We start from the raw sequence: 56385 nt of genomic DNA, 5'->3' as shown, positions 1-56385 counted from the left end.
GTGGAACCCCAACGGCGACAACAGGCCGCGCTGCCACACGTCGACGACTTCGCCGATCACCACCGCATGGGTCGCATGGTCGACGATCGACGCGGGACGCAACACGATGCTGGCGCAGGCGTCGGCCAGCCGCGGCGGCCCCTCGGCCACGATCCGCCAGTCGCCGACCGCGAAACGCTCTTCGGCGGCAACGCCGCCGCCGCAGCGCTGCGATATAGGCGCCTGGTCCGCAGCGAGCAGGTTGAGGCAAAGATCGGCCCCCGCCGCGACCGCAGCATGGGTCGCATTGGCGCGGTTGATGCAGACGAGCATCGACGGCGGGTCCATGCTGACCTCGCAAAAGGCGGTCGCCGCCATCGCGTAGCGCTGCCCCGCATGCGCGGCGGTCACCACCGCGACGGGACGCACCAGCGTGCGCAGCGCGGCGCGCAAGCCGGCGGCGGGCGAGATATCGGCCTGATCTGTCATCCCCCCGCCATGCGCGCTTGAACGATTTTAGTCAACCTAGTTGACATTATTCCCGCCTTCGCCCTATGCCGGGACAAACAGGATGGAGATGATGATGCCCGAACGCCTCGCCGACCGCCGGATTCCCGCCGGCGACGATTTCCTCTCGCGCGACGAGATCGACGCGATCACCCCCGAAGCTCTTGTCGCCCGGATGCAAGCGCTCAAGCCGCTCGTCGCCGAGCGCGCCGCAGCGGCCGAACGCGAGCGCCGCCCCGACGACGAGGTGTGGGCCGCGCTTCGCAAAAGCGGCTATTTCTACCTCTATGTGCCGCGCCGCTTCGGCGGGCTCGAATATGACCCCGACACCTATATCAGCGCGACGCTGCCGATCGCCGAAGCCTGTCCCTCGACCGGCTGGACCGCCTGCTTCGCCGCCGAACATAATTGGCTGATCGCGCAGATGCCCGAGGCGACGCAGGCCGAAGTCTGGGGCCGCACCCCCTATGTCATCGCCCCGAGCGCGGCCTCGCCGCCCGGAATCGCCACCCCCGTCGACGGCGGCTTTCGCCTGAGCGGGCGCTGGAAATGGGGCACCGTCGTGATGCACGCCGACTGGATCATGCTCAACGCGCTCGAGCCCGTCGAGGGCGGGCCGCCGGTCGTCCGCATGATGCTGCTCCGCGCCGAGGAGGTCACCGTGCTCGACACCTGGCGGATGGCGGGCATGGCGGCGACCGGCAGCAACGATATCCTCGTCGAGGACGTCTTTATTCCCGAAGCCTATCAGTTCGCGGTGCAGCCGGTGCGCTCGGGGCGCGGCAACGGCCGCGCGGTCCATGGCCCCGGCCTCTACGGATCGCCGATGCTGCCCAATCTTTGCGTTACCGCCGCCATCCCGGCCCTGGGTGCCGCGCGGCAGGCGGTGCAGCTGTGCCGCGAGCGGCTCGGGCAGCACGTCAAGCTCGGCAGTACGAGCACGAGTGTCGAAAAGCCGGCAGGACAAATGCGCCTCGCCCGCGCCGACCTGCTCGCGCGCTCGGCCGAGCGCACGATCCGCGCCGCGGCGCGCGAAAATCTGTTGCTTGGCGAAATCGACGAGCCCGAACAGACGACCGAGCGGATACGCCTGCGCGCCGAAATCGCGATCGCCGTCCAGCAATGTGTCGAGGCGGTGCGGACCTGCTGCGAAGCGGTCGGGTCGAGCGTCCACGCGCTCGACAATCCGATGCAGCGCCTGCTCCGCGACGTCCAGGTGATGCAGAGCCACATCGTCTACGACCTCGATGTCGCGACCGAACTCCATGGTCGCGCGCTGGTCGGGCTGCCGCCAAACTCGCTGCTCCTCTAAGGAGGCCCGGCGGATGGCCGCGTCGCGACGCGAGTTCTGGGGCCTCGACGACAGCATCGGCTATCTCGCCCGCATCGCGTTCCGCCGCTTTTCGATGGCGGTCGATCGGCGGATTGCCCGCCATGGCCTGGCCGCCGGCCAATTGAGCCTGCTCTGCAATCTCTCGGCCGAAAACGGCCTGGCCCAGCATGTCCTGGGCGCCCGGCTCGGAATATCCGAGGCCACCGTCACCGTCGCGGTGCGGCGACTCGAAGTGCTTGGCCTGCTCGACCGAAGGGTCAACCGCAGCAATCGCCGCGAAACGCTCGTTTTTGCGACCGAGCGCGGCTACGCGGTCGCGCTCGCGCTCGGCGACGTCGCGGGTGAGATCGACCGGGTCGCAAGCCGCGGCTTGTCTCCCTGTGAAATCCGGACGCTGGTCGAGCTGCTGGGGCGTGTGACGCAGAATCTGCACGACGAATCCCAGAGGATCTCAGGACGCACGTCGACATAGCGCTCCGCCACGTCCCCGACTTTGGCACCCGGCGCCACCCACGACTTATCCCTGCAACCCGGAAAACCGCGCCGGGAGACCTAGTCCTGCGCCCGACGCTCTTCGTTTGACACGTGACATCGATCGTTATATGATCTATCTTCGAAGACGGTAAGAGCGCCCGCAGAGGGGGCCTGCCCGGGAGAGTGACATGCAAAAATTCGACTGCGTAATTCGCAACGGCCGCATCATCGACGGCACCGGCGCTCCCGAGCGCAGCGGCGATGTCGGCATCATCGCGGGGCGCGTCGCCAAGATCGGCAACCTGTCCGCGGCCATCGCCGACGAAGTGATCGACGCCGCCGGCAAGATCGTCGCGCCGGGCCATATCACGCAGCACGCCCATTATGACGCCGCGGTCTTCTGGAGCCCGTCGTGCATGGACTCGGGCGAGCAGGGTGTGACCTCGATCCTGAACGCCAATTGCGGCTTCAGCATCGCACCGGTCCGCGCCGCCGACCGCGAGCGCACCATGTTGATGCTCTCGACGACCGAGCAGATTCCGGTCGAGCAGCAGCGGCTGGCGCTGCCCTGGAATTGGGAGAGCTTTCCCGAATTTCTCGAAACGATGCGCGCGCTGCCGAAGAGCGTGAACATCATGACCTATCTACCGCTCAACCCGCTGCTGATCTATGTCATGGGCATCGACGCCGCGAAAAGCCGGCGTCCAACGGCGGCAGAGATCGCCGAGATGCACCGCCTGATCAACGAGGCGATGGACGTCGGCGCGATCGGCATCTCGATGTCGATCATGGGCCTCGACGGCAATTCGCACCTCGACTTCGACGGCACGGCGATGCCGACCGACGCGATGCACGACGACGATGTCGTCGAAATCTGCCGCGCGCTCGCCGACCGCGGCGAAGGCATCATCCAGTTGCTCGCGCAGATCGGCGGCTTCGGCAATCCGGGGCTGACCGAAAAGGTCGCCCGCATGGCCAAGGGCAGCGGCGTAAGGATCATCCACAACATCTTCCTCGCGATCGACGGCATGCCCGAGATCATCGATGCCGACCTTGCCTGGCTCGACAAGCTGCGCGGTGAGGGGCTCGACATCTGCGGCGCGACCCTTCTCTATGCGGGTTGGGTCGAAGCGGGTATTCGCGATCTCGACACGGCGGCCGGCCAGCTATGGGGGGTTCGCCGCCTGATCGCCGCTCAGACCGACGACGACATCCGCGCGCTGCTCGCCGACGAGAATTTCGTCCGTAAGTTCGCCGAGGATTATGCGCAGAACGGCCCGTCGAATGGCGCCGGCGGCTTCGAAGGGCAGATCGTCATCGAAGTCGGCGATGCGCCCGACTTGCAGCCCTATCTGAACCGCGACCTCGCGAGCATCGCCGCAGAGCGCGGCCAATCGGTCGTCGAGACGCTGTGCGACCTCGCGCTGCGGTCGAGCCTCGAGCTCCAGATCAAGTCGCTTCCCTATTCGGCGACCGACGCCTCGCTCGGCGCCCGGCTGCTGGCGCATCCGGCGGTCGCCTGCGGCGTTTCGGACGGGGGTGCGCATACCAAGGCCTTTTCCAGCGGATGCTATGGTACCGACTTCCTGATCCGCACGGTGCGCGAACAGAAGGTGATGAGCCTCGAGGAGGCGCATTATCAGCTCAGCTTCAAGATCGCCCGGATGCTCGGGATCGAGGGGCGCGGCGCGATCCTGCCCGGCCATCATGCCGACATCATCATTTATGATCTGGACGCGCTGCACCTCGACCGCAGCCGGCACCGGATCGTCCACGACCTTCCCGGCGGCGACTGGCGCCGCCTCGTCGACGCCGGCGGATACAGCCGCGTCCTAGTGAACGGGGAAACGACCTTTATCGACGGCAAGCCAACGGGTTCGGTGCCTGGACGGCTGATCGGCGGCGAAGAGCAAGACGAATGGGCGGTCGCGGCCGAATAGCCACGCCGACCCGTCAACGACATAAAACAACTATTGGGAGGGTATCGATGAATACCAGACTGCTTCTGTGCACCGGCACCGCGATGGCGCTGGCGGGATTGGCAACGCCGGCAATGGCGCAATCGGACGCTACCGCGCCTGCGGCCAGCAGCGACGACGGTGGATCAAGCGACGGCGAAATCGTCGTTACCGCGCTGAAACGATCGCAGAATCTGCAGGACATTCCCGCCGCTATCTCGGCCGTGTCGAGCGAGCAGCTTCAGCAGCGCGGGATCGACAGTATCGAGAGCCTGACCAGCGCGGTTCCCAATCTCGATTTCGGCGAGCATGCCGGCACCACCCTGATCTCGATCCGCGGCGTCGGGTCGATCGTCGATTCGGGCGTCACCGAGCCGACCGTCGCCACCTATGTCGACGGCGTCTTCATGCCGCGCGCTACCATGGGCTATCTGCGCGCGGTCGATCTCGACCGGATCGAAGTGCTGCGCGGGCCGCAGGGCACGCTTTATGGGCGCAACGCCACGGGCGGCGCGATCAACTTCATCGCCAAGGAGCCGACGCGCGACTTCACCGCCGGCTTCAACCTGTCGACCGGTAGCTACGACGCGTTCGGCGCCAGCGCTTATGTGTCGGGCCCGCTGTCCGACACTCTCTCGATCCGGGTGAGCGGCGGCCATGAGGAAGACAAGGGTTTCGTCCGTCTGCTGCCTGGCAACGGCCATATCGGCGATCAGAACAACGAATATGTCCGGGGTGCGATCAAGTTCGAGCCGAGCAGTGACCTGACCATCGACCTGTGGGCGCGTTACGAGGAATCCAATGGCGGCGGGGCGTATCAGCAGCTGTTCACGCCGACCTTCCTCCCGACCACAGGCCAGACCACCGAGCCGAACCAGATTTACGGCGACTGGCCCTATATCCTCGACACCAAGACGTTCATCGCGTCGGGCAAAATCGACGCACAGTTGTCCGACAGCATCGCGCTGCGTTCGATCACCAGCTATGTCGACCACAAGAGCCGCGTCGATTTCGACGCCGATGCGACCGACGTGCCCTTCTTCTACGCCACCAATTTCAAGCGGCCGTCCGAATCCTTCGGCCAGGAAGTGTCGTTGATCGGTGATGGCGACAAGTTCGAATGGATCCTCGGCGCCTATTATTTCACCGAAAAGGCGGGCAATTCACTGCCGCTCGGCCTTGGCGCCGCGGCCGCGGGCGGCTTCGGCGTCCTGCCCGACACCCAGCTGACGCAGAGCGTCGACACCGATACCGATTCGATCGCGATCTTCGCCGACGGCACCTATTCGGTCACCGACGCGTTCCGCATCAACCTTGGCCTCCGGTTCAACCATGAAAAGAAGAATTTCTCGCAGGACCTGTTCCTGCGCCTGCCCGACGGGACGATCGTGCCGCTGGCGACCGACGTGCCGTCGTCGATCAAGGCCAACCGCTTCCTGCCCAAGGTCAATCTCCAATATGATTTCTCGGACGGTGTGTCGGCCTATGCGCAATATTCGCGCGGCTTCAAATCGGGCGGCGCCAACCTGCCCGGCGGCGGCGGCGAGCTTCTGGGCGCAGCGGGCATCTATGCGCCCGAAGTTCTCGACGCGTTCGAAATCGGCCTCAAGACGCAGACCGACGATCGCCGCCTGACCGCCAATTTCGCGGGCTTCTATTATGACTACAAGAATCTGCAGGTCACGATCACCCGGCCACCGGCGGTCACGCTGGTGCAGAATGCGCCGGCGACGATCTACGGCCTCGAGGGTGAGTTCAAATTCCGCGTCAACGACGCCTTCACGATCGACGCCTCGGCGAACTGGCTGCACGCCCGGTTCCGCGACTTCCTATCGATCGACGATGCGCGTCCCGCCCTCGGCCAGATCAACCTCGACGGCATGCAGCTGCCCCACGCGCCCAATTTCTCGGGATCGATCGGGGCGCAATATCGCGCCGAATTCTCGAGCGGTTTCCTGTCGTCGCTGACCTTGCGCGCCGACGCTTCCTATCGCAGCAAGACGGTGCTGCGCTATTTCGGCCAGCCGCAAGATGTCCAGAAGGGCTATGAACTCGTCGACCTGTCGGCGACGCTCGGCGCCCTCGACGACAAGGTGCGGCTGCGCGTCTTCGTCAACAATGTCACCGACCAGCTTTACCGCCAGAATGCGACCTACCTCGTCACCGGCGCCCATTATGGCAATTACGCCCGGCCGCGGACGTGGGGTACGCAGCTGTCGGTCGATTTCTGACGCGTCGGTGACCGAAGGGGAATATCGGCTCTCCCCGCCTTCCCCTTCGGAACCGGCCAACAGCCAAGGAATGAGCCATGTTTGAACTCGACGGCAAGGTCGCGCTCGTCACCGGCGCGGCCAAGGGCATCGGTGCGCATAGCGCGAAGCTGCTCGCCGCAGCCGGCGCAAAGGTGGTCGCGACCGATATCGATCCGGCCGGCACCGCACCCGACGGCGGCCGCTTCCTCGTCCAGGATGTGACCGATGCCGGGCAATGGGCGGAAGTGATCGGCTCGATCGCCGCGACCGAGGGCCGGCTCGATATCCTCGTCAACAATGCCGGGATGATCCTCAACAAGCCGGTGCTCGCAACGACGGTCGAGGAATATCGCCGCGTCCAGGCGGTCAATGTCGACAGCATCTGGTTCTCGATCCAGGCGGCCGCGCCCCTCATGGCGCAGGCGGGAGGGGCCTCGATCATCAATCTGTCGTCGATCTACGGCCAGATCGCCGGCCCGATGCAAGCGGCCTATTCGGCGAGCAAGGGCGCGGTGCGGATGCTGACCAAGGCGGTGGCGGTCGAATTCGGCCGCGCGGGGAACGGCATCCGCGTCAATTCGGTCCACCCCGGCCCGGTCGATACCGACCTCGGCCGCAGCGGACTTGCCCCCGGCATCGCTGCGGGACGGTTCCGGTCCGAAGACGAGGCCAAAGCCTATGTCGCGACGATGTTCCCGATGGGCCGCTGGGTCGAGACCGCCGATGTCGCCGGGGCGATCCTGTTCCTTGCCTCCGATGCCGCGCGCTATGTCACCGGGACCGAGCTGACGGTCGATGGGGGCTATTCGATCCTTTGACCTTTTCGATCGGGGAATGCGCCAATGCTGTCCAGCCTGACCCTGCCGCTCCGTAAGGCCGAGATTGCGCTCCGCGCGCACTATGATGCGGCCGCACGGCCGGCGGCGCGGGGCATCGACGACATCCCCTGGAGCTGGGAAGCGATCACGCCCCAATGGCTCTCGGCGACATTGTGCCGCGACGTCCCCGGCGGGGCGGTGCTGGGCGTGCGCGCCACCGAGGGGTCGGTCGGATCGTCGACGCGGCAGGGCTTCGACCTCGCCCTCAACGATGCGGCGCGCGCCGCGGGCGTGCCCGATCGCATCTTCACCAAATCGACGCCGATCCTCATGCAGCGGCTGTTGCTCGGGCTGTCGAACTGCCTGTTCGGCGAGGTCGGCTTCTATCGCGATTTCCGCCCGGAGATCGAGATGGAGGCGCCCCGCGGCTATTGGGCCTGTGTCGCGCCGCGCTCGATGCGCTCGATGATCGTGATGGAGGATGTCGTCGCGACGCGCCAGGCCGAGTTCAACATGGCCGGCGACGCGATCACGCAGGACGAAATGGCGAGCCTGCTGTCGGGCCTCGCGCGCCTCCATGCACGTTTCTGGCGCGACCGATCGCTCAAGCAGCATCGCTGGCTGCGCGACACGCCGACCTATCTGGGCGACAATCATCGCTTCCTGCGCATGGCCCATTGGGCGGGGGTCGGCATGGACGCGGCGCCCCAGTTGATTCCTGACGGCGTGCGCGGACGGATCGACGATATCTGGGCCGGGGTGGTGCGCCGCAACGCGCAGGACGCCCGCGAAGGCCATGTCACCCTGCTCCATGGCGACGCGCATATCGCGCAAACCTATCGCACCGGCGATGGCGCCATGGGCTTTTGCGACTGGCAGGTGATGCTGCGGGGCCCCTGGGCGTGGGACGTCAGCTATATTCTGTCCACCGGCCTGGAGATCGCCGACCGCCGCGATTGGGAGCGCGCGCTGCTAGCCTCCTATATCGAAGAACTCGCCGCGGCGGGCGGCCCCGCGCTCGATCCCGCCGCGGCATGGGACGCCTATCGCGCACATATCCCCTATGCCTTTCTCGCCTGGGCCTTCACCATCGGTCACAACAGCATGGGTCAGGCGGTGCAGCCCGAGCAGACGACGTGGCGGCTTGTCGAGCGGACCGCTGCGGCGATGGCCGACCTGGGGTCGATCGACCTGAACGGCGCATAGTCCGGGCTATCGGACGATCGACGGGACGAAGAAGTCGCGAAGCATTTCGATCTGCTGCGCCTCGCTATAGTCGCTTCGCATGTTGATCATCGCGTGGACGTTGCGCACCCACTGCACGATCTTGTCGTTGTCGATGCCGTCGCGAATCCGTCCTTCCGCGCGCGCACGATCCAGAACGGGACCCCAGATATCGAGCATCAGTTGCTGGATCATCGGCGAACCGCGGAACATATATTGATCGACGCCATGGTCCGCCTGCTGCTGGATTTCATAAAGAAGCTTGTCGCTTCGGCCCACAGCGAGCGATTGCAGGGTGCCGTGAACCAACGTCTCTTCGATGTCGTCATGGGTGGCAAACATCGACACGAGTTTTTTCGCCGCGGCCTGAATCCGAACCTCCGCCACGGCCTCCAGCAATATCGTGCGGGTCTCGAACAGGCGGTGAATGGTCTGCCGGGTCACGCCCAGCTTGCGCGCCACGTCGATCATCGACGTTTTCGCGACGCCGAAATGCTCGAGGCATTCGGTGGCCGCGTCGATCACCTGCTCGCGCGTCAGCGGGTTCTTATTGCTACCCAAAATTTCCCCCATGTTCCTGTGATGTGTCTTTGACAGGATTTTTCCCGGTCGCTCAACCATTCTCCTTCATTTGACATAGGACTATTAGTGTCATATGACAACATCATGGGCTTCAGACCCGTATGGGAGATTGAAATGGATATGGCGCGCGAACACCCCGCTGGTGATCTGGACGACGCCTGCAACCCGGCCTCCACGGCCCTGGAGGCAAAAGCCGTCGGCAATCTACTCGTCGATCCGCGCTTTCATTCCGACCCTGCTGCCTATCACGCATTGTTGTGCCGCTTGCGCGCCGAAGCCCCGGTCTTCTGGGTCGAGCCCGACGACTATGCACCTTTCTGGATCGTGACCAGGCACGCCGATGTGATGCAGGTGGAGCGGGCGATGGACATCTTCGTCAACGGCCCGCGCGTGATGCTGCGCAAGACCGCGGTCGACGAACAGATCCGCAAGGTGACGGGCGGGCGCCCCTTCCTGTTGAACCAGCTGCCCAACATGGACGGCGACGAGCATCGGCTGCATCGCAAGCTGACCCAGGCCTGGTTCGCCCCGGGGCGGATCAAGATACTCGACGAGGAACTGCGCGGCTATGCGCGCGACCTGTTCGACCGCACCCTCGACGGCGACGGGCGCTGCGATTTCATGCGCGCGGTCGCCAGCTGGTATCCGCTGCGCGTCATCATGCGGATCATCGGCGTCCCGGCCGAGGACGAAGCCCTTATGCTCAAGATGACGCAGCAGCTGTTCGGTCCCGACGACCCCGAAATCAAGACCGAGAAGATCGACGTCATTTCCACGGTGCAGGGGTTTTTCGATTATTTCCGCGCGCTGCTCGAATCGCGCCGCACGGCGCCCGCCGACGACCTCGCCACCCTGCTCGCGCAGGCGGAGATCGGCGAGAAGGAAGCGCTGTCCTATTTCATCCTCGCCGCGACCGCCGGTCACGATACCACCAGCGCCTCGATCGCGGGCGGCACACTCGCGCTGCTCCAGAATCCCGATCAGTTCGACCGGCTGCGCGGCGACATGTCGCTCCTGCCGTCGGCGGTCGACGAAATGATCCGCTGGGTCTCGCCGGTCACCCATTTCTTCCGCACCCCAACCGAGGATTATGAGCTGCGCGGCCAGACGATCGGCGCCGGGCAGGCGATGATGATGTGCTACCCCTCGGCCAATCGCGACGAAGAGGTATTCGACGAGCCTTACCGCTTCGACATCGGGCGACCGCCGCACCGGCATCTGGCGTTCGGCTATGGTCCGCATGTCTGCCTCGGCCAGCATCTCGCCCGGATGGAGATGCGGATATTCTTCGAGGAGCTGTTCGCGCGCATCGATCGCCTCGAACTCGACGGCGATCCGCGCTGGATCCAGACCAATTTTGTGGGTGGGCTGAAAAGCCTGCCGGTCCGCTACACATCCCGCGCCGCCGTCGCGGCCTGATCTTATCCGGTAGGAAACCCCATGACCGACATGCTCGCCCTTCTCCAGCGGCAGCGCCGCGCCCAACTGGCCGACGGTCCGCCCGATGCGGCGTTGCGGATCGACCGGATCGATCGCTGCATCGCGCTGCTCAAGGAAAATTCGTCGGCGTTCGAGCAGGCGATGAGCGACGATTTCGGCAATCGCTCGCCCTACGCCTCGGCGCTCACCGATATCATGACGCCGGTCGGTGCGCTCCAGCATGCCCGCAAGCATCTGCGAAGCTGGATGAAGCCCGAAAAGCGCCCGCTCGATCCCTGGCTGCTCGGCCTGCTCGGCGCCAAGGCGCGGATCCTGTTCCAGCCGAAAGGCATCGTCGGCGTCGTCAGTCCCTGGAATTTCCCGGTCGGTCTGGTCTTTTCGCCGCTTGCGTCGGTGTTGGCCGCCGGCAACCGGGCGATCGTCAAGCCGTCCGAATATACGCCGCGCACCGCCGACCTGATGCAGGCGCTGATCGAGCAACGCTTCGACGCGAGCGAACTCGCGGTGGTGACGGGCGGGCCCGATGTCGGGGCGTCCTTTGCCGCGCTTCCTTTCGATCATTTGATCTTTACCGGCGCAGGATCGGTCGCGGCACATGTGCTGCGCGCCGCAGCCGACAATCTGGTCCCCGTCACGCTCGAACTGGGAGGGAAAAGCCCCGTCGTCATCGGCAAGGGCGTCGACATGCCGACCGCGGCGGCGCGGATCATGGCGGGCAAGGTGCTGAACGCCGGGCAGATCTGCCTCGCGCCCGACCATGTCTATGTGCCCGAGGGCCAGCGCGACGCCTTTGTCGCGGCGGCCAGTGCCGCGACGACGCAGATGCTGCCAACGATCCGCGACAATGACGATTACACCGCAATCATCTCCGACCGGCACCTCGGCCGGCTGCAATCCTATCTCGCCGACGCCGCCGCCAAGGGGGCAAGGATCGTCGAAATCAACCCGGCAAACGAAGCGCTCGACCAGCAGGAGCACCGCAAGCTCGCACCGACGCTCATCCTCGATGCGACCCCCGACATGGCGGTGATGCAGGAGGAAATCTTCGGGCCGCTGTTGCCGGTGATGACCTATCGCGTGCTCGACGCCGTCGTCGAACGGGTGAATGGCGCCGACCGGCCGCTCGCCCTCTATTATTTCGGCACCGACACCCAAGAGCTCGACGTGCTGCAAACGCAGACCACCTCGGGCGGCATTTGCGTCAACGATGTCATTATGCACTGCGCGCAGGAGAATCTGCCGTTCGGCGGCATCGGACCGTCGGGCATGGGCGCCTATCACGGCCGCGACGGCTTCCTCGAATTCAGCCACAAGAAGGCGGTCTATCACCAGATCAAACGCGACCTCGGCCCGCTGCTCACTTTGCGGCCGCCCTATGGCGATGCCGTGCGCAAACTGATCCGCTCGACAATCGGCGCCTGAGACCCGCGCGATGCATCCTTCGATCCACGCCGCCACCCACCCCGGAAAGCCCGCCTGCATCATGGCGGAGACCGGCGAAGCGCTGACCTATGGCGAACTCGACGCGCGTTCGAACCAGCTGGCCCATTTCCTCCGCGCGCAGAACGTCATGCCTGGCGACACCATCGCGATCGTCCTCGAGAATCAGCCCTGGCTGTTCATATCGGCCTGGGCCGCCCAGCGCGCGGGCGTCTATTTCGCCTGCCTGTCCTATCGGCTGTCGGGTGACGACCTTGGCTACATATTCCGCGACAGCGGCGCGAAGCTGGTCATCGGCTCACAGGCAATGCAGGCCGTCATCGATGCCGCTGCCTTCGACGGTCCGGTGCTGTATGTCGATGCGCCGCAGGGCGAGCAGCGACCGCTCCGCGAACTGATCGACATCTATCCCGCGACGCCGGTCGCCGATGAAATGGCCGGTTCGGACATGCTCTATTCGTCGGGCACGACCGGCCGGCCCAAGGGCGTCAAACAGCCTTTCGTGCCCGATCTGCCGATCGCTCGCCCGTCGCCCCTGCTCGGTGTCGCGAAGGCCCGCTTCGGCATGGGCGCAGACAGCGTCTATCTGTCGCCGGCACCGCTCTATCATGCGGGGCCGCTGCGCTGGTCGATGCTGGTGCAACGGCTGGGCGGGACGGTCGTCGTGATGGAGAAGTTCGACGCCGAGGCCGCGCTTGCGTCGATCGAGCGACACCGCGTGACCGTCGCGCAATGGGTGCCGACCCATTTCTCACGACTGCTCCAGCTGCCCGACACGGTGCGAGCCGCCCATGATCAATCGAGCCTGACCGTCGCACTGCACGCCGCCGCCCCTTGCCCGGTGCCGGTCAAGCAGCGCATGCTCGACTGGTGGGGCCCGATCGTCCACGAATATTATGGCGGGACAGAGAATAACGGGCTGACGATGATCGGCCCCGAGGAATGGCGGCAGCGGCCCGGTTCGGTCGGCCGCGCTTTCGTCGGCGAAGTGAGAATCTGCGACGACGACGGTGCAACGCGTCCCGCAGGCGTGATCGGCGACGTCTATTTTTCTGGGGGACAGAAGTTCGAATATCACAACGACCCCGCCAAGACGCGCAGCGCCTATAACGACCAGGGCTGGTCGACGCTCGGCGACATTGGCTATCTCGACGCCGACGGCTATCTGTTCCTGACCGACCGCAAGAATTTCACGATCATTTCGGGCGGCGTGAACATCTATCCGCAGGAGATCGAGAATGCGCTCGGCGAACATCCCGCCATCGCCGATGTCGCGGTGTTCGGTGCGCCCGATCCCGACTTTGGCGAGCGCGTCGTCGCGGTTGCGGAATTGATCGCGGGCGTCATGGCCTCGGACGAACTTGCCGAGGATATCCGACGATTCGCCCGCGACCGGCTCGGCGGCCTCAAGGCGCCGAAGCAGGTCGATTTCATCGACGCATTGCCGCGCGAGCCGACGGGTAAATTGTTCAAGAAGAAGCTGGTCGAAGATTATCGGCAACGCGCCGAACACGGAAATCAAGCCGCAGGATGAGGATCGAATGAGCAACCGCGCCAACGATATCGCCCGACTGATCGCGCAAAAGGCGGCCGCAAAACCCGACTTTCCGGCGCTGACCTTCGTCCATGTCGAGCCCGATGGCAGCCTGTCCGACGAGCGGCGCAATTTCGCCGAACTGTGGGACCGCGGCGCCCGGCTGGCGCTCTGGCTTCAGCAACGGGGCGTCGACCCCGGCGACAGCGTAGTCCTGATGCTCAAGAACCGCCCGCAGTTCGTGGAAGCGATGGTGGCGGCGGCATTGACCGGTTCGATCTTCGTCCCGCTCGACACCCGGAGCATGGGCGAAAAGCTCGCTTATATGATCAACCATGTCGCGGCGACCGCGATCATCGCGGAAGCGGCCGCGCTGCCCGCACTCGACACCGTCGCGGAACAGCTTGGGTCACGCCCCCCGGTGCTGGTGGTCGACACGGCCTCAGCGCCGCGGAATTTCCCTGCGGCCGATTACGCCGCCGACCTCCCCGGCGACGCCGTTGGGCTGGTGCCCGTGATCCCTGACCCGACCTCGCCGATGTATCTGATGTTCACCTCCGGCACGACGGGCAACCCCAAGGCGGTCGTGCGGACCCACGCGCAATATATGCGCGGCATGAAGGGGCTGCGCGCGCTGGGGGTCGACGATGGCGATACGCTCTACACGGGCCTGCCGCTCTGCCACACCAATGCCCATTCGACCCTTGCAGCGGGCCTGGCGATGGAGTTGCCGGTCGTCTTCAGCCGGCAGTTCACCAAGAGCCGGCTATGGGATGTCTGCCGGGCCTATCGTTGCACGGTCTTTACCCTGCTCGGCGGAATGATCCCCGAAGTCTTCGCGGTGCCGCCCAAGAGCGACGACCGCGACAATCCCGTGCGGCTGGTGATCGCGTCGGGCATGCCCGCAAAATTGTGGGAGGCGTATGAGACGCGCTTCGGGGTCACGATCACCGAAGTCTATGGCAGCACCGAGAATGGCGGGACGCTGATCAACCGCATGGGCGATGGGCCGCGCGGTTCAATGGGCAAACCGCCGCCGACGCTGGTTGCCGCGATCCTCGACGACGACGACCAGGTCTGCGCGCCGATGGTCCCGGGGCATCTCTGCTTCCGCAAGGCCGATGGCGGGTCCGAGGCCGTGACCTATTATCGCAACGAAAAGGCGAGCGCCGAGAAGGTGACCGGGGGCTGGTTCCGCTCGGGCGACATGGCCTATGCCGACGCCGAGGGCTGGTTTTATTTCCTGCACCGCGCCGGCGGCGGCATTCGCCGCAACGGCGACTTCGTCAATGCGACGCTGGTCGAAACCGTGCTTGCGCAGCACCCGGCGGTGCGCGACGTCTATGTCTATGGCGTCGAGACTGCGGCCAATGTCGCCGGCGAGCGGACATTGGTCGCCGCTGTCGTCCTCGATACCGGCGACGCACTGGGCGGCGTCCGGCAGTGGGCGGCCGATCATTTGCAGCGCAGCGAGATCCCCGAGATATGGCAGTTCCTGCCCGCGATTCCCAAGACGGTGTCCGAAAAGCCCGTCGAGCGCGACTGTATCGCGCTGCTGCACGCCGCCGGCCTCGTCGAGCCGGCGCCAGCGGAGGTTGCGCCATGATCGAATTGTTCACCGCGCCGACGCCGAACGGCTGGAAAATCTCGGTCATGCTCGAGGAATGCGGACTTCCCTATGAGGTCCGGTGGGTCAACATCGGCAAGGGCGACCAGTTCAAACCCGAATTCCTGACGATCAGCCCGAACAACCGCATCCCGGCGATCGTCGACCATGCACCGGCGGATGGCGGTGAACCGATCTCGATTTTCGAGACGGGCGCGATCCTCGTCTATCTGGCGGAAAAGACGGGACGCTTCCTCCCGGCCGATGTGCGCGGCCGCAAGGCGGTGCTCGAATGGCTGTTCTGGCAGGTCGGCGGGCTCGGGCCGATGCTCGGCCAGCACGGCCATTTCAAGCTCTATGCTCCCGAGCGCATCGCCTATGCCACCGACCGCTACCGGAACGAGACGTTGCGCCTCTACGGCGTGCTCGACCGCCAACTGGCGCAGAGCGCCCATGTGGCGGGCGCGGATTATAGTATCGCCGACATGGCCTGCTTCCCCTGGATACAGACTTACAAGGCACAGGAGGTCGATCTCGCCGCCTTCGTACACCTGCGGCGATGGTATGATGTGGTGAAACAGCGGCCGGGACTGCGCCGCGGCATGGACGTCGGCCGCAAGCAGATAAACCGCCGCCCGCAGGACGACGCCGAAACCCGCAAGCTGCTGTTCGGCATCAAGGACGATCGGGCATGACACCGCAGGTGGAAATCTTCTTCGACCTGTCCTCGCCCTGGACGCGGATCGCGGTCCACAACTTTCGGCTATGGTCGGCCGACAAGGATGTCGATGTCGGCTGGCGCCCCTTTCTGGTCGGTGGAGTATTCAACGCGGTCAACGACAGCGTCTATGCCGGGCGACAGAGCCCGGACAATCCCAAGGTCCGCCTGACCTATGCATGGCTCAGGGAATGGGCCAAGCTCGCCGGGGTCGCGATGAATTTCCCGTCGCCGCATCACCCGGTCAAGTCGGTGCACGCGATGCGTTTCTGCTGCGCGCTCGAGGGGGATCAGGCGGCGCTGCTCCGCTTCACCGAAGCGGCGTTCGACGCCTATTTCGCCGACCAGCAGAATATCGACGATCCCGCGGTGCTGATCGCCATCGCCAAGGCCGCCGGCCTCGACGGCGAGCAGTTCGCCGAGCAGGCGCAGACCGCCGAAATCAAGGCGCGGCTGCGCGACAACACGCAGGAAGCCATCGACCGTGGGGCCTTCGGCTCGCCGACCTTTTTCGTCGAAAGGAAGTTCATGTATTTCGGGAACGACCAGATTCCGCTGGTCCAGCAACGGATCGAACAATGTCGCTAGAAGGCCGAACCGAAGCGGTCGCCGTCGATATCGCGGGCGACACCGCCGTCGTTCGCTTCATGCCGGCCGGGGACGGCACGATCTCGAACCGGGGCGCGGCGCTCCTCAGCGACGCGCTCGCGCGGCTGCTCGCCGACCGCGCGGTTCGGGCGGTCGTAATAACGGGTGCGGCCGACGGCATTTTTATCCGTCACGCCAATCTCGGCCAGATCGTCCGGGCCGCGAGGGCGCTCGAACAGGGTGCAGACCGCAACGCCTTTCTCGACTCGCCCTTCAGCCGGCTCGGCAAACTGCTCGACGCTGCGGAAAAGCCGGTGATCGCCGCGATCAACGGAACCTGCATGGGCGGCGGCCTCGAAATCGCGCTCGCCTGCACGATGCGCATAGCGCAGCGCGGCGTCACCGCGATCGGCCTTCCCGAGACGCGGCTGGGGATTCCGCCGGGTGCCGGTGGGCCGCAGCGGCTCGCGCGTCTGATCGGCGCGCACCGCGCGAGACTGTTCGTGCTCGAAGGACGCGTCATCGACGCCGACGAGGCTCTCAATCTCGGCATAGTGGATGCGCTCGCCGACGACACGGTCGCCGAAGCCCTGCGGCGCGCCGGCCCGCTCAATCGAGCGTCAGCGCCGGTCGTAGCTGAGATTATGCGCCAAACGCGGCCGGACGACAGCGACGCCCTTGAAAGCAATCTGCTCGGCTTCGCGGATTGCCTTCAGCTCGAGGGCGCTGGCGATACCATCGAACGGATAGATCAATCACGACGGGCTATCGAGTTTCTATAATCCGTCCGCGCGCAATTTCGTCGTCAGGCTGGGCAGTGGAGGCTACGGCTATCATGTTCCATCCGTGATCCAGGAACACGCCGTGACACCGAGGAAATGCGCAGAAATGCGTGGAAAATGTTGGCACATCGTGCGACACGTCAATGCCAAAAATATGCGCTAGGCCATTGAAAATATGGCGCGCCCGGCAGGAAGGCGCTAAAACTTATAAAATCACCTATTTATCATGATTTTAGAGATACGGACGCGAAGAAATTAGGACCAAATATAGGACCAAGTTTCGACCTTTCATCGGGCGTTCGATTGTCGTCCCTAGGCGACCACCGCTCCCTCCAAACGACAAGTCGCGTTCGCCGCCTGATTGTTAATCAGGCCCATATTGATGTTGCGGAATGTTCGGCTCGTCCGGGCCTCCACAATCTCATAAAGCACGCGCCTCTTTACGTCAGTCGTCGTGCCGGAGGCGCCCTTGCTCTCGCATACGATCTGAAAGTCTTTCAAATGGGAGAGACTGTCATTGCGGATTGCGGCGTCAATCACCAGCACGCTGCCAAGTCCTTCCTTGCGCGGGCGAAGCACTTCAATCGACGCTCCGTCCTCCGGGCGTTCGTAGGTGTGGCGCTGGACCTGCATCTGCGCCTTCCGCACCTCCTCCGCGTATGCCTTGTTGGCAGGGGCCAACGCGGCGATTTCCTTCCAAAAAGTGAGACGTGCTTCGTAGTCCCCTGCTCCTAGGGTCTCCATAGCGGCCTTCATATCCTTGATCTTGCTGCCGTTCCGCACTTCCAATTGACGCTGCTCGGCAACGGTCAATGACACTGCGGCGGGCGTTTCCGCATTTACCGATCCCTGCTTGCTCGCGCGCTGTTCCGGCTGGTTCGTCAGCAGGACTGTCAACCCGATCAGCACGACTGCAATTACCAAGCCCCAGCCGCAGCCCTTGGAAATCATGTCAGACGAAGTCGATGGCTGAATGATTGGGTTTGGCTTGGGATCAGAGGGAGCAGGCAATGGGGCCTCCATTTAGCGATGTTCACGATAGTGAACAAAGCTAGCTGCTCGCTCGCTCGGAGCAAATCCAAAATGTCTACTATCGGGCGTGTAAATCGCGATCATTATGTCGCCTATGATCTACGATGGATGTGCGCACCCTTTTCGGAAAGAATGTGAGGGCACTCCGTAAAGCCGCTGGCCACACCCAAGACGAGTTCGCGGATTTGGCTGGCGTCGCGAGAAGTTACATGTCGGGCATCGAGAACGGAAAGCGGGCGCCCACGATTGTCGTCGTGGCGAAAATCGCACGGGCATTGAATGTTCCCATCCCGTTGCTGTTTCAGCCTCCGGGCAAACCCGCAGCCCATTGATGTCGCGGACCATAAACCCGCCACCGCGCCGACGACCGACGCCATACCAGCTATTTATGGCAAGGCACCCGGAGTTCGCGGCCGAGATCACAGCCGCGCGGCACTTCAAAGATCGAGCCTTTAACAAGCTGGCAAACCTTTCAGCCGTTAAACAGCGTGATCGAGTGCGGATGCTTCTCCGGGATCGGCGGTTGCACCGGCTCTATGCGTTTGCCGCGATGCAGCGATCAAACGCGTTGCAAGGCGCAACGGTAGACGACGTTACAAATCTTGCCTCCCGATGGAACCCGTTTGTCCGGCACCATGAGCCGGTGCAAATATTTGGCGTTCCGGGGCACTCCGCGCCAAGACTTGTCGTCAGTTTCAGACCGCTTCGCCGAATGCACCAGCTAATGATGGCTGACATGCTAAAGACCCTACATCCTCCCGGACCAGAGCAGTTTCTGTTCAACCGGGGGATGCCGTCAGCCCTCGCGGCTGTCGAAGCGGCCATATGTCGAGATGGATTTGATTTTGTGTGCGAAGTGGACATCGTCCAGTTCTACCAAAGCATCCGCCTTGACGGACTGGCCGAACTCCTGCGGCCGGTGCCCTCGTCTATTGTGACAAACGTCATATGGGACAACGGCATTCGTCGCATGGTCGACGACGATGCGACCTCATGGTCCTATCGTAATCCTTCCCTTAGCGGTTTGGTGGGGCTTGCAGCAGGTGCCGCCACATCTCCCATCGTCGGGGAACGGGTTGTCAGGCAAATGATCGCGAATGTGCGAGACGTGCGGCTGGTAACCTACGCCGACAATATTTTCGTCCTTGGACGAAATGCGGGCGATGTCGAAGCGTGTTTAGAACACCTGTCTAGCGTAGCCGAAAGGCTCGAAACCGGACCGCTAAGGCTAAGGGTTGGTGACATTCACAGGCTTAGTGGAGCGCCCCGGTTCTTATCGTGCTCGCCCTTCACCTTCCTACACCACGACGGCTATTTGGCTCCCGATAGAGGCAGCGTTGAATGGCGGCCCGATCCACGGAAAATGGATGAGTTCCGCATCGCGCACGACGATGTGGCAATTAGCGAAGAAACGATCTCTCGAATGGAGAGCAAGGTTTCGCACTGGCGACGGGCCTATCCGGGGTGGGCCGAAGGAGATGGCTTTGCGGCCGAGCAGTTGGCCGCCTTAGCGGCCCGACGCTTCTATCAATCTGCCAGTGCACCAAATCTTACAAAGGCAGCGCACGCCCTGATGGTCGCCGCCTGCATGCGGCAAGTGATGCCTTTGGAGGAACTGGCTCCAGCCGGTCTAAATGCCAACGAAAACGAACGGCGGGATCAACTGATTGGGGAAACTCAGCGCCTTCTTGCGGGAGTTCCGCTCCGAGACCGACGAGCAACATCCATCTAGCGGCCATCGAGCCTGAGCCTCACCTCGTCAAAGATTGGCTAGCCATTACCCAACCCTTCGATGGCGGAAAACACGTCAGCACAGGCTGCGACAGCCAGTGCTTTATCGCGGGACAATTCAAAAAGCCGTAGCTGACCAACCCAGCCAGCCGCACCCGGCGCTTGCATGATCCGCGCTCGCCACTCCTCGGGCCGTTGGAACCGCCGGTGAACGTAAAAATGGCATGAGCGGCAAATGGGTCGACTGGTGAGGGGCCGGAAATAGATTTCGGTATGCCATTGAGGCGCATCAGGAACCCAGCATAGGCCGCAAGGTTGCCTGGCACCCAACAGCCCTAAGTCTTCGGCGATACGGACCTTCTGCCAACCGGTCACCCGTTCACGCCCGGTCGCGCCGTTATATAATCTGGGAATGGGCCATCCCCATCGCGGAATGCGGCATCCATTCGCGATGGCGCGATCCACCTCGCGCTCCATCAGGACGTCCTGCGGCGCCTCACTGTCAAACTGGATGGTCATGATGCACGAAGCGCAATCTTGATCTGATCGACAATCGCGCCTGCGCAATACAACCCGTTGCAAATCTGCTCGGCTATTATAAGCAGCATTTCGCTCGGCTGGTCTGCCGTCCGCCCTTCCAAGGTTATGGCGTGGAGGTCTTCAAGGCTGGAACCTAGTTTCGCAAAAAGTTCTATTGGGTCCGTCATGCCCGCTCCTCCGCCAACAGCCTGTATACTGACGCACGGGACACCCTCAGGCGATTGGCGATCTCTGGGGGAGACAGCCCCTCCTCGGCCAACTGGCGCATCTCTGGCAGCCTCCGGCGTGCGGTCGGCGCTCTCCCCTTGTAACGCCCCTCGCGCTTTGCCTTTTCTATGCCTTCGCGCTGACGAGAGAGCATGAGTTCCCGCTCGAACTGGGCTAATGCGCCAAACATCGTAAGCATCAGGCGTCCCGTGGGCGATTTTGTATCCACCGCTGCACCGCCGAAATCCAGAATACGAAGACCGACGCCCTTTGCTTCCAGCAGATCGATGATCCGCAGCAAATCCGACGTTGATCGGGCGAGCCGATCTAGCCGCGCAACAATAAGGGCATCCCCGTCTCGCACGAAATCTAGAGCAGCTTCCAACTGCGGGCGCTCAGCAACCGAGGAGGTTTGTTCGTGGAACACTTTTTCGCATTGGGCCGCCGCCAGCATCCGCAGTTGAGCCTCAAGCCCAGCGATCTGATCGGTAGTCGAAGTTCGTCCATAACCGACAAGCATATGATTTCCCTTTTCTTTCAAGGAAAACCCTACCCTCCAGCGCGGTGTGGTCGAGGATAATCGAAGCGTGCACGCGACGCCATATTTTGGCTCTGGGCTATTTTAGGACAATCTCGTCCACGAGAAAATCAGAGCATCAATCTAGGGTCTGGAGATCATTGCAACCTGTCCAACACAGTGCAAACCGACCGTTATGAGACCTGCCCGGATCAGCCTTGCCTGTCTCCCATGGGGAAGCCCCAGCGCGAAACCGACCGGTAGTGTGGTCCATCCTTTCGTGAATGTTCGCTTTTCATCCCCACCCGCTTGCCCTATCCATCCACCAGCGTCGTTGTAGCGGGGGAAGAGCGTGGTGATGTTCGATTTTCCGGACAAAAGTGATGCCCCGGCATCCCCGCACTCACAACCCCTCGGGCCAGCGTCGGATAGTCAAGGTGTGCCGGTGAACGACGGAAAGCCAAAATATTACGTAAAGCGACGCTCCACTGCGCTTGCGCAGAGCAGTTCGGTGCTGTCGGGCGATGAGGATACTGTGTTTGAGGGCAAACCCGCGAAGCGGCGGATGAGAGCGGCTCAACTATCTGAAGCAACGGCGAAGCGAGAAGGTTTCGGCGATCTCGTCGAAATCTCCAATCCCGTTCGGTCGCAAAATGACATCATCCTCAATCGCGACAGCCTGTTTACACTTTTGGGCATCGCGAACGAGTTTCGGCGTGGAGATGAAATCAGGCGGCATGGGTTGCGTGTGCGGTCAAAGATGCTGTTCTGCGGGCCGCCGGGGTGCGGAAAGACGCTTTGCGCACAGGTAGTCGCGGCGGAACTTCAGATACCCCTTGTAGTGGTTCGCCTCGACGCCGTTATTGCCTCTCATCTCGGCGAAACCGCTGGCAATTTGCGGAAGGTATTCGACGCCGCACGCACGCGCTCGATGGTCCTTTTCTTGGACGAGTTTGATGCTCTTGCTCGGGCACGAAACGATGCCAATGAGCATAACGAAATTCGCCGCGTTGTGAACAGCCTGCTTATGATGATAGACAGGTTCGATGGTAACAGCATCCTAATAGCAGCTACCAATCTCGAACATACGGTTGATCGGGCAATCTGGCGTCGATTTGACGAAGTAGTAGTTTTTGACAAGCCGACGACCGCGCAGATAAGACAGCTTTTGCGAATTAAAACGAAAAACTTTCCGGCTGATTTCGATATCACTTCCTATGCGGATCGGTTCACAGGTATGTCTTTTGCTCAAATTGAACGAACGGTGATCAGCGCAATTCGATCTTCAATTTTGCGCCACCGATCATCAATCGCAGAAGATGTATTCAAATCTGTATTGGAACATGAAGTCCGCCGCGCAAAAGTCGAGAGCGCAGTCTTGCGGTAAATATTCTAAAGGCGTCGGGGGAGGCACAATCAGAAATGGCGAAACATGCGCACTTGGCGTTCAAGCGCCTTGAGGGCGAACTTGAACGCCGGAAGCAACCCGGCTTTGGCGGCGGCCCCGCAAGAGAGCCGCAAACGCATGGGCCGAAAATATCATCGCAGGTCGAGGCTGTTCTTGAAGCGTATCAAGCGGCTCCAGCCGTCGATGGAGTGGACCCTTCGCTCATTTTGCGCATCGAAATTTCTGGGTTTGTGGACGAAAACGAATGGGCGAAGATGGGGTTGGTTATCCTGTCTGAAGACACCGACAAGACATTATTGCTGTTTGCATCTGATAAGGAGTTACAGCAATTCCGCGCAAAAATTGAAGCATACCAGGGCGAGCTACCTTTAGGCCAAAAATCGCCGAGATATGCAGGGCTTATCGAAGCGATTGAGAATGTTGGCACAGCGGGGCCAGACGATAGAATTGGAGACAGCCTTTCCTCTATAGGTATAATTAAGCCCTCGGACTTTTCCAGTGACGAAACCTATGTACTAGACGTTGAACTTTTTCACCCAGCCGACGACATGCAGGCTCAAATTTTCGTTTACCGGCTTGAGCAGGCTTTAAAGGCCGCTAATGGGACGATCTTGAACACCTATGTAGGGAAAAACCTGCTTCTTTCCCGGATCGAAGCGACTGGCGATGCCGTCAATCAAATACTGGAGCTACCCGAAGTTTCTTCTATCGAACTTCCGCCCCAGCCTGACTTACAGTTCGATGACATAGGTGAGATAACAGCCGCCGAGATTGCCAGCGGCTCAGCGCCTGATGCTCAAGCTGTGGCGATTGGCGTCATAGATAGCGGAGTGAACTTCGGGCATCCGCTATTGGCTTATGTGATGCGGGGTAGCTTGGTTGGCGAGCCGTCTTGGCCTGATGCTGATGAGGCTGGTCATGGGACATCGGTAGCCTCCATGGCTGCATATGGTGACGTCTCATCGCGAACACAGGAAGACAACTTCGACGCACCCTTCTGGATTGCAAGTGCCCGTGTCGTGGATAAGGAGGGGCGCTTTCCTAAAGCAGTGACGGTTCCAGAAATAATGGACCAAACCATCAGGTCGTTGCATAACGACCACGGGTGTCGAATATTCAATATCTCTCTCGGAGATCCCAAGCTGATCTATTCTGGCGGCCGAGCCGGAATTTGGGCGTCAACCCTTGATGACTTGTCACGCGAACTCGACGTCGTGATTGTGGTTTCCACCGGCAACCAAAGAAATCTCACCAGTCAGTTGGGGGAGGATATTCTCAAGGAATATCCAGCATATCTTTTGGGACCTGCCTCAAGGCTGCTTGATCCTGCTACAGCGGCAATAGCCCTGACGGTCGGGTCGGTAGCGCATGCGAATGGCTTAGAGAGTGAAGACGAAGAACTTGTCGGCGTGCGTCCGATTTGCGGCGCGGATCAACCTAGCCCCTTCACGCGTGCGGGTCCGGGCATCCGTGGTATGATTAAACCCGATCTAGTCGACTATGGCGGCAACGCTGTTTGGGACGGCCCGACAAAGTCGATTGTAAACGGCGGACAGAAGTCCTCGGCGGGCGTGTGGACATTTCACCATGAGCCTGTGGATCGCCTGTTCCGATCCCGCTCTGGCACGTCCTTTTCCGCACCTATTGTAGCGCATAAAGCAGCAATCATTTTGGAGCAGTATCCTGACGCACCAGCCAATATGGTGCGTTCATTGTTGGCACTGTCAGGTGAAATTACGGCACCGACAGCTAAGGCGCTTCTACCCTATGGCGCTCAAGCGCCCCTCATGCTCTGCGGAAACGGCATCGCCAACGTCGATAACGCTGTAGGGTCAGATGATAGCCGCGTGATATTTTATGCCAATGATGAAATCGAACCCGATCATTTTGCTGTCTTTGAATTGCCGGTGCCAAATGTATTCCAGACCACCAAAGGCACTCGCGAAATTAAAGTTGCGCTGGCCTTTGACCCACCTGTCCGTCGAACTAGGGCTGACTATCTAGGGCTTACAATGGGGTGGCGCCTGATCCGAGGAACGAGCCAGAAGGACGTATTCGACAAGTTCCGGAAATGGGAAAAAGCCGAAGGGGAGCCTCCAGAGTTTCCGGCGAAGTATCAGTGTACAACCGTTCCCGGCCCGCAATTGCGCGAGAAGGGGACACTTCAGTGTGCTTCGTTCACTGCGCAGAGAAACATGTCGGAGTATGGCGATACATATTACGTGGCGGTCTGGTGCCGCCGAAGATGGGCGCCCGCATCTATCAAATCTCAACGGTTTTCGATTGCTGCGCAACTTCGTCATAGCGCTGACATTCAACTCTATCAGGCTTTAACGTTGCCTATCGTCCTGAAGGCGTAGGTTCGGCTCATACACTGGCAAGCCTATCCATCACGCGCAGCCAACACGACGCCGGGATATGTTACCCCCGTAAGTGCTTCGGCTAACTTCGTGAGTGAATATTTTGTCCCATAGTTCTTCGAGACCCCTGCACTCCATCGACCAGTGATCGCGTTTCCTACCGGCGTGTCGTGTAGATCGATACGCTTAAGAGCATCCTCGAAGGAGTGGCGAAGGCTATGAAAGGACAGATTAGTTCCTACTAGTTCTAGCCTGCGGATTTCGCGGGAGAACCATTTCGACGTTCCGTCGCCCCACTTCCCAAGCTGATGACGCTTCACATCTGGAAATAGCATTGCGCGCCCCGCAGCCTTCGCAGCTTCAACAAATTTCCAGAAGCCTAGGCGGATTAGTTCTGGGTGGACCGGCACCCTCCTGCTTTTACCGTTCTTCATTGCTCGGTCGCCGGGACGATGGCGGAAATCGAAGTACGCAATGTTATCCTCGACCATCATTTCATCTACTCGCTGACCGCAGATTTCCGTCAGCCGAGCGCCGGAAAACAAGGAAATGAGAGGCGCCCAATAGCGAGACGGACGCGCGGAGATCTCATAGACCGGGTCATTCCATGGCCTTGCAGCGAACAATGTTTGTATCTGTTCAACGGTAAACGCATCACGCTTATCTTCGGGGCGGACCGGGTCAGGCACCTCAATGTCGGCCATTGGATTTCCAGAGATCCATGCTTGGTCTCGGCCGTATCGAATGATCGCGCCCAGCTTGTTTAGGTGGCTGTTCACTGTAGCAGGGCTAATCGGAGCAAGGCCCAATTCACCGGAAATGCGGATCACCTCTGCAAGCGACTTGTCCGCGAGCATGGGTATCTTACGATAGTTGGCGGGAACGAGCCTCAACTGATCCCGGACCCGAACGCAAAAATCGTGATCTATTGACGCTAACTCAGTATCGCGCCCACAAACCTCTTCGATGACGCGGAATATAATGATGTAGTTCTTCGATGTGGAAGCAGACCACCGCAGGCTCCTCGCCGCTTTGTACCGCTCCAAAAGATCGCCCAGATTGTTGGGAGCGGTCGATTTGGCGGGAGGGTCTTTGCCGTACAACGGGTCGCTGTCTGGGTCGATGGTCAAATAACCTTGGAGAGTTCGGAGTTCATTTTTATATGCTTGAAGTCGCGCGCGCAGCATGAGCCTGCAAAGTCGTTCATAGTGGGCTGACGACTTATCAATTGTCCAACCCTGACTTTCGCAAAGTCCATCGACATCCAACGACATCATCTGCCATTGGTCCGCATCATATGCGTCGGCAAAATTATCGATCATGGCTATGAAACCTTGCGCCCGTTGCTTTCTGCTAGTTGCGGCGCTCCCATCAGGTGAAACATTTTTCCCGCGCAGGTTCGACACGATGCGCTGAAAATGAACGTAGCACGCGGCCTCCATTTCCTCGTGGGAAGGGCCGATGCCCTGAATGGCAGACGATCCTGCAACCTCGGTTGGCAAGCCGCGCGCGGCGTTAATGGCGTCCTTGAACGTCGCGACCGTGCGATAATACTCCTTCTTCGCGGTTGCGTGGTCGCGCCCAAACGACTTCTTCAATTCGCCCTTGCCCAGAGCAGCGCGGAGGGCGCTTGGCACCTGCACGCGCACGACTAGGCTTCGACCGACCTCGTATAAATAGTCGTATCCCGGAACACGTTTTTTGCCGCCCAATGCGCCTCCCCTTAGGACCAACATTAGGACCAAGTGGTGCGCGAATGTCAAAGGTTTCCGAACAGACTGCGCAAAATCGCGCCTGTCTAGGAAAATGGCGCGCCCGGCAGGATTCGAACCTGCGACCACCCGCTTAGAAGGCGGGTGCTCTATCCAGCTGAGCTACGGGCGCATGCACAGAGGCTGTGGATCGCGCGAATAGCGCGGTTTGCGCGGGGCGCAAAGCAGGATAAGCAAGACGGCGATGACCGACACCGCCCAGCCCGCACACGCGCCCGCCCGCACCAATGCCGCCGCCGTGCGGCATTTCCGTTATTACGACCTAGTGATGGCCGCCTTCGTCGCGATCCTGCTGCTGTCGAACATCATCGGGGCGTCGAAACTGGCCGAGGTCGGACCGCTGACATTCGGCGCCGGCATCCTGTTCTTTCCGCTCGGTTACGTCATCGGCGACGTGCTGACCGAGGTTTATGGCTATGCCCGCGCGCGGCGGGTGATCTGGACCGGTTTTGCCGCGCTGGTGTTCATGGCGGTGATGAGTTGGGTCGTGCTCGCGATGCCGCCGGCGGCCGACTGGTGGTGCCAGGGAACCGAGACACTCGCGGTGAAGGGCGATGCCGGCGCGAGCAGCGGCGCATTGTGCCAGGCCACTTATGTCAGCACCTTCGGCAACGCCTGGCGGCTGGTCGTCGCGTCGATCGTCGCCTTCTGGGCGGGCGAATTCGTCAACAGCTTCGTCCTCGCGCGGATGAAGATCGCGACCGAGGGCAAGCATCTGTGGATGCGCACGATCGGATCGACCGTCGTCGGCCAGGGCGTCGATAGTCTGATCTTTTACCCCGTCGCCTTCCTCGGCATCTGGACCACCGAGCAGGTGGTGCTGGTGATGGTGACCAACTGGGCGATGAAGGTCGCGTGGGAAGCGGTGCTGACCCCGGTGACTTACGTGGTCGTCGGCGCGCTCAAGCGCCGCGAAGGGGTCGACATCTTCGACGAGGGCACCGATTTCAGCCCGTTCAAGGCCAAGGTCTGAGCCGATGTTCGCCGAAGCGTCCTTCCTCTACCAGCAGTTCAAACTGGTGCTGATCGACGGCAGCGGCCTGAGCAAGGACGCGCTGCACATCTATGCCGGCATGGGGGTCTATCTGATCGTCCGCGCCGGGCTGCAGCGTCCGGCCTGGATGGCTTGGGCCGCGGTGGTCGCGGTCGCGCTGGCGGGCGAATGGCTCGACGTGCAGGGCGAATATATCCGCGGGCTGCTCACCCCCGAACCCGGCCATTGGCACGATATCTGGAACACCGCCTTCTGGCCGACGGCGCTGGCGCTGATCGAACGCTGGTGGCCGCGGCGCGAAGCCGCAGCGCCCGAGGCGTCAGGCGAGAACGCCGAGCGCGGCCTCGAACAGGCGTAGCCCGTCGGTGCCGCCGTGCGCGCGGTCGATCGCGCGTTCGGGGTGCGGCATCATGCCGAGCACATTGCCCGCATCGTTGAGCACGCCCGCGATATTGCGCGCCGAGCCATTGACGCTGTCGGCATAGCGGAAGGCGACGCGGCCCTCTCCCTCGATCCGGTCGAGCGTGTCGGCGTCGGCGAAATAATTGCCGTCGTGATGCGCGACGGGGATGTCGATCGCCTCATCGGCCTTGTAGCCAGCGGTGAACAGCGACTGGCTGTTCGCGACGGTCAGCGGCACGGTGCGGCAGACGAAGTTGAGTCCGGCGTTGCGCATCAGCGCGCCGGGCAGCAACTGCGCCTCGGTCAGCACCTGGAAGCCGTTGCACACGCCGAGCACCGGCACTCCGCGCGCCGCGGCGGCGGTCACTGCGGCAAGGATCGGCGAGCGCGCCGCCATCGCACCCGAGCGCAGATAATCGCCATAGGAAAAGCCGCCGGGCAGCGCGATGAAGTCGATGCCATCGGGCAGTTCGGTGTCGCGGTGCCACACCATCGCGGGCACCTTGCCGGTGACGGTTTCGAGCGCGACCGCCATGTCGCGATCGCAGTTGGAGCCGGGAAAGACGATGACGGCGGTCTTCATGGCTCTGCTTCCCTTCAGGCGCGCTGGATGCGGTAGTTTTCGATCACGGTGTTCGCGAGCAGCTTGGCGCACATCGCGTCGAGATCGGCATCGCTGACGCTGTCGGCGACTTCGAGTTCGATGAAGCGCCCGGCGCGGACATCGTCGACCCCGGCGAAACCCAAGCCTTCGAGCGCATGGTGGATCGCCTTGCCCTGCGGATCGAGCACCCCGGGTTTCAGCGTCACATAGACCTGGACTTTCATGGGGCGGACCTTTGCTGCGGAGGGCGGGGAAGATGGGCGCGCCTATGCCCGCGAATCACTTGGCGGGCAAGGGTCGGCACCCAAGAAAATACCGCTCTTCGGAATGCGAACCACTCGCAACTTTCCTGTTGCGAGTCCGTCGCACTATCCCTATCTGAGTCTTGTTGAGAAGGATTCGCACATGGTCGTCTGTGTCTGCAACGCAATAAGGGAAAGCCAGCTGCGCGACGTCGTGCGGAATGGCGAAGTGCGGTGCGCCAAGGCCGCCTATGCGCAACTGGGTCGCAAACCCAAGTGCGGCCAATGCCTGCCTTTCGCTCGCAATATCATCAGCGACGTCGCCGCGACCGCCTGATTTTTCTAGGTTTTCTGCCATTTTTGACCTTGGCCTGATGGGGTCCGGGGGCGTATAATGCCGCCATCCCATTCCCAGGACAAAAAGACAGGACGACACATGAAGGGCGACGAAAAGGTCATCGATTTCCTCAACGAGGCGCTGAAGAACGAGCTGACCGCGATCAACCAGTACTGGCTGCACTATCGCATGCTCGACAATTGGGGCGTCGCGAAGCTCGCGCATTTCGAGCGTGAGGAATCGATCGACGAGATGAAGCACGCCGACAAGCTGGCCGATCGCGTGCTGTTCCTCGGCGGCCTGCCCAATTTCCAGATGCTCGGCCGCCTGCGCGTCGGCGAGACGGTCGAAGAGATTCTCAAGGCCGACCTCGCGCTCGAGGAGGAAGCGATCCCGCTGCTCAAGGACGCCATCGCGCATAGCGAGAGCGTGCGCGACTATGTCAGCCGCGACCTGTTCGCCGACATCCTCGAAAGCGAAGAGCATCATGTCGACGAGCTCGAAAAGCAGTTCGAGATGATCGAGCGCATGGGAATCGAAAATTACATCCAGCTGCAATCGAAGTCGGTCGGCGACGATTGATCCGAATCATCGCCCCCGCGAAGGCGGGGGCCGCGACCGGTTTACGCAGCGACGCTGGGGAAGGCCGAGAATGCCCCCCGCCTTCGCGGGAGCGACGAGATACCAAAAACCCCGGTTTTTCGAGGCGCCTGCGGGCGCCTCTTTTTTCGCTTGTACTTGCGAGTAATTCTCAATAGCAAGGTGGGGCAGTCCCCTCCTGCCGGTCGCTGCTCCTGCAGCGGCCGGCGGCTTTTTCAAGGATCCGGCCCGGGACCTGCGCCAATCGACCGGACCGATCGGGAAAGGGACGCGCCATGGAATCGAGCCTGCTGATCCGACAACTGACCGAACAGCCGCTGGTCCGTGACCTGCCGGTCGACGCCGCGCAGGCGGTGCTCGCGCTGCGATACTGCATCCTCTGCCGCCGCAGCGAGCGCGACCCGATGCCCGAGCTCGAGCGGCGCTGGGGCAATATCCTCGCGGCGCGGCGCTTTCGGCTGGTGGTCGAGGCGATCGGCCACAGCTGGCCCGACCCCTTTGCCGTCGCCCCGCCCTGCTGCCCGCGCGTCAGCTTCGACGAGAGCCTGCTCGCCGCGATGGTCGGCGCCGCGAGCCGCCGCGACCGCGCGCGGTTCGATATGCTGACCGGCGAAATGCTGGGCAGCGACGCGCGCGAGATGATTTTCGTAGCGCTGGAGAATTTCCTGCGCGCGAGGGCGCCCGGGCGGGTTTAGGTCCGCTAGCCCCTGGGGCTCAACCTGGATTTCCCTGCTCGCTGTACAGCGGCAATCCCTCATCCAGTTTCCGGAACTCCCCAATCAGGAGTATGCCCGGTACGTCGACCGCCATTCTGACGTCGGCTTCCTTCCCCATCGATTTCGGATAGGCATTGCCGTCGAAACGCATCGCCCGTTCATAGCCGGGCTGAATACCGCCGCCCTGCGTCCACGATCCAAACACCGGCCGGCCGTTGTGACGCTCGCCGAGCAGGCGGACCGGCCCCCAGCTGATGGACACATCGCCGATCTCGCGCAGCCGCCCGCCGGATGCATCCCACACCAACAGGTTGCATCCGCCCGTTCCGCAAAAATGGCGCCCGAAGAGCCATGCGACGATCATCTCGTTGCAGGGCAGCTTGACCGCCCAGAAACGAGCGGTCTGATCACGCGGCGAATTGGGCAGTGAGCGCTCTGCCATAGCGCGAAGCGCACGAGCCACCGGCTCGGCGGCGACCGCGTCGGTAATCGCCTCCGGTTTTTCCGTGGCAAGATCGCAATGGGCGTGGCGATCCACAATCTTCGGCGGCTCCAGCTTTGGTTTGCCGCACGCAGCGAGCAACGCGGTGAACGCAGCGACGAGCAGAATTGCGCCGCCGCGAATCCCTAGCTCCCAGCTCACTTCCCCGCCTTGTCGCTCACCGCCTTGATCACCAGCGCCTTGTCGTCGGTCAGGTAGCGTTTCGCCAGCGCCTGCAACTCGGCAGGCGTCGCCGCTTCCACATCGGCGATGCTCTTGCGGCTGCGGTCGAGGCGGGCTTCCTTGCTCGTTGCGGCCGCGACATACGGCAGCCAATAGCCGTTCTCGCGCCGCGCCTTGGTCATCGCCTCGAGCATCGGCTTGCGCGCGCGATCGAGCAGGTCGGCGTCGACCGGGGTGTCGCGCAATTCCTTCGCGATGGCGAAGATCGCGGCGCGGGTGGTCGCGAGGTCCTTGTAGTCGACATTGCTCGCCGCGAAGAGATGGCCATAGCCGGGGAAGTCGTCCGACAGGCTGGCGCCGGCGCCGGGGCTGTAGCTTTCGCCCAGCTTCTCGCGCAGTTCCTCGGTCAGTTTGAGCTGCATCACGCGCGACAGCAGTTGCAGCTGCATCGCCTCGGCGAGGTCGCTGTCGTCGCGCGCGGACCAATAGACGCGCAGCTCGGCCTGTTCGGCGGGGCCCTTGTGGATCAGCGTGCGTTCGCCGCGGTCCTTGGCGAACTCGCGGACGCGCGCCTCGGGCCGCGGGTCGAAGGCCGGGCGGCGTTCGGGCAGCGCGCCGAAGGTCGAGGCGATCGCGTCGATCGCCGCCGCTTCGTCGATGTCGCCGACGACGCCGATCTCTATCGCGCCATGCTCCATGCTGTCGGCGATCGCGGGCTTGAGGCTGGCCCAGTCGAGCGCCAGCATCGTGTCGAGCGGCGGGGTGACAGCACGCGGGTCGTTGTTGGCGAGGATGCCGCCGGCGTCGCGGCCGAGCACCGCGCCGGGGGTCGCGTCATTCGCGGCATATTGCTGCGGCAGGAAGCGGCGGATCAGCGCGAGGCCGTCGGGGCGATAGCCCGGGTGGGTGAGGAAGGCGGCCATCAGCTGCGCCTGCAGTTTGAAATCCTCGGGCGAGGTGCGCGCGCTGCCGCCGAAGCTGTCGGTGGCGCTGCCGACGCTCGAACTCACCGTCTTACCGGCGAGGATGGTGCTGAGTTCGTCGCGGCTGTGCGCCTCGAGCCCGCCGAGGCTGATCGACCCCGCGAGTGCGACGCGCGTCGGGTCGGCCTTTGTCGCGAGCAGGCTGCCGCCGTCGATGCGCAGCGACAGGAACACCGTGTCCTTCTGGAAATCGGTTGTCTTGATGTTGAGCATGACATTGTTGGCGAAACGGATGCGGCGGATGCCGAGGTCCTCGATCCGCTGGTCGCTGACGATCTTTCCGGGGGTGCCGAAGTCGGTGTAGGCGAAGGCGGCGCTCGTCGCGGCGGCGGGCGCGGCGACCGCCACCTGCTGCGACGACTTGAGCGCGGCGAGGATCGCATCGGTGCCGCCCTCGACCGGGGTCTTCGACGTCACGCGGACGAGCGGCGCGCCGAGGCCCGCGAGCCGTTGCTGGAAGGCGGCGCTCACCGCGGCGGCATCGAGCGACGGGGCAGCAGCGTCGAACAGCGCCTGTGAAACCTCGGGCCGCGAAACGACGAAATCGCCCTTCGCCGCCTCGACCAGCACGTCGGCGAGATTCTCGCTGCGCCGGGTGTCGACCCCGGCGACGGCATTTTTCAGCGCGGTGCGACGGTTGGCGAGCTGTTCGTCGACCTCGGCCTGGGTGAAGCCATGCTGGGCGGCGCGGCGCCATTCCTGTTCGACCAGCGCCTGCGCCTCGCGCCAGGAACCCTGTTTCGCGGTGGCGCCGATCGTGACCTGGTCGAACACGTCCCAGCCGTTCGAATCGCCGAAATAACCATTGAGGATCGGCGAATCCTCGGCGAGCGCGAGCTTCGCGAGACGGCGCGAGACGATCGCTTCGCCGATCCCCTCGGCCAGGTCTTTGGCGCGCTTGGCTTTGGTGTCGGGCAGTTTCACCCACGGCTTGAACGCGGTGATCGTCACCCCATCGGCGATCGCGGGGTCGACGAAATCGTCGGCGGCCGAGGCTCGGCTATAATCAATCGTGCCGATATCGGGATCGGCGCCAGCGGGGCCGCGGCCCTTCCAGTCGGCAAAGCGCGCCTTGATCTTCGCCTCGATCGCCGCGGGATCGAAATCGCCGACCATCACCAGCGTCGCGCGCTCGGGGCGGTAATAGCGGTCATAGAGGTCGCGGATGCGCGCGGCGGGGGCGCCCCGGATCACCTCCTCGGTACCGACCGGAATGCGGTTCGGCGCGCTCATGCCCTTCATCTGGAAATCGAGCTGGTCGATCAGGCTGCGCAGCTGATAGGTGTCGCGCGCGCGGCGTTCGGACAGGATGATGCCGCGTTCGCGGTCGACCGCCGCGGGGTCGATCTTCAATTCGCTCGCGGTCTCGCGCATCAGCATCAGCCCGGTGTCGACCAGGTCGTCGGACGCATTGGGCAGGTCGAGCTGGTACACCGTCTGGTCGAAGCCGGTCGAGGCATTGGTGTCGGCGCCGAACGCCAGCCCCTTGCGTTCGAGCAGCTTGATCATCTCGCCCTCGGGCACGTTGGTCGAGCCGTTGAACGCCATATGTTCGAGGAAATGGGCGAGGCCGCGCTGATCGTCGGCTTCGGCAAAGCTGCCGACGTCGAAGCGCAAACGCAGCGAGACGCTGTCCTTGGGCGTGCTGTTCTTCAGCAGCGCATATTTCATCCCGTTGGGCAGCACCCCGAAGACGATGTTGGGGTCGACGGGCACGTCGCTGGCCGCGAAGTTCCACGCCCGCGCGGCATCGCCCTGCGGGTTGGTGGTGGCCGCGGCGGGCGCCGGCGCGGCGACGGGTTCGCGCGCCAGCAACGACGCAGGGCCGGCGAAAGCGAGAGCGGTAGCGAGGACGATGGGCGACAGCGCGGCTGAAGCGCGCAACAGGGGTCGGAAGGTCATGCTGCCTGTCTGGGCGTGCCGCCCGGACGGGTCAAGCGCCGCCTAGCCCGCGCGCGCGACGCTTTCGACAGACGACATGACCTCGCGATCGGCGGCCTTAGCCGCATAGACCGCGCGGTCGGCGACATCGAACAGCCTTTTCGCGCTGGTGCCCTGTTCGGGCCAGGTTGCGACCCCGATGCTGGCGCCGACGCGGATCGCGGCGCCGTCGATGCGATAGGGCGCCGCCAGCGCCGACAGCATATGGCCCGACAGCGAGGTGTCGAGCAGCGGCGACCCCGCAGGTACGAGAATCGCGAATTCGTCGCCGCCCTGCCGCGCGACCATCGCATGGTCGCCGCACGCGTGACGCAGGCGCGCCGCGACTTCGCAGAGCAGCGCGTCGCCGACACCATGACCGTAGCGGTCGTTGACCGGCTTGAAACCGTCGAGGTCGAGCAAGGCGATCGCGAAACGCGTATCGGACCCCGCCGCGGCAATTTCCTGGTCGAGCCGCGCGTCGAGTTCGCGGCGGTTCCACAGGCCGGTGAGCGGATCGGTGTGTGCGAGATCGCGCATCTGTTGCTGCAGTTGCAACAGGTCGATCAGCTGGCGGTGCTGCTGAAAGATCATGCGCAGCAAAAAGGCGGTCGCGACGAACAGGCTGGTTCCCGCCGCGATTTCTGGCGGGTTGCCCGAGGTCAGCATGAGCAACATGATCGGAACGAGCCCGATGCCGAGGTTGACGATCGTCGTGAAGCGGATCGACGACAGGCAATAGGCGGTCGCGAGCGAGCCCATCGCCATGATCATCGCATAATAGCTATGCGCCTCGGGCGGCGCGGCGAACCAGTTGGTCACCGTCCAGATGCTGCACATCGCCCCCATGGTGCCCGACAGCCAGGTCGCTTCCTTGATCACCCGCCGCGCACGGCGCGGGCTCATGCGGCGGCCGCGCGCCTTGAGCAGGTATAAAAATCCCAGCAGGCATACGACCGCGAGCGTGATCGGAAACCCGAGGCGAACGATCCAATGGACGCTTTCGACCCCGGCGTAGATCGCCGTCGGCGTCGTCGCCGCGAGGGTCAGGAACAACATCGGGGTCAGGGTCTCGATACGATTGGCGCGCAGCAACGCGACATCGTCCCGGATCGATTCCGGAACCGGCGGGAAAACCCGCGCCCTCAGCCAATGATAGACCCCCGTCATGGCCATGGGGATAGAGCGCAGGAGTAAAACATCGGTTAAGGATAGAATCCCCATTTTTCATCCGGCTACGCGTCTAGCACGACGGTCGGACTTGCAAAATATTAACCATGTTTTGCGACAGCCGCTCCCATCCGAATTTCGATCCTTTGGGGGAGTCCGTCATCATGTCCTATCCTGTCGCGTCACTGACCACACCCACGCCCGCACTGGCGTCGCCGATGCCGTCCGCCGATCCGACGCTGCCACAGAACGACACCCCGGCGCAGCGCGCCGCCCGCGCGGCGCAACTGACCGCGACGCAGGCGGTCTATGTATGGACCACCGACGTTCCCACCCTGCCCGGCGTGCCGCTGGCGACCGACGTGCCCAAGAACGACGTGCCGACCATCGCCTGGTTCGGCAAGCTGATCACCATCGGCCTCGCGATCGTGCGCAACGCGCTCGCGGTGAAGCTGGGTGCGGTCGAAGCCGGCGAACTGACCGGGCCGCACCCCGACTATGCCGCCGCGCTCGCCGAATGCGACGCGATCGAGGCCTCGACGCTCAAGATCACCGCCGCGCATGGCGCGCATGAAGGCGGTAATATCTTCGAACGCATTGTCGACGATGTTGAAAGCGCGGTCGCGACGATCGAACGCGACGCGCATCTGACCCTCCTCGAAGGCTATAAGGCGCGCATCGAGGACTTGATGAAGGTCAGCGACGACGAGGTCGCGGGCATCGGCAGCCGCGCACCGCGCAGCCTCGACGCCTATCGCGCGCTGTTCCAGACGCTGCCGGTGCCGGGCATCGCCTATGATTTCCAGAACGACGCCAGCTTCGCGCGGCTGCGCGTGCAGGGGCCGAACAATATGCTGATCGCCGCCGTCGGCGATGCGCTGCCCGCGAATTTCCCGCTGACCGCCAAGCAATATGCCGCGGTGGTGAACGGCGACACGCTCGACCGCGCGCTCGCCGACGGCCGCCTGTTCCTGCTCGATTACAAGGACCTGGCGGTGCTCGATCCCGGAACTTATCGCGGCGAGGCCAAATATGCCTGGCAACCGCTCGCGCTGTTCGCGGTGCCGCCGGGCGGCGCCTCGCTGATCCCGGTCGCGATCCAGTGCGGTCAGGATCCCGCCGACTTCCCGATCTTCACCGCCTCGCCCGCGCCCGAGAAACTGTGGGGCTGGGAAATGGCGAAGCTCGTCGTGCAGGTCGCCGACGGCAATTATCACGAATTGTTCGCGCATCTGGCGCGCACGCATCTGGTGATCGAAGCCTTTGCCGTCGCGACGCACCGCCACCTCGCCGAGGTCCATCCGATCTGGGCCCTCCTCGTCCCGCATTATGAGGGGACGCTGTTCATCAACGAAGCCGCGGCGACCTCGCTGATCGCCGCGGGCGGGCCGATCGACCATATTTTCGCGGGCACGATCACCTCGAGCCAGGCGGCGGCGGTCGATGCGCGGCTCGCCTTCGACTTTTACGGCAAGATGCTGCCCGCCGACCTAGCGGCGCGCGGCGTCGGGGTGAGTTCGGCGCTCGCCGACTATCCGTACCGCGACGACGCGCTGCTGGTGTGGAATACGATCCACGAATGGGCGCGCCAATATGTCGACCTTTATTATACCAACGACGCGGCGGTGGTCGCCGACACCGAACTCACCGCCTGGGCGGCGTGCCTTGCCTCCGAAGCCAAGATCAGGGGCTTCGGCCCGGTGACGACGCGGGGGCAACTCGCGCAAATCTGCACGATGGTGATGTTCACTGCGAGCGCGCAGCATGCGGCGGTCAACTTCCCGCAAAAGGACATCATGACCTTTGCCCCCGCGATCACCGGTGCGGGCTGGGAGCCGGCGCCGACCGGCCAGCGCGGGCAGGACAAGCCCGGCTGGCTGGCGATGATGCCGCCGAAGGGGCTGGCGCTCGAGCAGTTGAACGTGCTCGAACTGCTGGGTTCGCTGCGCTATCGCCCGCTCGGCGATTATCGCAGCAACGCCTTTCCCTATCCCTTGTGGTTCCAGGATCCGCGCGTCACCGCGAAGAGCGGTCCGCTCGCCTGGTTCCAGGCGGCGCTCACCGATGTCGAAACCGAGATCGCGGCGCGCAACGCACAGCGGCTGGCGCCCTATCCCTATCTGCAGCCGAGCCTGATTCCGACGAGCATCAATATTTGAGGCGGCGACGCCAGACAAAACACACGCGTCATTGCGAGCGAAGCGAAGCAATCCAGGGGCGGCTTACGCCCACTCTGGATTGCCGCGTCGCTTCGCTCCTCGCAATGACGACGCTCAGTGATCCGGTAGCAGCGCGCCTATCGCGAGCGTTCAGCTGCCCTTTTTCTTCCGGTGGCTTTCGAGGTCGAGCACCGCATTGTCGACGCCCTCGGGCAGCAGGCCCAGCCGGCGCGCGACTTCCTGATAGGCTTCGACCTCGCCGCCGAGGTCGCGGCGGAAGCGGTCCTTGTCGAGCTTTTCGTTGGTGGTCATGTCCCACAGGCGGCAGCCGTCGGGGCTGATCTCGTCGGCGAGGATGATGCGGCTGAAATCGCCGTCATAGAGCCGCCCGAATTCGAGCTTGAAGTCGACCAGGCGGATGCCGACCGCGGCGAACATGCCCGACATGAAGTCGTTGATGCGGATCGCCATGTCCTGGATATCGTGCAATTCTTCCTGGCTGCACCAGTTGAAGCAGGCGATATGCTCCTCGGCGACCAGCGGATCGCCGAGCGCGTCGTCCTTGTAGCAATATTCGATCAGCGTGCGGGGGAGCTGCGTGCCTTCCTCGATGCCGAGCCGCTTCGACAGCGTGCCGGCGGCGACATTGCGCACGATCACCTCGATCGGGACGATCTCGACCTGGCGGATCAACTGCTCGCGCATGTTGAGGCGGCGGATGAAATGATGCGGGACGCCGATGTTGCCGAGCAGGGTGAAGACATGCTCGCTGATCCGGTTGTTGAGCACGCCCTTGCCGCTGATCGTGCCCTTTTTCTGGGCGTTGAACGCGGTCGCGTCATCCTTGAAATACTGGATCAGCGTACCCGGTTCGGGGCCCTCATAGAGGATCTTGGCTTTGCCTTCGTAGATCTGGCGGCGACGGGCCATGGGCACATGCTTTCCTTGACGTCAAAATAGCTGGCCCCGGCGAATACGACTCATGCGAGGCGCGGCGCCGGGGCGGTTCCGGCGCCTATAGCGGCAAAGGTCGGGCGCGTCATCCCCGGGCGTAAGACACCCCTTCTCCCGTCGGGAGAGGGAGGATTTACACCTTTACGCTTACGTAAACTAGAGCTTGCCTTCCTTCGCATCCCTTGCGACCATGGCCGCAACGACAAGGAGAGAGACATGAGTTTCGAAGAGATTCGCCTCGACAAGCATGAGGGCATCGCGCTGTTGACGCTGTACCGGCCCGACCGGATGAACGCCTTCACCACCCAGATGATGACCGAAATCGTCGCCGCGCTCGACGAATGCGACGCCGACGACGGGGTGCGCGCGGTGATCTTCACCGGCCATGGCGAGCGCGCCTATTGCGCAGGGGCGGACCTCGGCGCCGGCGGATCGACCTTCGATTACGACAAGCGCACCGACAAGGCGGCACTGCTGCCCGAGGGCATATCGGCAAGCCCGGTCGCCGAAGACGGCACGATCGACTGGTCGCACCCGCTGATCCGCGACGGCGGCGGGCGCGTGTCGATGCGCATCTTCGAGGCGAAGAAGCCGGTGCTCGGCGCGATCAACGGCGCCGCGGTCGGCATCGGCGCGACGATGACGCTGTCGATGGACGCGCGCCTCGCCAGCGACACCGCGCGCTATGGCTTTGTCTTCGCGCGCCGCGGCATCGTTCCCGAGGCAGCGTCGAGCTGGTTCCTGCCGCGCCTCGTCGGCATCCAGACCGCGCTCGACTGGTGCTATTCGGGGCGGCTGGTCCCCGCCGCCGAAGCGCATGAAAAGGGCCTCGTCCAGTCGGTCCATGCCCCCGGCGAACTGGTCGATGCCGCGATCGCCAAGGCGCGCGAACTGACCGGCGACAGCGCCCCGGTGTCGGTCGCGCTGACCCGCCACATGATGTGGCGCATGCTCGGCGCGCCGCACCCGATGAGCGCGCACCGCTGGGACAGCCGGGTGATCTTCGCCCGCGGGCGCAGCCCCGACGCCGCCGAGGGGGTGACGAGCTTCCTCGAAAAACGCGAACCCCATTTCACCGCGAGCGTCGCGAACGACTATCCGTCTTTCGGCGAGTTCGAGGATGCGCCGCCTTACGGCTAAGGTCCTTATAATCCTCCCTGTGGCGAAGCCATGGGGAGGTGGCAGCGCGGAGCGCTGACGGAGGGGCCATTGCGCGACGTTTCGGCCCCTCCACCATCCGCTTCGCGGACGGTCCCCCTCCCCATCGCTTCGCGACAGGGAGGATCAACTACGCGTCAAACCACGTCGTACATCCTTTTCCCGCGCCGCACCGTCATGCTGTGCGTGTCCTTCAGCGCGAGCGATTTTTCGCGGATCGTCTCGACGCTGTGCCAGTGGGCGGTGACCTTGTCGGGAGTCATCGCCACCGACACATAGCCGCGATCGCGGGTGTTCGCCCATTTGAGCTGCGGCGACGATCCGCGCAGCGCCGCGACGCGCGTCTCTTCCGAAATCCCCTGCGTGTAATTTTCGAAGCCCGGCGAGGTGACGCTGTGGCCGCCGACCTCGATACCCGCCGGCCGGCCGTCATGCGCCAGGTCGAACGCCCAGGCGTTGTGGCTGTCGCCCGCGAGCATCACCAGGTCGGCATCGACCGACTGCGCCGCGCCGAGCAGCCGGTCGCGCGCCGCGGGATAGCCGTCCCATGCATCCATGTTGAGCGGCAGCCCGGCCTTGGCGGCGAGCTGTGACGCGGCGACGCGGCGGCGCACGACCTCGGGCGGGTTGGCGCCGAACCAGTTCGCCGATTCGGGCGGGGTGAAGAGCGTCCCGGTGACAATCTGCTGCGCACAGACCTGCCAACGCGTTCCGGCTTTCTTCGACGCGGCGAGGCCACCGAACAGCCATTTTTCCTGATCGCTGCCCATCAATTGGCGCGCGGGGTCGCGATAGGCGGTCTCGGCAAAGGCCTTGAGCTTCGCGGCCGCATCGCCGCCGCCCGCGACGATCTCGTCGATCTCGAACGGCCGGTCGCGCGCGGTCACCCGCGTTTCGGGCAGGAAGATCGTCGCGAGGTCGCCGACCTGATAGTCGCGCCAGCGCGTGTCGGCGACCGGCATCCATTCGCCATGCGCGCGCTCGGCCGCTGCTACACGGTCGGTCCAGCTGCCTTCGCCGTCGTTGTGATTTTCGGCCCCGCCCTTCCAGGCGTCGTTGGCGAATTCATGATCGTCCCATTGCGCGATCATCGGGAACAGCTGGTGCAGCCGCTGCAGATCGGGGTCGGCACGATAGGCGGCGTAGCGCAGCCGATAGTCGGCGAGCGCGACGATTTCCTGCGACGGCTGGATCTCACGCCCCGGCAGCGCCTGTTTCGCCGAGGGATAGTCGCCGGCGGCATATTCATAGAGATAGTCGCCGACATGGGCGACGAGGTCGATGTCCTGGCGCGATGCGGCATGGCCATAGGCGTTGAACCAGCCGAAGGGCATGTTCGAACAGGAAAAGAGCGCGAGATTGAAGGCGGACGTCGGCCCCTGCGGCAGGGTACGGGTGCGGCCGGTGATCGATTTGGTGCCGTCGGGCGCGACGAAGCGATAGAAATACCAGCGGCCGGGTTGCAGCCCGCGAACCATCAGCTTGGCGGTGTGATCGCTGGCGCCGTCGGCATCGACGCTGCCCCCGCCAACGATGCGCGCGAAATCGGGTGTTTCGGCGACCTCGACGGTCAGCCGGGCATCGGAGGGCGCGGCATAGCGTGTCCACAGCATTACCGAATTGGGTCCCGGCTCGCCGCTCGCGACGCCATGGGTGAAACCCTGCGCCATCATCGCCCGCGCCGCGCCGGGCAGGCCCAGCGCTGCAAGTCCGGCGGTACCGAGCTTGATCAGCAGGCGGCGGTCGATCTCTCCCCAAAGCGGATGCATCGCAGTCTCCCTATTTTCCGGCGGCTTCTTGCTCCGTCTTTGTGACGATATGGCGCGCCTATCCCATCACCCCCATCGCCAGCAGCAGCAGCATGAAGGTGGTCACCGCGAACAGGCTGAAGAACAGCAGCATCGTCCCGCGCACGAGCGCCCCGAAGCGCGACGAGCGATAGGCGCCGCGCAGCTGGCGAACCATGTGGAAGGGCACATAGAAGATCGCGAGGACGGTCGCGACGTCGCCCAGCACCGTCAGGTTGAGCAGACGCACGACGACGAACAGCAGTAGCATGAACGAAATCGAATAAGTGACGAAGACGAAATGGTCGTAGGTGTGGAAGCGGCGGCTGAACGGATAGAGCAGCCACATGAAGGGCAGCGACAGCGGGATCAGCGCCCAAGCGAATTTATAGGCGTTCGCCTGCAACTTATACATGACGAGCGACGGGTTCGCGCGCGCCTTTTCGAAACCATGGTCGATGAAGGGCACCCCGGTATCGACCTTGGTCCGTGACAGGAAATCGACGCTGGTCATCATCTGCTCGCCCGGATCTTCGAGCACCGGCGGCCCCTTTGCCCGCTCCTCCGCAGTCATCGGCTTCGCGATGCCGAGATATTCGGCGCTCTTGCGCAGCGAGACGAGCTCCTGCTCGAGCTGCCGCTTTCGCTCCGGCGTCAGGCCCTTTTTTGCAAGCTCGGCATTAACCTCCGCCGTTTCCGCGAGGAAGCGCGCCTGGATCGCGCTCGCCTCGGTCTGGTTTGCCGCCGCCTTGGCCAGCCCCTCGCCGAACCCGCCGCCGCTGCCGACCATCGCGAGCACCGCATAGGTCAGGAAGACCGCGAACAGGAACAGCGCCAGCGGCGAGATGAAGCTCGCGCGCTCGCCATGGATATAGCGGCGCGTCAGGTCGCCGGGGCGCCAGGCGAGCATCGGCAGCGTGTTCCAGATCTTGCCCTCGAAATGGAAGATCGCATGGACGAGGTCGTGCCCGATCGCGCCGAAGCTGCGGTGAACGTCGGCGCGCTGGCCGCAATGATGACAATGCGAGCCGACGAGGCTGGTCCCGCAATTGAGGCAGCGCGTACCCGCATGTCCATCCGGGCCGCCGTGGCGCGGTTCGACCGCGCGTGCCGCCAGCCCGGCGGTCACCGCCGCCCCGATCCCTTCGATGTCCCCTGTCATGACGCCTAGGTAGCAGCGCGCGCGGCGCGTGCAACGGGGACTTTCACCGGCCGCGCAAAGCATGATAGGGCGCGCGCATGACCGCCAAAGCCCATACCCTGTCCCCCGTTCCCGACCCCGATGCGCTGATCGCCGACATGGGCGCGCGCGCGCGCATCGCGGCCAAGCGGCTGGCCGTGGTGCCGACCGCGGAAAAGGCCGCGGGCCTGCGGGCCGCGGCGGGCCAGCTGCGCCTGCGCGCCGACGCGATTCTCGACGCGAACCGGCGCGACATGGCGGCGGCCAAGGCGGCGGGGCTGTCGGCGGCGATGCTCGACCGGCTGCGGCTCGACGATGCCCGGCTCGGCGGTATCGCCGAGGCGGTCGAGGCGGTCGCCGCGCTCCCCGACCCCGTCGGCATGGAAATCGACCGCGCCGTCCGCCCCAATGGCATGGCGCTCAGCCGCGTGCGCGTCCCGCTCGGCGTCGTCGGCATCATCTATGAAAGCCGGCCGAACGTCACCGCCGACGCGGCGGCACTGGGGCTGATGTCGGGCAATGCCGTGATCCTGCGCGGCGGCAGCGAGGCGGTGAACAGCAATCGTGCGATCCACGCCGCGCTCGCCGCGGGGCTCGCCGAAAGCGGCCTGCCCGTCGATGCGGTGCAACTGGTACCGGTGCAGGACCGCGCCGCCGTCGGTGCGCTGCTGCGCGCGCAGGGGCTGGTCGACATCATCATCCCGCGCGGCGGCAAGAGCCTGGTCGCGCGGGTGCAGGACGAGGCACGCGTGCCGGTGCTCGCGCATCTCGACGGGATCAACCATCTTTATCTCGACGGCGCCGCCGACCTCGCCAAGGCGGTGGCGCTTGCCGTCAACGCCAAGATGCGCCGCACCGGCGTGTGCGGCGCGACCGAGACGATCCTGATCGACCGTGCCTTTCCCGAGCCGCTCGCCATCGTCGACGCGCTGGTCGTCGCAGGTTGCGAAGTGCGCGGCGACAGGGAGGTCGCGGCGCTGAGCCCGCATGTCGGACCCGCCAGCGCGAACGACTGGGACTGCGAATATCTCGACGCGATCGTCTCGATCGCGATGGTCGACGGCCTCGCCGGCGCGCTCGCGCATATCGACGCGCATTCGAGCAAGCACACCGACGCGATCGTCACCGAGGATGCGGGCGTCGCTGAACGTTTCCTGTCCGAGGTCGACAGCGCGATCGTCATGCACAACGCCTCGACGCAATTCGCCGACGGCGGCGAATTCGGGCTGGGTGCCGAGATCGGCATCGCGACGGGACGGCTGCACGCGCGCGGTCCGGTCGCGCTCGAAGGGCTGACAACGTACAAATGGCTGGTGCGCGGGACGGGTCAGGTCCGGCCCTGACACGCAAGGTCCCCACCGGCCTCCTCGGCGGCAGCTTCAACCCAGCGCACGGCGGGCATCGCGCGATCAGCCGCAATGCGATCGACGCGCTCGGGCTCGACGAACTCTGGTGGCTCGTCTCCCCCGGCAATCCGCTCAAGCCCGCGAAGGGTATGGCGCCGCTGCCGGCGCGCCTTGCCTCCGCCCGGCGCGCGGCGCGGCGGTCGCCGATTCGCGCCACCGCGATCGAGGCCGAACTCGGCACGCGCTACACCGTCGATACGCTGAAGAAACTGGTCCGCCGCTATCCCAATCGGCAGTTCATCTGGATCATGGGCGCCGACAATCTGGCTCAATTGCCCCAATGGCGCGACTGGCGGGGGATCGCGCGGCTGATGCCGATTGCGGTTATCGCGCGTCCGGGCTATAATGGCCGCACCCATGCTGCAAAGGCGATGGGTTGGCTTCGGCGCTTCGTCCGGCCCGCGGACCAGAAAAGTCACTGGACGGACTGGAGACCGCCTGCCCTCGTGTTCCTGCGATTTTCGCCCGATGTGCGATCCGCAACTGCAATACGGCAGGCCAACCCCCGCTGGTTCGAGAGCTATGCTGGCCGCGCGATGCGCGACCCGCTGACGCATTCGCGGCTGGCCACGGACGAAAAGGAATGAATAAGCTTGATAGCCGCCAGTAAGGATGCCGCGCCCGGCGCCGCACCGAATGACAGCGTGGAAGCCCTCCACGCGCTGATCCTCCACCAGCTGGACGAGGATCAGGCCCAGGAAACCATTTCCATCCCGCTTGCCGGCAAGAGCAGCATCGCCGACCATATGGTCATCGCGAGCGGCCGGTCGACGCGCCATGTTTCGGCGATCGCCGACAAGCTGGCGCAGCGGATCAAGCAGGAAGCCGGCCGCCTGGTCCGCGTCGAGGGCCTGCCCAACGCCGATTGGGTGCTGATCGATGCCGGCGACGTCATCGTCCACCTGTTCCGCCCCGAAGTGCGCAGCTTCTATAACCTCGAGCGCATGTGGTCGTTCGGCGACGCGCCGCCGGTCACCGCCGTAAATTGACGTCCCTGCCCGCCGGAGGCTAGGCGGGGCGTCATGCTGCTGCACATCATCGCACGGGGACGTATCGGGCGGTCCCCCGAGGCCGAGCTTGTCGGCCGCTATATGAAGCGCGTGACCTGGCCGCAGAAAATCACCGAATTGCCCGACACCGGCGGCAAGGTGCCGCCCGCGGCCCCGGGCAGCCGCACGATCCTGCTCGACGAGACGGGCGAGCAGATCACCTCCCTCGACCTCGCCAAACTGCTCGAACGCTGGCGCGACGACGGGGTGCGCGAGGCGCGTTTCTGCCTCGGCGCCGCCGACGGCTTCACCCCCGAAGAGCGGAAGGACGCCGACAAGGCGATTGCCTTTGGCCGCGCGACGTGGCCGCATCTGATGGCGCGCGCGATGCTCGCCGAGCAATTGTGGCGCGCGACGAGCATCATCGCCGGTCACCCCTATCACCGCGAAGGCCAGCAATGAGGCGCGCCTTCGCTTTGCCGGCAATGGCCCTCGCGCTTGCCGGCGGGGCACTGGCGCTGGCGCAGAGCGACGCCTTCGATCCCGAGGCGATCGCCGCCGGGGAACGCCGGCAATTGATCAGCGCCAAGGAACAGTCGGCGGCGGCGCTGGCGCGCAGCGCGGCGCTCGAAGTGCAGGCGGCGGCGGCGACCGACGCCGCCGACCGGCTGAAGAAACGCAGCGCCGCGCTCGCCGCGCGCATCCAGTCGGCCGAGGCCGATATCAGTGCCGGCGAGGCGCGCGTCGCGCTGGTCGGCCGGCGCCTGCTGACGCAGCAGGCGCGGCTCGCCGAGCAGCAACAACCTTTGCTCGAACTCACCGCCTCGCTCCAGCAACTGTCGCGCCAGCCGCCGGTGACCGTGCTCGCGCAGCCGGGGTCGCTGACCGACATGGTCCACGCCCGCGCGGTGCTCGACGCGGTGATGCCGGTGATCGAGCGGCGCACCGCCGGGGTCCGCCGCGAGCTTGCCCAGCTCCGCGAAACCCGCGCGCAGCAATCGGTCGCGCTCGCGGCGCTCGCTGCGAGCAAGAAGCAGCTGGCGACGCGGCGCGACGAGCTGACGCGGCTGGAGAATGAAGGCCGGCTGCGCTCGCGCGACCTGATGAGCAGCGCGCGGCTCGAAGCCGACCGCGCGCTCGGGCTCGGCGAGAAAGCGCGCGACATCGTCGAACTGATGGACACGCTCGAGGTCGACAGCGGGGTGCGCGCCGAGCTGGCGCAGCTGGCGGGTCCGGTCCAGCGCCCGAACGATCCGGCGAGCGGCAACCCCGCGACCGCCGCGCCGTCCACGCAGGAAGCCGAACTGGCGCAAGGCGCCTATCGCCTGCCCGTCGTCGGGCGGATCGTCGCGGGACTCGGCGAGGTCGACGACAGCGGGGTGCGGTCGCGCGGCATCACCATCGTCGCGCGCCCGGGCGGCCAGGTCGTCGCCCCGGCGCCGGGACGGGTCAGCTTCGCCGGCGACTATCGCGGCTATGGCAAGATCGTCATTATCGACCATGGCGGTGGCTGGACCTCGTTGCTCACCGGGATGATCGGGCTGTCGGCGAGCGTCGGCGACACCCTCGATGCCGGGGCGCCGATCGGCCGCGCCGGGGCGCACGACGCGCATATCACCGTCGAGCTGCGCCGCGCCGGGCGCCCGGTCGACATCGCCCGGATGCTCGGCTGATCGCCCCCTGTTAACCCGCCGTTCGGATGCCGGTCCATAATGGGATGCTGCGCTTGACGCCCCGTCCAATGCGTAGGAATATGGCGGGCCGGGGACTATAGGGCGGACCGTCCGCCAAGGTGAAAGACGATCATGACCGAACCGACCAAGACCATCGCCTCCCCCAAGCGCCGTTTCGCGCTGTGGCAGGGCGCCGCCGCGCTGAGTACGCTCGCGCTGGTGCCGCTGGCGACCGGGGCGATGGCGACCGTCGACACCGCGACGACCAACGAGATTTCGCGCTTCATGGACGTCTTCCTCGAAGTGCGGTCGAACTATGTCGAACCGGTCGACGATTCGAAACTGATCGAAGGCGCGATCAACGGCATGCTCGCCAGCCTCGACCCGCATTCGGGCTATCTCGACGCCCGCGGCTTTTCGAACCTGCGCACCCAGACCGACGGCGAATATGGCGGGCTGGGCCTGTCGGTGACGATGGAAGACGGCGTCGTGAAGGTGATCGCGCCGACCGCCGACACCCCGGCGGCCAAGGCCGGGATCAAGGCCGGCGACTATATCACCCATATCAACAAGGAACTGATCTTCGGGCTGACGCTCGACGAAGCGGTCGACCAGATGCGCGGCAAGCCGGGCACCAAGATCGACATCACCGTCGTGCGCGAGGGCCAGGACAAGCCGATCGAATTGTCGCTGACCCGCGAAATCATCGACCTGAAGCCGGTGAAATGGGAAGTGAAGGGCGACGTCGGCGTGCTGACCGTGAGCAGCTTCTCCGCCGACGCGACCACCGACCTCAAGGCCGCGATGATGGCGGTCGAAAAATCGCTCGGTAAAAAGCCGCGCGGCTGGGTCCTCGACCTGCGTTCGAACCCCGGCGGGCTGCTCGACGAAGCCGTCGGGATCAGCGACCTGTTCCTCGAACGCGGCGAGATCGTCTCGCAGCGCGGCCGCCGCAAGGGCGACATCGAACGCTATTTCGCCGAACCCGGTGACCTCGCGGGCGGCGCGCCGGTGATCGTGCTGATCGACGCCGGATCGGCCTCGGCCTCCGAAATCGTCGCAGGCGCGCTGCAGGACCAGCACCGCGCGGTCATCATGGGCGAGCGCAGCTTCGGCAAGGGATCGGTGCAGACGGTACTGCCGCTGACCGACACGACCGCGCTGCGCCTGACCACGGCGCGCTATTATACGCCGTCGGGCCGCAGCGTGCAGGAAGGCGGGATCGACCCCGACATCCGCGTGCCGCAGCTGTCGGACCCCGATTACAAGGACCGTCCGCGCTTCCGCGAAAGCGACCTGCGGCGTCACCTGATCAACGAGAAGAAGGTCGACAATAGCCTGCTCGAAAAGGACGAGAAGGACGATCCGCGCTTCACCGCGACCGCCGAAGAGTTGAAGGCCAAGGGCATCGAGGATTTCCAGATGAACTATGCGCTGCAGACGATCGGCCGGATCAACCCCGCGGCGCGCATGGCGCAGGGCAGCGCCCCCGCCAAGGCGCCCGCCAAGCCGGTCCGCCGCAACTAAGCCGCGTCTGAGGGGTCCGACATGCTGAACTCGCGTATCGCCGCGCCGCTGGTGGCGCTCGCCGCGCCGCTGCTCCTCTATGGCGGGGCGCTGGTGTCGCAATATGGCTTTGGCCTGCACCCGTGCGAGATGTGCTACTGGCAGCGCTGGCCGCACCAGGCGGCGATCGTGCTGGCGCTGCTCGCGCTGCTGCTGCGCAGGAACGACGGCGCGATGCGGGCGCTGACCCTGCTCGCCGCCATCGCAATCGCGATCAGCGGCGCGATCGGCATCTTCCACGCCGGGGTCGAATATGGCTGGTGGCAGGGGCTGACGACGTGCAGTTCGACCGGCAGCGGTCCGGTGACACTCGACAGCATCATGGCGGCGCCGATCGTCCGCTGCGACGTGCCGCAATGGACGCTGGGACCGATCTCGCTCGCGGGATTCAACGCCATCTTCTCACTCGCCGCCGCCGGCTTCGTCTTGACCCTGCTGCGCCGGCGGCCCACATCGGCCGCATGAGCGACACGAAAAAGGACGGCGCCAACGACGACGGGCGCAACGCGTCGATGATCCGCGTCGACCAGGCGGGCGAATATGGCGCGACGCGCATCTATGCCGGCCAGCTCGCGGTGATGGGCGACCGCCACCCGATGGCGCGCGAAATCGCGCATATGGCCGAGCAGGAAGAGCGCCACCGCAAATTCTTCGACTCCATGGTCGCGCGGCGCGGCGTCCGCCCAACCGCGCTGCAGCCGGTGTGGAAGGTCGCGGGTTTCGCGCTCGGCGCGGTGACCGCCGCGATGGGACCGCGCGCCGCGATGGCGTGCACCGCCGCGGTCGAGACCGAGATCGACCGCCATTATCGCGACCAGCTCGACGAACTCGGCGACAGCGACCCCGAACTCAGCGCCGCGGTCGCCGATTTCCGCGCCGAGGAGCTGGAGCATAAGGAAGCGGCACTCGCCGCGGGCGCCGAAAGCGCGCCCGGCTATCCGCTGCTCAGCTTCGCGATCCGCGCCGGATGCCGCGCAGCCATCGCGCTGTCGAAGCGTATCTGATACAGAAACCGCCTGCCCGTTCATGACGGATGCAGGCACGCGGTGCCATTCCGCACGAAATGACGAAGGATGATCCGATGACCCGCCTCCCCCTCGCCGCGCTGCTCCTTGCCGGCAGCCTGTTCGCGCTCCCCGCCGCCGCGCAGGATGCCGACACGTCGAGCGCCGAAAAGATCAACCAGGTCATCGTTTACGGCAACGACAAGTGCGAGCCGTCGAGCAGCGACGAGATCGTCGTGTGTAACCGCCTGCCCGAAGGCGACCGCTATCGCGTGCCGCAGCTGTTCCGCGGCGGCGACCCGCTCGATCCGCGCAACCAGGCCTGGCTCAACCGCGTGACCGCAATGGAGCGCGTCGGCCGCTTCGGCACCGACAGCTGCTCGCCGGTCGGCCTCGGCGGCTTCACCGGCTGTACCCAGGCGCTCGTCGCGGGCGCCAAGGCCGAACGGCAGGCGGCCGACAAGACCGACTGGCAGGCGATGATCGCCGACGAACGCGCCAAGCGCATCGCCGGCATCGACGCGGCATCGGACGAAGTCGAAGCCGCGGTGGTCGCCGAGGAACGCGCGATGGCCGAACGCCAGAAGGCGGCCGCCGATCTGGAAGCCCAGGCGAACGGCACCGCGCCGCAGCGCGAGCAGGCCGAGCCCGACGCGACCGAATTGCCGGTGCCGCCGCGGAACTGACCGCGACGCCCCGACTGGCTGGTTGATCGCGAGCCGACACTGGGTTAGCGATTCTCCGACAGGGGAACAGGGGCGATATATGAAGATCGGAATGATGGCGCTGCTGCCGGCCGCGATAGGCTTGGCCGCGCCGGCGATTGCCGCACAGGCGGCGGACGAAACGACGGCTTCGGCGCGGGGTGAGGCCCCGCCCGCACCACCCGTCACGCCGGCGGCGAGCGTCGCGGCCGCGAGCGAGCAGGATTTTTCGGCTTGCGACGGCTATAACGCCCCGCGCGGAAAATCGGACGGAATCGCGCGCGAGACCTTCATGTTCGGCGCGGCCTCGCGATCCGCCGACATTCGCCGCAAGGACATTTACACCTTTGGAGAGCGAGGCCTCGCCGCCTGCGAGCGCGCGCTGCACGACGCGCGCCTGATCGACGCCTTCTGGCTGCGCCGCGCCAACCTGTTGCAGGCGCAAGCGGTCCATGCCGTCTGGGCGGGCCAAGCCGAGCGCGCCATCGCGCTGACCGGCGCCAGCGATGCGCTCGGCGCCGCGCACAAGGACGGCTATTTCCTGCAGAGCATCGGTGTCGGCAACCGCGGCGTCCGGGCCTATGCGCTGATCGCGCTCGGCCGGCGCGACGAGGCACTGGCCGCCATCGCGGAGATGCGCGCGGGCCGCCCCTGGTCGCAGTCGATCCGCCAGCTCGCGACGCGGCTGCACATGCACCTCGACAAAAGTTTCGCGGCACAGGCCGCGGAGATGAAGGATGCCGTTCCGCTGTCGCCCGAAAGCGGGCGCGCGCTTTTCTGGATGCTGTTCCTCGACGGCGACCTGGAGGCGGCGCGCGCGATCGCGCCGACGATCAGTTTCGACCTGCCCAAACAGCGGGGTGGCTGGACGCTGCGGGGCGGCGAGCAGAACGAACTCGAAGAAATCGAACAGCGCGCGACGGTGCAGGGCGCGCGCGCCTATGCGGAGGCCGCCGCCGGCAATACCGCCTGGGCCAAGACTGCGCTCGCGGAGGCGAAGGCCGACCTCGACGAAGCGATGGCGCCGCCACCGCCGCGCGCCGACGGCAAGCCGCCGAAAAAGCAGGATGTCGAAGATCACGCCCGCCGGCTGCCCTATGCACGCCGGGCCAAAAGCGAAATCGGGCTCTGGGAGGCCGCGATCGACCTGCGGCCGAAGATCGCCACGCGTCCCAGCGACGAAACCCACGCCGAATTCATTGCCAAGGGGTTGGATAAACTGCCGATCGTTGCCGATATATTGGCGAATCTTCCCACCGAAAATGCGGCCGAAAAGGCCGAGCTCGACGCGGTTCGGGCAAGGCTGCGGAGCAATTTCGACGCCGAGCGCGTCAAGGCTCTCGACTTTCCGGCGGCCGAGCTGATGGCGCTGCTGCCCCGGCCCGAAACATCCAAGATCGTTCCGACGCTCAAGCCCGCCGGCGACGGCTATTTCCTCAGCGACTCGGGATTGTCGCGCAATCAGGAGGGCAAAAGCGACATCTGGACCATCCGCTATACCCACAATCTGGCGCCGATCGCCGCCGTGGAAGAACTGGCGATGCTCGGCGCGGCGCAGACCGCGCGCCGCGAGGGGTATGACAGCATGATCCTGCTCAGCCGCCTGTCGATCTCGCGCACGACCAACGTGTCGGGCATGTATGTCGGCAGCTATCAGCAGAATTCGGGCTACGAGGCCCAGATGCGGGTGCGCTTCGTCAACGCCGGCGCCCTTCCCGCGGACCTTGCCGGCATGGAATGGCGCCTGATCCCGGCCCAAAAGGCGATCGACCAATTGTCGGATCGCTACAAGACCGGCGGGCTCACCATCGCCTGGTGAGCCCGCATCGGCGTCAGTTCAGCAGATACTGTTTCCAGAAGACGAGTGACGCCCAAAAATTATAGTCGGCGTTTTCCTTCTTCGCGAAGCCATGGCCCTCGTTGGTGCCGACAAGGTGCCAAGCGGTGCCGCCATTCTTGCGCACCGCCGCGACGATCTGGTCGGCCTCCGACGCCGGCACGCGCGGGTCGTTGGCGCCGGTGACGATGAACAGCGGCTTCTTGATATCGGCGACGCGGGTGAGCGGCGAGATTTCGATCAGCTTCGCCCGCTGTTCGGGCACGCGTTCGTCACCATATTCGACGCGGCGCAGGTCGCGGCGATAATCCTGGGTGTTTTCGAGGAAGGTGACGAAGTTCGAGATCGCGACGACGCACAGGTTCGCGCGCAGCTTGTCGGCATAATGGGTCGCGGCGGCGTAGCACATATAGCCGCCATAGCTGCCCCCGGTCAGCCCGAAGCGCGACGCGTCGAGCGTCCTGTCCTTTGCCAGCGCATCGAGGAAGGCGCCCATGTCCTTGACGCTGTCCTCGCGCTTGAACGGGCCGTTGTCGAGGCTGACGAAGGTCTTGCCGTAACCGGTCGAGCCGCGGACGTTGGGATAGAAGAGCGCGATGCCCATTTCGTTGAGCAGATAGTTCGACCGTCCCATGAAGCCCGGGCGCGACTGGCCTTCGGGTCCGCCATGGACGCTCATGATCAGCGGGCGCTTGCCGGGGAATTTCGCGGGATCGGGACGATAGAGGAACCCCGACACCTCGAGCCCGTCGAAGCTCTTCACCTTGACCAGTTCGGGTTCGATATTCTTTGTGACGTCGAGGCCGCCGGTCTCGCTTTCGGTCCAGCGGGTGACCTTCAGCGTCTTTGGATCGACGCTAAACGCGTCCGCCGCGCTGCGCGCCGAGGTAAAGCTGATCCCGATCTCGCCCCACGGCGCGATCTCGACCCCGCCGATGATGCCGGCGGGCAGACTGTCGACGGTGCGCACCGCGCCGCTTTTCGGGTCGAGCAGGCGCAGTTTCGACATGCCCGCCTCGTTCACCGTATAGGCGATGAAGCTGCCGTCCTCGGCAATGTCGAAGCCGCTGACCTCCCATTTCTCCGCCGGCCCCTTCGGGGTGAACTTGCCCGTCATGGGGTCGAGCGTGCCGAGCCGTTCGAACTCGGCGCCCTCGTCGCTGGTGATCCAGATCGTGCCGTCGGGGGCAAAGGTGCCGCCATTGTGCGACACCGTCTTGCTGTGATCGCCGATCGGGGTCATCGCTCCGCTCTTGAGGTCGAGGCGGAAGAAGTCCGACTTCTGCACCGAGCTGTATTTGCCGACGAGCGCCCAGCTCTTGTCGGGCGCAAAGTCGAGCAGCGCCCAGCCGCCGCCATCGACCTGGGCGACCATGCGCGCCGATTTCGGATCGCGCGGATCCATGAGGTAGATGTCGCTGTCGCGGCCGTTGCGCAGCGTCGAGGTGTAAGCGACGAGCGTGCCGTCGTTGCTCCACGCGTTGATGCCGTTGCGGCTCTTGCCGTCGGTGAGCAATTCGAGCCGGCCGTTCTTCATCGCATAGATCTGGTAGAATTCGTTACCGCCGATATCCTTTTGCACCAGCATCAGGTCGCCGGTTTTGGGCGACCAGGCCGCATTGCCGACCGGCTCCTCCTCGAACGTCAGCTGCTTGCGGTCGCCCATCGGGGCGGCGACGCGATGGATCTGGCTGGTGTTGCCGAAACGCGTCGCGATCAGCATCGATTTGTCGACCGGATTCCAGCCGACGAAGCTGGCGCCGCGATTTTCCATATAGGGGCGCGTTGCCGACGCGAGTTCGGCGGGCACGTCGGGCATGCCATCGGCGATGAGCGCCGCGGGCTTGGGCGCGACGGGTGCAGCGGGCGTCGTCGCTTCCTGCGCGAGCGCGGGTGCGAGAGGCAAGCTGAGGGCAGCCAGGAAGGCGAGGTAACGCATCGATGAATCCCCTGTTCGTCTATGGTCCGGATGGACAGACCATGGACGCTATCAGGGGCGGCGATGGATGCAAGGCTTCGACCGACGGCGAGTCGCGCCGCGCAAGCCGCCTCCACCCCCATTTGAGCCGCTTTCGTTGCCAGATTGGCGGCGAATTCGCCGTTCGACGCAGAATCGTTCGCAAATTGGGCCGAATCGAGGATGAAATTAACGAATCGGGGCCAGACTGTCTTGACTCGGTCATTATTGGTTGAAATCGTCGGGTTTCTGGGAATCGCCGGCCTAAGGGGGCTGAAAAAAATGGCATCAACATTCGGACCGCGCCTGTGGAGGCGCTCGCCTCGTGCCGTGCCTCCGGCCCGAAGCCTGGGCCGCCGGATGACCTTTCATGCCGCCTTCGCCCTCCTCGTCTTCGCCGCGTTGCAGATCTGGCTCGTGTCGAGCGCGATCGCCGCGGGGGCCCCTTCGGGCCTGACCGTCGTCGCGCTGATCCTGCTGCTCGCGATCGCGGTGCCCGTCGCGCGCATCACCGAACGGCGCTGGTATCATCTCAGCCGCCAGGCGCTGGCGAGCTGGGGCCTGCACGCCCGCTTCCGCCGCGACCTGCTGCGCCTGTGGGTCGCCGCGCTCGCCTTGCCCTTCCTGTGGGTTAGCGGCGCGATGGCGGCGACGACCGGCCTGGCGGTCATCGGCGGCTGAGGTGGCCGTTCACCGATAAGATTTTGACGGCTTCGCGCGCGCGCCCTAAGGCGCGGCCATGCTGACCGTAGCCGAAGCCCTCGACCGCGCGCAGATGCTGTGCGACGCCGCCTCCAAGGCCGGCGCCGACGCCGCCGACGCGCTCTATTATTGCAACGCCGCGACCTCGGTCTCGATGCGCCTCGGCGCGCTCGAGGATGTCGAGCGGTCCGAAGGGCAGGACATCAGCCTGCGCGTCTTCGTCGGACAGCGCAGCGCGAGCGTGTCGACCGCCGACATGGACGCGGGCGAACTGGCGAAGCTGGTCGACCGCTGCGTCGCGATGGCGCGCGAGGCCCCCGAAGACCAATATGCCGGCCTCGCCCCCGAGGACCTGCTGTTCAAGGGCGCCATCCCCGACCTCGACCTAGACGACGCCAGCGAGGCCGACCCGCAGGCGCTGCGCGAAGCGGCGCGAAGCGTCGAGGAGGCCGCGCGCGCGGTCGCCGGCGTCACCAACAGCGAAGGCGGCAGCGCGAGCCACAGCCGCACCCGCCTCGCGCTCGCGACCAGCCACGGCTTTGCCGGCGGCTATGGCGCGAGCGGGCACAGCCTGTCGGCGAGCGTGATCGCCGGCGAAGGCGCGAGCATGCAGCGCGACTATGGCTGGCACAGCGCCCACTATCTGGCCGACCTCGAAACCAGCGACGCGATCGGCGCCCGCGCCGGCACCCGTGCGGTCGCGCGGCTGAACCCCGGCAAGGCGCCGGTCGGCAAGGTCCCGGTCCTGTTCGACCCGCGCGTCGGCAGCAGCATGGTCAGCCATCTGCTCGGCGCGATCGGCGGCCCGTCGATCGCGCGCGGCACCAGCTTCCTGCTCGGCAAGGAAGAGGCGCAATTGTTCGACAGCGCCATCGTCATTCGCGACGAGCCGCACCGGCCGCGCGGGCTGCGCAGCCGCGCCTTCGACGGCGAGGGCCTGCCGACGAGCGCGCGCGATCTGATTTCGGACGGGCGCCTGACCGGCTGGCTGCTCGACAATGCGTCGGCGAAGCAGCTCGGACTCGCCCCCACCGGCCATGCGAGCCGCGGCGGCGGCGCGTCGGGAGTCAGCGTCAGCAACGTCCATCTCGCGGCGGGCACCGTGTCGCCGGCGGCGCTGATGGCCGATGTGATCGAGGGCGTCTATGTCACCGAGCTGATCGGCCAGGGCGTCAACCCGGTCACCGGCGACTATAGCCGCGGCGCATCGGGTTTCGCGATCCGGGGTGGCCAGCTTGCCGAGCCGATCGCCGAATTCACCGTCGCGGGCAATCTGATCGCCATGTTCGCCGCGCTGATCCCCGCCGACGACCTGGAGTTCCGCCACGGCACCAATGTCCCGACGCTGCGCATCGACGGCATGACCGTCGCGTCGAGCTAGACCGCCGTGCCGCACCGCAACCTGGAAGCCGTGATCGCGGCGACCCGCGAGGTCGGCGACATGGCGATGGCGCGCTGGCGCGGCGAGGGCAAGGCCGTCGATGTCCAGTACAAGTCACCGAACAATCCGGTCAGCGACGTCGACCTCGCGGTCGACGCGCGGCTAAAGGCGGTGCTCGGCGCGATGGTGCCCGAGGCAGGCTGGCTGTCGGAGGAGACCGCCGACAACACCGACCGCCTGTCGTGCCGCGCGATGTGGTGCGTCGATCCGATCGACGGCACCCGCGACTTCATCCGCGGCCGCCCGGGCTGGGCGGTGTCGGTCGCGCTCGTCGTCGACGGCGCCCCCGAATTCGGCGTACTCTATGCTCCCGCGCTCGACGAGCTGTGGGTCGCGCAGCGCGGCCAGGGCGCGTTGCTCAACGGCGAGACCTTGCACGCGAGCCAGCGCTGCGAGTTTGCGGGATCGCGCGTCCCCGCCGACGCGCTGCCGCG

The 56385-nt window shown here is 64.6% G+C and carries 52 protein-coding genes, 1 tRNA gene and 1 pseudogene (2 of these 54 cut by a window edge); 37 read left to right on the top strand and 17 right to left on the bottom strand.

What is annotated here, in order from left to right; genetic code table 11:
• On the bottom strand, positions 1 to 468 hold the start of the coding sequence (locus tag AC07U1_RS09480) for a flavin reductase (RefSeq protein ID WP_495176701.1). It extends 528 nt beyond the left edge of the window; only the first 468 of its 996 coding nucleotides appear in the window; its start codon is at positions 466 to 468; its stop codon lies beyond the left edge, outside the window.
• Positions 469 to 550: 82 nt separating this feature from the next.
• Here AC07U1_RS09480 and AC07U1_RS09475 point away from each other — a divergent pair, with 82 nt between their 5' ends.
• The 3 genes and pseudogenes from AC07U1_RS09475 to AC07U1_RS09465 form a co-directional block, all read left to right on the top strand.
• Positions 551 to 1798: an acyl-CoA dehydrogenase family protein gene (locus tag AC07U1_RS09475; protein ID WP_495176702.1), complete on the top strand. Its 1248-nt coding sequence runs from the start codon at positions 551 to 553 to the stop codon at positions 1796 to 1798.
• Positions 1799 to 1811: 13 nt separating this feature from the next.
• Entirely contained in the window at positions 1812 to 2291 is a 480-nt protein-coding gene (locus tag AC07U1_RS09470) for a MarR family winged helix-turn-helix transcriptional regulator (RefSeq protein ID WP_495176703.1), read from the top strand.
• Between the two features lie 190 nt (positions 2292 to 2481).
• A pseudogene (locus AC07U1_RS09465) lies at positions 2482 to 4134 on the top strand (N-acyl-D-amino-acid deacylase family protein); the annotation flags it as partial.
• Here the strand turns inward: AC07U1_RS09465 and AC07U1_RS09460 are convergent.
• Positions 4126 to 4206, bottom strand: coding sequence for a hypothetical protein (locus AC07U1_RS09460; RefSeq protein ID WP_443028031.1), 81 nt, complete (start codon positions 4204 to 4206; stop codon positions 4126 to 4128). The pseudogene AC07U1_RS09465 and the gene AC07U1_RS09460 overlap by 9 nt on opposite strands.
• A 74-nt stretch (positions 4207 to 4280) precedes the next feature.
• Here AC07U1_RS09460 and AC07U1_RS09455 point away from each other — a divergent pair, with 74 nt between their 5' ends.
• The 3 genes from AC07U1_RS09455 (at position 4281) to AC07U1_RS09445 (ending at position 8527) form a co-directional block, all read left to right on the top strand.
• Positions 4281 to 6482, top strand: a complete 2202-nt coding sequence (locus AC07U1_RS09455; RefSeq protein WP_495176705.1) for a TonB-dependent receptor — start codon at positions 4281 to 4283, stop codon at positions 6480 to 6482.
• 77 nt (positions 6483 to 6559) lie between these two features.
• Positions 6560 to 7321, top strand: coding sequence for an SDR family NAD(P)-dependent oxidoreductase (locus AC07U1_RS09450; RefSeq protein ID WP_495176706.1), 762 nt, complete (start codon positions 6560 to 6562; stop codon positions 7319 to 7321).
• A 24-nt stretch (positions 7322 to 7345) separates the two neighbouring features.
• Complete coding sequence (locus tag AC07U1_RS09445; RefSeq protein ID WP_495176707.1) at positions 7346 to 8527, top strand: protein kinase family protein; 1182 nt, start codon at positions 7346 to 7348, stop codon at positions 8525 to 8527.
• A 6-nt stretch (positions 8528 to 8533) separates the two neighbouring features.
• Here the strand turns inward: AC07U1_RS09445 and AC07U1_RS09440 are convergent, their stop codons facing one another.
• Entirely contained in the window at positions 8534 to 9166 is a 633-nt protein-coding gene (locus AC07U1_RS09440) for a TetR/AcrR family transcriptional regulator (protein WP_082544920.1), read from the bottom strand.
• An 81-nt stretch (positions 9167 to 9247) separates the two neighbouring features.
• On the opposite strand from AC07U1_RS09440, the gene AC07U1_RS09435 reads away from it, so the two are divergent.
• From AC07U1_RS09435 to AC07U1_RS09405, 7 genes are read left to right on the top strand one after another with little or no spacing between them, the layout of a single operon-like run.
• Positions 9248 to 10546 (top strand): cytochrome P450, encoded by a 1299-nt coding sequence (locus AC07U1_RS09435; RefSeq protein WP_495176708.1) that lies wholly within the window; start codon positions 9248 to 9250, stop codon positions 10544 to 10546.
• Between the two features lie 21 nt (positions 10547 to 10567).
• A complete protein-coding gene (locus AC07U1_RS09430; RefSeq protein WP_495176709.1) occupies positions 10568 to 11989 on the top strand; it encodes a coniferyl aldehyde dehydrogenase in 1422 nt (473 codons plus the stop codon).
• A gap of 10 nt (positions 11990 to 11999) precedes the next feature.
• Positions 12000 to 13541, top strand: a complete 1542-nt coding sequence (locus tag AC07U1_RS09425) for an acyl-CoA synthetase (protein WP_495176710.1) — start codon at positions 12000 to 12002, stop codon at positions 13539 to 13541.
• 7 nt (positions 13542 to 13548) lie between these two features.
• Complete coding sequence (locus tag AC07U1_RS09420; RefSeq protein ID WP_495176711.1) at positions 13549 to 15147, top strand: AMP-binding protein; 1599 nt, start codon at positions 13549 to 13551, stop codon at positions 15145 to 15147.
• Positions 15144 to 15842, top strand: coding sequence for a glutathione S-transferase N-terminal domain-containing protein (locus tag AC07U1_RS09415; RefSeq protein WP_495176712.1), 699 nt, complete (start codon positions 15144 to 15146; stop codon positions 15840 to 15842). The genes AC07U1_RS09420 and AC07U1_RS09415 overlap by 4 nt, the downstream gene beginning before the upstream one ends.
• Positions 15839 to 16453 (top strand): 2-hydroxychromene-2-carboxylate isomerase, encoded by a 615-nt coding sequence (locus AC07U1_RS09410; RefSeq protein ID WP_495176713.1) that lies wholly within the window; start codon positions 15839 to 15841, stop codon positions 16451 to 16453. The genes AC07U1_RS09415 and AC07U1_RS09410 overlap by 4 nt, the downstream gene beginning before the upstream one ends.
• The gene (locus AC07U1_RS09405; RefSeq protein ID WP_495176714.1) at positions 16444 to 17235 is read left to right on the top strand and encodes an enoyl-CoA hydratase/isomerase family protein; all 792 of its coding nucleotides are present in this window, start codon (positions 16444 to 16446) and stop codon (positions 17233 to 17235) included. The genes AC07U1_RS09410 and AC07U1_RS09405 overlap by 10 nt, the downstream gene beginning before the upstream one ends.
• A 312-nt stretch (positions 17236 to 17547) precedes the next feature.
• Here the strand turns inward: AC07U1_RS09405 and AC07U1_RS09400 are convergent, their stop codons facing one another.
• Positions 17548 to 18186 (bottom strand): hypothetical protein, encoded by a 639-nt coding sequence (locus AC07U1_RS09400; protein ID WP_495176715.1) that lies wholly within the window; start codon positions 18184 to 18186, stop codon positions 17548 to 17550.
• 185 nt (positions 18187 to 18371) lie between these two features.
• Here AC07U1_RS09400 and AC07U1_RS09395 point away from each other — a divergent pair, with 185 nt between their 5' ends.
• Together AC07U1_RS09395 and AC07U1_RS09390 are read left to right on the top strand one after the other, a co-directional pair.
• Positions 18372 to 18599 (top strand): helix-turn-helix domain-containing protein, encoded by a 228-nt coding sequence (locus AC07U1_RS09395; RefSeq protein ID WP_495176716.1) that lies wholly within the window; start codon positions 18372 to 18374, stop codon positions 18597 to 18599.
• Entirely contained in the window at positions 18599 to 19999 is a 1401-nt protein-coding gene (locus tag AC07U1_RS09390) for a reverse transcriptase domain-containing protein (protein WP_495197733.1), read from the top strand. Before AC07U1_RS09395 ends, AC07U1_RS09390 begins: the two co-directional genes overlap by 1 nt.
• Before the next feature lie 38 nt (positions 20000 to 20037).
• On the opposite strand, the gene AC07U1_RS09385 is transcribed toward AC07U1_RS09390, so the two are convergent.
• Positions 20038 to 20517, bottom strand: a complete 480-nt coding sequence (locus tag AC07U1_RS09385; RefSeq protein WP_495176717.1) for a hypothetical protein — start codon at positions 20515 to 20517, stop codon at positions 20038 to 20040.
• Between the two features lie 184 nt (positions 20518 to 20701).
• Entirely contained in the window at positions 20702 to 21265 is a 564-nt protein-coding gene (locus tag AC07U1_RS09380; protein WP_495176718.1) for a recombinase family protein, read from the bottom strand.
• Positions 21266 to 21620: 355 nt separating this feature from the next.
• On the opposite strand from AC07U1_RS09380, the gene AC07U1_RS09375 reads away from it, so the two are divergent.
• Together AC07U1_RS09375 and AC07U1_RS09370 are read left to right on the top strand one after the other, a co-directional pair.
• The gene (locus tag AC07U1_RS09375) at positions 21621 to 22649 is read left to right on the top strand and encodes an AAA family ATPase (protein WP_495176719.1); all 1029 of its coding nucleotides are present in this window, start codon (positions 21621 to 21623) and stop codon (positions 22647 to 22649) included.
• A 35-nt stretch (positions 22650 to 22684) separates the two neighbouring features.
• Positions 22685 to 25030 (top strand): S8 family peptidase, encoded by a 2346-nt coding sequence (locus AC07U1_RS09370; protein ID WP_495176720.1) that lies wholly within the window; start codon positions 22685 to 22687, stop codon positions 25028 to 25030.
• 23 nt (positions 25031 to 25053) lie between these two features.
• Here AC07U1_RS09370 and AC07U1_RS09365 read toward each other — a convergent pair whose 3' ends face one another.
• Positions 25054 to 26742: a DUF6538 domain-containing protein gene (locus AC07U1_RS09365; RefSeq protein WP_495176721.1), complete on the bottom strand. Its 1689-nt coding sequence runs from the start codon at positions 26740 to 26742 to the stop codon at positions 25054 to 25056.
• A 95-nt stretch (positions 26743 to 26837) separates the two neighbouring features.
• A tRNA-Arg gene (locus tag AC07U1_RS09360) sits at positions 26838 to 26914 on the bottom strand.
• Between the two features lie 72 nt (positions 26915 to 26986).
• Between AC07U1_RS09360 and AC07U1_RS09355 the strand changes: the two genes are divergently transcribed.
• Both AC07U1_RS09355 and AC07U1_RS09350 read left to right on the top strand, forming a co-directional pair.
• Entirely contained in the window at positions 26987 to 27775 is a 789-nt protein-coding gene (locus tag AC07U1_RS09355) for a queuosine precursor transporter (protein WP_187140591.1), read from the top strand.
• 4 nt (positions 27776 to 27779) lie between these two features.
• Entirely contained in the window at positions 27780 to 28154 is a 375-nt protein-coding gene (locus AC07U1_RS09350; protein ID WP_495176722.1) for a hypothetical protein, read from the top strand.
• Here the strand turns inward: AC07U1_RS09350 and purQ are convergent.
• Positions 28116 to 28781 (bottom strand): phosphoribosylformylglycinamidine synthase subunit PurQ, encoded by a 666-nt coding sequence (gene purQ / locus AC07U1_RS09345; protein ID WP_495176723.1) that lies wholly within the window; start codon positions 28779 to 28781, stop codon positions 28116 to 28118. The two genes, AC07U1_RS09350 and purQ, sit on opposite strands and share 39 nt — an antisense overlap.
• 14 nt (positions 28782 to 28795) lie before the next feature.
• A complete protein-coding gene (purS, locus tag AC07U1_RS09340; protein ID WP_056346005.1) occupies positions 28796 to 29026 on the bottom strand; it encodes a phosphoribosylformylglycinamidine synthase subunit PurS in 231 nt (76 codons plus the stop codon).
• A 181-nt stretch (positions 29027 to 29207) separates the two neighbouring features.
• On the opposite strand from purS, the gene AC07U1_RS09335 reads away from it, so the two are divergent.
• The 3 genes from AC07U1_RS09335 to AC07U1_RS09325 all read left to right on the top strand — a co-directional run bounded on the left by AC07U1_RS09335 (position 29208) and on the right by AC07U1_RS09325 (position 30676).
• Positions 29208 to 29381 (top strand): (2Fe-2S)-binding protein, encoded by a 174-nt coding sequence (locus AC07U1_RS09335; RefSeq protein WP_495177469.1) that lies wholly within the window; start codon positions 29208 to 29210, stop codon positions 29379 to 29381.
• A gap of 99 nt (positions 29382 to 29480) precedes the next feature.
• The gene (gene bfr / locus AC07U1_RS09330; protein ID WP_056346002.1) at positions 29481 to 29963 is read left to right on the top strand and encodes a bacterioferritin; all 483 of its coding nucleotides are present in this window, start codon (positions 29481 to 29483) and stop codon (positions 29961 to 29963) included.
• Positions 29964 to 30256: 293 nt separating this feature from the next.
• The gene (locus tag AC07U1_RS09325; protein ID WP_495176724.1) at positions 30257 to 30676 is read left to right on the top strand and encodes an addiction module antidote protein; all 420 of its coding nucleotides are present in this window, start codon (positions 30257 to 30259) and stop codon (positions 30674 to 30676) included.
• A gap of 19 nt (positions 30677 to 30695) precedes the next feature.
• Here the strand turns inward: AC07U1_RS09325 and AC07U1_RS09320 are convergent, their stop codons facing one another.
• Genes AC07U1_RS09320 through AC07U1_RS09310 form a run of 3 tightly spaced genes read right to left on the bottom strand, consistent with a single transcriptional unit; the run spans position 30696 to position 35434 of the window.
• Positions 30696 to 31340, bottom strand: a complete 645-nt coding sequence (locus AC07U1_RS09320) for a hypothetical protein (RefSeq protein WP_492737014.1) — start codon at positions 31338 to 31340, stop codon at positions 30696 to 30698.
• Complete coding sequence (locus tag AC07U1_RS09315; protein WP_495176725.1) at positions 31337 to 34246, bottom strand: M16 family metallopeptidase; 2910 nt, start codon at positions 34244 to 34246, stop codon at positions 31337 to 31339. The genes AC07U1_RS09320 and AC07U1_RS09315 overlap by 4 nt, the downstream gene beginning before the upstream one ends.
• A 42-nt stretch (positions 34247 to 34288) precedes the next feature.
• The gene (locus AC07U1_RS09310; RefSeq protein WP_495197685.1) at positions 34289 to 35434 is read right to left on the bottom strand and encodes a GGDEF domain-containing protein; all 1146 of its coding nucleotides are present in this window, start codon (positions 35432 to 35434) and stop codon (positions 34289 to 34291) included.
• A gap of 164 nt (positions 35435 to 35598) precedes the next feature.
• Here AC07U1_RS09310 and AC07U1_RS09305 point away from each other — a divergent pair, with 164 nt between their 5' ends.
• Positions 35599 to 37593, top strand: coding sequence for a lipoxygenase family protein (locus AC07U1_RS09305; RefSeq protein ID WP_495176727.1), 1995 nt, complete (start codon positions 35599 to 35601; stop codon positions 37591 to 37593).
• Positions 37594 to 37743: 150 nt separating this feature from the next.
• Here the strand turns inward: AC07U1_RS09305 and purC are convergent, their stop codons facing one another.
• Positions 37744 to 38523, bottom strand: coding sequence for a phosphoribosylaminoimidazolesuccinocarboxamide synthase (gene purC / locus AC07U1_RS09300; RefSeq protein WP_056345994.1), 780 nt, complete (start codon positions 38521 to 38523; stop codon positions 37744 to 37746).
• A 240-nt stretch (positions 38524 to 38763) separates the two neighbouring features.
• On the opposite strand from purC, the gene AC07U1_RS09295 reads away from it, so the two are divergent.
• On the top strand, positions 38764 to 39687 hold the full coding sequence (locus AC07U1_RS09295) for a crotonase/enoyl-CoA hydratase family protein (protein ID WP_495176728.1): 924 nt from the start codon (positions 38764 to 38766) through the stop codon (positions 39685 to 39687).
• A 155-nt stretch (positions 39688 to 39842) separates the two neighbouring features.
• Here AC07U1_RS09295 and AC07U1_RS09290 read toward each other — a convergent pair whose 3' ends face one another.
• On the bottom strand, positions 39843 to 41474 hold the full coding sequence (locus AC07U1_RS09290; protein ID WP_495176729.1) for an alkaline phosphatase D family protein: 1632 nt from the start codon (positions 41472 to 41474) through the stop codon (positions 39843 to 39845).
• A gap of 58 nt (positions 41475 to 41532) precedes the next feature.
• Positions 41533 to 42654 carry a DUF3667 domain-containing protein gene (locus AC07U1_RS09285; RefSeq protein WP_187140582.1) on the bottom strand — a complete coding sequence of 374 codons (1122 nt, stop codon included), beginning with the start codon at positions 42652 to 42654 and terminating at the stop codon, positions 41533 to 41535.
• 77 nt (positions 42655 to 42731) lie between these two features.
• Here AC07U1_RS09285 and AC07U1_RS09280 point away from each other — a divergent pair, with 77 nt between their 5' ends.
• From AC07U1_RS09280 to AC07U1_RS09235, 10 genes are all read left to right on the top strand, one after another.
• Entirely contained in the window at positions 42732 to 44015 is a 1284-nt protein-coding gene (locus AC07U1_RS09280; RefSeq protein ID WP_495176730.1) for a glutamate-5-semialdehyde dehydrogenase, read from the top strand.
• Entirely contained in the window at positions 43979 to 44665 is a 687-nt protein-coding gene (locus tag AC07U1_RS09275; RefSeq protein WP_495176731.1) for a nicotinate-nucleotide adenylyltransferase, read from the top strand. Before AC07U1_RS09280 ends, AC07U1_RS09275 begins: the two co-directional genes overlap by 37 nt.
• Positions 44666 to 44671: 6 nt before the next feature.
• Positions 44672 to 45067 (top strand): ribosome silencing factor, encoded by a 396-nt coding sequence (gene rsfS, locus AC07U1_RS09270; RefSeq protein ID WP_179102119.1) that lies wholly within the window; start codon positions 44672 to 44674, stop codon positions 45065 to 45067.
• Positions 45068 to 45100: 33 nt separating this feature from the next.
• A complete protein-coding gene (locus AC07U1_RS09265) occupies positions 45101 to 45529 on the top strand; it encodes a 23S rRNA (pseudouridine(1915)-N(3))-methyltransferase RlmH (protein ID WP_187140579.1) in 429 nt (142 codons plus the stop codon).
• Positions 45530 to 45552: 23 nt separating this feature from the next.
• Positions 45553 to 46740, top strand: a complete 1188-nt coding sequence (locus AC07U1_RS09260) for a murein hydrolase activator EnvC family protein (protein ID WP_495197684.1) — start codon at positions 45553 to 45555, stop codon at positions 46738 to 46740.
• A 132-nt stretch (positions 46741 to 46872) separates the two neighbouring features.
• Positions 46873 to 48267 (top strand): S41 family peptidase, encoded by a 1395-nt coding sequence (locus AC07U1_RS09255; RefSeq protein ID WP_187140577.1) that lies wholly within the window; start codon positions 46873 to 46875, stop codon positions 48265 to 48267.
• Between the two features lie 21 nt (positions 48268 to 48288).
• Positions 48289 to 48771: a disulfide bond formation protein B gene (locus AC07U1_RS09250; RefSeq protein ID WP_495176733.1), complete on the top strand. Its 483-nt coding sequence runs from the start codon at positions 48289 to 48291 to the stop codon at positions 48769 to 48771.
• Entirely contained in the window at positions 48768 to 49310 is a 543-nt protein-coding gene (locus AC07U1_RS09245; RefSeq protein ID WP_056345966.1) for a demethoxyubiquinone hydroxylase family protein, read from the top strand. The genes AC07U1_RS09250 and AC07U1_RS09245 overlap by 4 nt, the downstream gene beginning before the upstream one ends.
• A gap of 77 nt (positions 49311 to 49387) precedes the next feature.
• Complete coding sequence (locus AC07U1_RS09240) at positions 49388 to 49996, top strand: hypothetical protein (protein WP_056347201.1); 609 nt, start codon at positions 49388 to 49390, stop codon at positions 49994 to 49996.
• 79 nt (positions 49997 to 50075) lie between these two features.
• A complete protein-coding gene (locus AC07U1_RS09235; protein ID WP_495176734.1) occupies positions 50076 to 51833 on the top strand; it encodes a hypothetical protein in 1758 nt (585 codons plus the stop codon).
• A gap of 13 nt (positions 51834 to 51846) precedes the next feature.
• On the opposite strand, the gene AC07U1_RS09230 is transcribed toward AC07U1_RS09235, so the two are convergent.
• Positions 51847 to 53790 carry a S9 family peptidase gene (locus AC07U1_RS09230; RefSeq protein WP_495176735.1) on the bottom strand — a complete coding sequence of 648 codons (1944 nt, stop codon included), beginning with the start codon at positions 53788 to 53790 and terminating at the stop codon, positions 51847 to 51849.
• A gap of 378 nt (positions 53791 to 54168) precedes the next feature.
• On the opposite strand from AC07U1_RS09230, the gene AC07U1_RS09225 reads away from it, so the two are divergent.
• The 3 genes in view from AC07U1_RS09225 to AC07U1_RS09215 are tightly spaced (at most 58 nt apart) and all read left to right on the top strand, a layout consistent with a single transcriptional unit that may run on beyond the window.
• A complete protein-coding gene (locus AC07U1_RS09225) occupies positions 54169 to 54489 on the top strand; it encodes a hypothetical protein (protein WP_235535609.1) in 321 nt (106 codons plus the stop codon).
• A 58-nt stretch (positions 54490 to 54547) separates the two neighbouring features.
• On the top strand, positions 54548 to 55891 hold the full coding sequence (locus AC07U1_RS09220; protein WP_495176736.1) for a TldD/PmbA family protein: 1344 nt from the start codon (positions 54548 to 54550) through the stop codon (positions 55889 to 55891).
• A 6-nt stretch (positions 55892 to 55897) separates the two neighbouring features.
• Positions 55898 to 56385 carry the 5' portion of a 3'(2'),5'-bisphosphate nucleotidase CysQ gene (locus AC07U1_RS09215; RefSeq protein ID WP_495176737.1) on the top strand. Its footprint extends 304 nt past the window's final position, so 488 of the gene's 792 nt are visible here — the first part of the coding sequence; the start codon lies at positions 55898 to 55900; its stop codon lies off the right edge, out of view.

The sequence above is a fragment of the Sphingopyxis sp. GW821-FHT02C12 genome, from assembly GCF_059421785.1.
Note: the sequence above shows the minus strand (reverse complement) of the source record. Positions and strands in the feature narration are given on the sequence as shown.

Excerpts from the sequence above, each read along its gene's own strand:
- AC07U1_RS09355 (WP_187140591.1), top strand. The coding sequence starts at position 26,987 with ATGACCGACACCGCCCAGCCCGCACACGCGCCCGCCCGCACCAATGCC.
- AC07U1_RS09425 (WP_495176710.1), top strand. The coding sequence starts at position 12,000 with ATGCATCCTTCGATCCACGCCGCCACCCACCCCGGAAAGCCCGCCTGC.
- AC07U1_RS09445 (WP_495176707.1), top strand. The coding sequence starts at position 7,346 with ATGCTGTCCAGCCTGACCCTGCCGCTCCGTAAGGCCGAGATTGCGCTC.
- AC07U1_RS09400 (WP_495176715.1), bottom strand. The coding sequence starts at position 18,186 with ATGATTTCCAAGGGCTGCGGCTGGGGCTTGGTAATTGCAGTCGTGCTG.
- AC07U1_RS09350 (WP_495176722.1), top strand. The coding sequence starts at position 27,780 with ATGTTCGCCGAAGCGTCCTTCCTCTACCAGCAGTTCAAACTGGTGCTG.
- AC07U1_RS09245 (WP_056345966.1), top strand. The coding sequence starts at position 48,768 with ATGAGCGACACGAAAAAGGACGGCGCCAACGACGACGGGCGCAACGCG.
- AC07U1_RS09420 (WP_495176711.1), top strand. The coding sequence starts at position 13,549 with ATGAGCAACCGCGCCAACGATATCGCCCGACTGATCGCGCAAAAGGCG.
- AC07U1_RS09255 (WP_187140577.1), top strand. The coding sequence starts at position 46,873 with ATGACCGAACCGACCAAGACCATCGCCTCCCCCAAGCGCCGTTTCGCG.
- AC07U1_RS09380 (WP_495176718.1), bottom strand. The coding sequence starts at position 21,265 with ATGCTTGTCGGTTATGGACGAACTTCGACTACCGATCAGATCGCTGGG.
- AC07U1_RS09220 (WP_495176736.1), top strand. The coding sequence starts at position 54,548 with ATGCTGACCGTAGCCGAAGCCCTCGACCGCGCGCAGATGCTGTGCGAC.
- AC07U1_RS09285 (WP_187140582.1), bottom strand. The coding sequence starts at position 42,654 with ATGACAGGGGACATCGAAGGGATCGGGGCGGCGGTGACCGCCGGGCTG.
- AC07U1_RS09230 (WP_495176735.1), bottom strand. The coding sequence starts at position 53,790 with ATGCGTTACCTCGCCTTCCTGGCTGCCCTCAGCTTGCCTCTCGCACCC.
- AC07U1_RS09390 (WP_495197733.1), top strand. The coding sequence starts at position 18,599 with ATGTCGCGGACCATAAACCCGCCACCGCGCCGACGACCGACGCCATAC.
- purC (WP_056345994.1), bottom strand. The coding sequence starts at position 38,523 with ATGGCCCGTCGCCGCCAGATCTACGAAGGCAAAGCCAAGATCCTCTAT.
- AC07U1_RS09440 (WP_082544920.1), bottom strand. The coding sequence starts at position 9,166 with ATGGTTGAGCGACCGGGAAAAATCCTGTCAAAGACACATCACAGGAAC.
- purQ (WP_495176723.1), bottom strand. The coding sequence starts at position 28,781 with ATGAAGACCGCCGTCATCGTCTTTCCCGGCTCCAACTGCGATCGCGAC.
- AC07U1_RS09470 (WP_495176703.1), top strand. The coding sequence starts at position 1,812 with ATGGCCGCGTCGCGACGCGAGTTCTGGGGCCTCGACGACAGCATCGGC.
- AC07U1_RS09435 (WP_495176708.1), top strand. The coding sequence starts at position 9,248 with ATGGCGCGCGAACACCCCGCTGGTGATCTGGACGACGCCTGCAACCCG.
- AC07U1_RS09385 (WP_495176717.1), bottom strand. The coding sequence starts at position 20,517 with ATGACCATCCAGTTTGACAGTGAGGCGCCGCAGGACGTCCTGATGGAG.
- AC07U1_RS09395 (WP_495176716.1), top strand. The coding sequence starts at position 18,372 with ATGGATGTGCGCACCCTTTTCGGAAAGAATGTGAGGGCACTCCGTAAA.
- AC07U1_RS09370 (WP_495176720.1), top strand. The coding sequence starts at position 22,685 with ATGGCGAAACATGCGCACTTGGCGTTCAAGCGCCTTGAGGGCGAACTT.
- AC07U1_RS09335 (WP_495177469.1), top strand. The coding sequence starts at position 29,208 with ATGGTCGTCTGTGTCTGCAACGCAATAAGGGAAAGCCAGCTGCGCGAC.
- AC07U1_RS09410 (WP_495176713.1), top strand. The coding sequence starts at position 15,839 with ATGACACCGCAGGTGGAAATCTTCTTCGACCTGTCCTCGCCCTGGACG.
- bfr (WP_056346002.1), top strand. The coding sequence starts at position 29,481 with ATGAAGGGCGACGAAAAGGTCATCGATTTCCTCAACGAGGCGCTGAAG.
- AC07U1_RS09310 (WP_495197685.1), bottom strand. The coding sequence starts at position 35,434 with ATGACGGGGGTCTATCATTGGCTGAGGGCGCGGGTTTTCCCGCCGGTT.
- AC07U1_RS09415 (WP_495176712.1), top strand. The coding sequence starts at position 15,144 with ATGATCGAATTGTTCACCGCGCCGACGCCGAACGGCTGGAAAATCTCG.
- AC07U1_RS09455 (WP_495176705.1), top strand. The coding sequence starts at position 4,281 with ATGAATACCAGACTGCTTCTGTGCACCGGCACCGCGATGGCGCTGGCG.
- AC07U1_RS09290 (WP_495176729.1), bottom strand. The coding sequence starts at position 41,474 with ATGCATCCGCTTTGGGGAGAGATCGACCGCCGCCTGCTGATCAAGCTC.
- AC07U1_RS09280 (WP_495176730.1), top strand. The coding sequence starts at position 42,732 with ATGACCGCCAAAGCCCATACCCTGTCCCCCGTTCCCGACCCCGATGCG.
- AC07U1_RS09295 (WP_495176728.1), top strand. The coding sequence starts at position 38,764 with ATGAGTTTCGAAGAGATTCGCCTCGACAAGCATGAGGGCATCGCGCTG.
- AC07U1_RS09315 (WP_495176725.1), bottom strand. The coding sequence starts at position 34,246 with ATGACCTTCCGACCCCTGTTGCGCGCTTCAGCCGCGCTGTCGCCCATC.
- AC07U1_RS09275 (WP_495176731.1), top strand. The coding sequence starts at position 43,979 with ATGGCTGGTGCGCGGGACGGGTCAGGTCCGGCCCTGACACGCAAGGTC.
- AC07U1_RS09305 (WP_495176727.1), top strand. The coding sequence starts at position 35,599 with ATGTCCTATCCTGTCGCGTCACTGACCACACCCACGCCCGCACTGGCG.
- AC07U1_RS09375 (WP_495176719.1), top strand. The coding sequence starts at position 21,621 with ATGTTCGATTTTCCGGACAAAAGTGATGCCCCGGCATCCCCGCACTCA.
- purS (WP_056346005.1), bottom strand. The coding sequence starts at position 29,026 with ATGAAAGTCCAGGTCTATGTGACGCTGAAACCCGGGGTGCTCGATCCG.
- AC07U1_RS09265 (WP_187140579.1), top strand. The coding sequence starts at position 45,101 with ATGCTGCTGCACATCATCGCACGGGGACGTATCGGGCGGTCCCCCGAG.
- AC07U1_RS09260 (WP_495197684.1), top strand. The coding sequence starts at position 45,553 with ATGGCCCTCGCGCTTGCCGGCGGGGCACTGGCGCTGGCGCAGAGCGAC.
- AC07U1_RS09225 (WP_235535609.1), top strand. The coding sequence starts at position 54,169 with ATGACCTTTCATGCCGCCTTCGCCCTCCTCGTCTTCGCCGCGTTGCAG.
- AC07U1_RS09325 (WP_495176724.1), top strand. The coding sequence starts at position 30,257 with ATGGAATCGAGCCTGCTGATCCGACAACTGACCGAACAGCCGCTGGTC.
- AC07U1_RS09430 (WP_495176709.1), top strand. The coding sequence starts at position 10,568 with ATGACCGACATGCTCGCCCTTCTCCAGCGGCAGCGCCGCGCCCAACTG.
- AC07U1_RS09475 (WP_495176702.1), top strand. The coding sequence starts at position 551 with ATGGAGATGATGATGCCCGAACGCCTCGCCGACCGCCGGATTCCCGCC.
- AC07U1_RS09235 (WP_495176734.1), top strand. The coding sequence starts at position 50,076 with ATGAAGATCGGAATGATGGCGCTGCTGCCGGCCGCGATAGGCTTGGCC.
- AC07U1_RS09450 (WP_495176706.1), top strand. The coding sequence starts at position 6,560 with ATGTTTGAACTCGACGGCAAGGTCGCGCTCGTCACCGGCGCGGCCAAG.
- AC07U1_RS09250 (WP_495176733.1), top strand. The coding sequence starts at position 48,289 with ATGCTGAACTCGCGTATCGCCGCGCCGCTGGTGGCGCTCGCCGCGCCG.
- AC07U1_RS09405 (WP_495176714.1), top strand. The coding sequence starts at position 16,444 with ATGTCGCTAGAAGGCCGAACCGAAGCGGTCGCCGTCGATATCGCGGGC.
- AC07U1_RS09240 (WP_056347201.1), top strand. The coding sequence starts at position 49,388 with ATGACCCGCCTCCCCCTCGCCGCGCTGCTCCTTGCCGGCAGCCTGTTC.